This window comes from Streptomyces vinaceus (assembly GCF_008704935.1).
Lineage (GTDB): Bacteria > Actinomycetota > Actinomycetes > Streptomycetales > Streptomycetaceae > Streptomyces > Streptomyces vinaceus.
Map to the genome: position 1 here is coordinate 4020001 of NZ_CP023692.1, position 54949 is coordinate 4074949.

Consider the following 54949-nt stretch of genomic DNA (forward strand, 5'->3'; position numbering starts at 1 on the left):
GAACGTTGATTAGTTGGCATCTTCGGATCTGATGGTTCTCGAGTACTGCTTCGGCGTGGAAAGAGAAGACGGACGAACGAAGATGCCTGGCACGTTGTTGGGTCCTGAAGGTACGGCCGTAAGGTCATGTCTTCAGTGCCGGCCCCAGTGAACTCGCCAGCTTGTTGGTGGGGTGATGGGTGGCTGGTCGTTGTTTGAGAACTACACAGTGGACGCGAGCATCTGTGGCCAAGTTTTTAAGGGCGCACGGTGGATGCCTTGGCACCAGGAACCGATGAAGGACGTGAGAGGCCGCGATAGGCCCCGGGGAGCTGCCAACTGAGCTTTGATCCGGGGGTGTCCGAATGGGGAAACCCGGCAGTCGTCATGGGCTGTCACCCACTGCTGAACACATAGGCAGTGTGGAGGGAACGAGGGGAAGTGAAACATCTCAGTACCCTCAGGAAGAGAAAACAACCGTGATTCCGGGAGTAGTGGCGAGCGAAACCGGATGAGGCCAAACCGTATGTGTGTGATACCCGGCAGGGGTTGCGCATGCGGGGTTGTGGGAATGAGCTTGATCGGTCTGCCGGCCGGTCGGCGAGTCAGAAACCGTTGATGTAGTCGAAGGACATGCGAAAGGTCCGGCGTAGAGGGTAAGACCCCCGTAGACGAAACATCAGCGGCTTGCTTGCTCATCTCCCAAGTAGCACGGGGCCCGAGAAATCCCGTGTGAATCTGGCGGGACCACCCGCTAAGCCTAAATATTCCCTGGTGACCGATAGCGGATAGTACCGTGAGGGAATGGTGAAAAGTACCGCGGGAGCGGAGTGAAATAGTACCTGAAACCGTGTGCCTACAAGCCGTGGGAGCGTCGCTGTATGTGCTTGCACATGCAGTCGTGACTGCGTGCCTTTTGAAGAATGAGCCTGCGAGTTAGCGGTGTGTAGCGAGGTTAACCCGTGTGGGGAAGCCGTAGCGAAAGCGAGTCCGAATAGGGCGTTTGAGTTGCACGCTCTAGACCCGAAGCGGAGTGATCTAGCCATGGGCAGGTTGAAGCGGAGGTAAGACTTCGTGGAGGACCGAACCCACCAGGGTTGAAAACCTGGGGGATGACCTGTGGTTAGGGGTGAAAGGCCAATCAAACTCCGTGATAGCTGGTTCTCCCCGAAATGCATTTAGGTGCAGCGTCGTGTGTTTCTTGCCGGAGGTAGAGCACTGGATAGGCGATGGGCCCTACCGGGTTACTGACCTTAGCCAAACTCCGAATGCCGGTAAGTGAGAGCACGGCAGTGAGACTGTGGGGGATAAGCTCCATGGTCGAGAGGGAAACAGCCCAGAGCATCGACTAAGGCCCCTAAGCGTACGCTAAGTGGGAAAGGATGTGGAGTCGCAGAGACAACCAGGAGGTTGGCTTAGAAGCAGCCACCCTTGAAAGAGTGCGTAATAGCTCACTGGTCAAGTGATTCCGCGCCGACAATGTAGCGGGGCTCAAGCGTACCGCCGAAGTCGTGTCATTGCAGCAATAAGCCCCAACGGGTGTTGTGATGGGTAGGGGAGCGTCGTGTGCCGGGTGAAGCAGCAGCGGAAGCTAGTTGTGGACGGTTCACGAGTGAGAATGCAGGCATGAGTAGCGATACACACGTGAGAAACGTGTGCGCCGATTGACTAAGGGTTCCTGGGTCAAGCTGATCTGCCCAGGGTAAGTCGGGACCTAAGGCGAGGCCGACAGGCGTAGTCGATGGACAACCGGTTGATATTCCGGTACCCGCTTTGAAACGCCCAATATCGAATCAGGCGATGCTAAGTCCGTGAAGCCGTTCCGGACCCTTCGGGGAAAGGAAAGTGGTGGAGCCGACGAACCAGACTTGTAGTAGGTAAGCGATGGGGTGACGCAGGAAGGTAGTCCAGCCCGGGCGGTGGTTGTCCCGGGGTAAGGGTGTAGGCCGAGGGGTAGGCAAATCCGTCCCTCATTAAGGCTGAGACCTGATGCCGAGCCGATTGTGGTGAAGTGGATGATCCTATGCTGTCGAGAAAAGCCTCTAGCGAGTTTCATGGCGGCCCGTACCCTAAACCGACTCAGGTGGTCAGGTAGAGAATACCGAGGCGTTCGGGTGAACTATGGTTAAGGAACTCGGCAAAATGCCCCCGTAACTTCGGGAGAAGGGGGGCCATCACTGGTGATCGGACTTGCTCCGTGAGCTGGGGGTGGCCGCAGAGACCAGCGAGAAGCGACTGTTTACTAAAAACACAGGTCCGTGCGAAGCCGTAAGGCGATGTATACGGACTGACGCCTGCCCGGTGCTGGAACGTTAAGGGGACCGGTTAGTGACCTTTCGGGGTTGCGAAGCTGAGAACTTAAGCGCCAGTAAACGGCGGTGGTAACTATAACCATCCTAAGGTAGCGAAATTCCTTGTCGGGTAAGTTCCGACCTGCACGAATGGCGTAACGACTTCTCGACTGTCTCAACCATAGGCCCGGTGAAATTGCACTACGAGTAAAGATGCTCGTTTCGCGCAGCAGGACGGAAAGACCCCGGGACCTTTACTACAGTTTGATATTGGTGTTCGGTTCGGCTTGTGTAGGATAGGTGGGAGACTTTGAAGCCCCAACGCCAGTTGGGGTGGAGTCGCCGTTGAAATACCACTCTGGTCGTGCTGGATGTCTAACCTCGGTCCGTGATCCGGATCAGGGACAGTGTCTGATGGGTAGTTTAACTGGGGCGGTTGCCTCCCAAAGGGTAACGGAGGCGCCCAAAGGTTCCCTCAGCCTGGTTGGCAATCAGGTGTTGAGTGTAAGTGCACAAGGGAGCTTGACTGTGAGACCGACGGGTCGAGCAGGGACGAAAGTCGGGACTAGTGATCCGGCGGTGGCTTGTGGAAGCGCCGTCGCTCAACGGATAAAAGGTACCCCGGGGATAACAGGCTGATCTTCCCCAAGAGTCCATATCGACGGGATGGTTTGGCACCTCGATGTCGGCTCGTCGCATCCTGGGGCTGGAGTCGGTCCCAAGGGTTGGGCTGTTCGCCCATTAAAGCGGTACGCGAGCTGGGTTTAGAACGTCGTGAGACAGTTCGGTCCCTATCCGCTGTGCGCGTAGGAATATTGAGAAGGGCTGTCCCTAGTACGAGAGGACCGGGACGGACGAACCTCTGGTGTGCCAGTTGTCCTGCCAAGGGCATGGCTGGTTGGCTACGTTCGGGAGGGATAACCGCTGAAAGCATCTAAGCGGGAAGCCTGCTTCAAGATGAGTATTCCCACCTCCTTGAGAGGGTAAGGCTCCCAGTAGACGACTGGGTTGATAGGCCAGATGTGGAAGCCCGGTAACGGGTGGAGCTGACTGGTACTAATAGGCCGAGGGCTTGTCCTCAGTTGCTCGCGTCCACTGTGTTAGTTCTGAAATAACGAACAGCTGTGTTGCCGTCCAGTGTTCAAATTTCATAGTGTTTCGGTGGTCATAGCGTTAGGGAAACGCCCGGTTACATTCCGAACCCGGAAGCTAAGCCTTTCAGCGCCGATGGTACTGCAGGGGGGACCCTGTGGGAGAGTAGGACGCCGCCGAACAATCATTGTGAAAAGCCCCGTACCGGGTATCCGGTACGGGGCTTTTTGCGTTTACGGGCACGTGGGCCTGTGGTTGGATCCGGGCTATGAGCGATCAGTATGTGATGCGTGCGGTACGGGCCGACGAGTGGGAGAAGGTCAAGGAGCTGCGGATTTCCGCGCTCAAGGACCCGGCGGCGCCCGTGGCCTTCCTGGAGACCCTGGACCAGGCCGAGGCCAGGACGGACGAGTTCTGGCAGGACCGGGCGCGCGGGGCCTCGCACGGGCGGCATGCACGGCAGTTCGTCGCCGAGGGGCCGGACGGGGAGTGGGTCGGGTCGGTGACCGTGCTCGTCGAGGAAGGCGGGACCACCGACTTCTTCGAGCGGGTCGTCGAGCGGACCCAGGGCCACCTGGTGGGTGTGTTCGTACGCCCCGGGCAGCGGGGGAGCGGGCTGACGCAGCGGCTTTTCGCCGCCGCGCTGGAGTGGGCCTGGGCGCTGGAGGGGCCGGCGCTGGACCGCGTACGGCTCTTCGTGCACGAGGAGAACCCGCGGGCCGCGGCCTTCTACCGGCGGATCGGGTTCAAGGCGAGCGGGCATGTCGTACCCGTGCCGGCCGATCCGGGGGCGAAGGAGTTCGAGTACGTGCTGCCGCGCCCCTAGGCTCACTTTCTAGTGCTGGAGGGCAGCCGCCTCCGGCCAGCGGTAGCGGGCCTGTTCGCGGCTGCGGCACAGGGCGAGCAGGGGGAGGGAGCCCTCCTGCAGGAGCTCGGGGAGCTGGGGGATGGGGGCCACGGCGGCCACGTCCTCCAGGACCAGCGTGAGTGGTGGGTCGAGCCGGCCGTGGGATGACCGTGCGGCCATGCGGCGGCCGTGCTCGACCACGCTCGCGGCGAGTGCGGTGAGCAACGGCATCGCACCCGGGTGGGTATGGGGGTCTTCCAGCGATTCGCCCACCAGATAGAGGGTGCCCCCTTCGGCGACGAACGATGCCAAGGTCAGTGCATCCGTTCGGTTCGGATTGCAGGCCTCGCGGATGTGGATGGACGTGAGGCAGGAGAGGGCACGGGCCGTCAGGTGCTGGGCCTGCTCGCGGCGTTCGGGGTGGGCGGTGAGGGCGCTCTCCAGCTCGCCGGCGGAGCCGGGGGCGGCCTGGGGGTGCGTACGGAGGATGCGTACCGGGTCCTGGGCGCTGTTGCCCTGGGCCCAGCGGTGCAGCTGCTTGAACGGGCGGTCGTCGAGGGCCGCGGCCTGCAGCCAGCTGCGCAGGAGCGTTTCCGCCGTGTCGGCGATGGCCGCGTCCATACGGGCCTGGGGGCGTACGGGGGCCAGCAGGGCGATCGCGCGGGCGGCGGCGGTGTCGCGGTCGGCGCAGGAGTCGGCCGGGTTCCAGTGCATGCGGGCCGGGGTGTCGCACAGGTGCGAGGGGTCGTAGAGGAGGACCGGGCCGAGTTTGGCGCGGGCGTCCTTCGTCTCCGCCCAGAGGGCGGGGGAGGAGGTGACGACCAGGGCCGCGCCTTCCGCTGCCGCGAGGGCTTGGAGGGCGAGGGGGTGGCGCTGGGCCTGGCTGCCGTAGGCCATGGGGGTGTTGTCGTCGTTGCCGCCGCCGTTGTCGGAGGCGGCGGCCTCGTCGTGTCTCCGCGGCTCGAACGTCGGCGGGGCCGGGATGGGGAGCGTGGGGAGGGGCTGCTGAGCGGTCGGGGCGGGGATCGTGGGGCCGGCGCTGCCGGGGGCGTTGCCCGCGGGCTGCCGGGCCTCGGACACCGCCGGGTGCGGGTCGGCCGGGGCGGGCGGCGGGCCCGGCTTGGAGCGACGGGAGCGGGTGCGGGCGATCACGCCCATGACGAAGATCGTCAGGACGAGCAGGACCAGGAGCTGGCTGATGAACAGGCCCCAGAACAGCCCCCAGCCCGAGAGGGCCGATGGGGCCGTGTCCGGCCAGGCTCCCGGGATGTCGTGCGGTTGAGCTATCAGGGCGCGGACCGCGCCCGCGGTGCGGGTGAACGTAACGGTGGACGGCCAGGCGCCCTTCGAGAAGAGCGCGGCCAGGCCCGTGGACGTCCAGACCAGGGTCGCCAGCCCCAGGAGGAAGGCCAGGAGGGCGATCAGGAGGCCGTCCGGGATGCCGCCCGGTTTGCCGTTCCGTTCGTCGTGCATCTACGCCACCGTTGTCGCCGAGCCAGGGCCGCCGTTGCGGTGGCGTTCCATGAGGAGGGCTCTTTCCTCCGCCTCCAGTTCGGCCGCCAGCAGGTCGTCGGGGAGCTGGGAGGAGGACTCCGTCATGGCGCGGTCCGTGTAGACGAGGGGGCGTTCGGCCTCGGTGATCAGGTGTTTGACCACCTGGACGTTGCCGTTGACGTCCCAGACCGCGATGCCGGGGGTGAGGGTGGGGATGATCTCCACGGCCCAGCGGGGCAGGCCGAGTACGCGGCCCGTCGCGCGGGCCTCGTCCGCTTTCTGGGCGTAGATCGTACGGGTGGAGGCCATCTTGAGGATGGCTGCGGCCTCGCGGGCGGCCGCGCCGTCGACGACGTCGGACAGGTGGTGGACGACGGCCACGAAGGACAGGCCGAGGCGGCGGCCGAACTTCAGGAGGCGCTGGAACAGCTGCGCCACGAAGGGGCTGTTGATGATGTGCCAGGCCTCTTCGACGAGGAAGATGCGCTTCTTGCGGTCCGGGCGGATCCAGGTGTGCTCCAGCCAGACGCCCACGATCGCCATCAGGATCGGCATGGCGATCGAGTTGCGGTCGATGTGCGAGAGGTCGAAGACGATGAGCGGGGCGTCGAGGTCGATGCCCACGGTCGTGGGGCCGTCGAACATGCCGCGGAGGTCGCCGTCGACCAGGCGGTCGAGGACGAGGGCCACGTCGAGGCCCCAGGCCCGTACATCGTCTATGTCGACGTTCATGGCCTCCGCGGATTCGGCCTCCGGGTGGCGGAGCTGTTCCACGATGTCCGTGAGGACCGGCTGGCGGTCGCGGATCGTGTCGACGACGTACGCGTGCGCGACCTTGAGCGCGAAGCCGGAGCGTTCGTCGAGGCCGTGGCCCATGGCGACTTCGATGATGGTCCGGAGCAGCGCGAGCTGGCCGGTCGTGGTGATCGCCGGGTCGAGGGGGTTGAGGCGGATCCCGTCGTCGTTGGCGGCGATGGGGTCCAGGCGGATGGGGGTTATCCCCAGCTGCTGGGCGATGAGGTTCCACTCGCCGACGCCGTCCTCGCCCTGGGCGTCGAGTACGACGACCTGGCGGTCGCGGAAGCGGAGCTGGCGCAGGACGTACGTCTTCTCCAGGGCGGACTTGCCGTTGCCGGACTCGCCGAGGACCAGCCAGTGGGGGGCCGGCAGCTGCTGGCCGTACAGCTGGAAGGGGTCGTAGATGTAGCCCTTGCCGCTGTAGACCTCACGGCCGATGATCACACCGGAGTCGCCGAGTCCGGGGGCGGCGGTGGGCAGGTAGACGGCCTGCGCCTGCCCGGTGGAGGTGCGTACGGGCAGTCGGGTGGTCTCGACCTTGCCGAACAGGAAGCTGGTGAAGGCGTCCGTCAGAGCGGACATGGGATCTCGCATGGGCGGCACTTCCCTCCAGCTAGCGTCGGATGCCGGTGGCGAACGGCAAGGTGTTGACGAAGGCGCGGTGGTGTTCGCGGTCGCACCACTCCAGCTTCAGGTAGGACTTGCCCGCGGAGGCGCGGATGGTGCGCTTGTCGCGGGCGAGGGCCTCCGGGGATCGGGAGGACACCGTGATGTACCCGACCAGGTTGACTCCCGCCGCACCGCTGGCGAGATCTTCACCCCTCTGGTCGAGCCGGCCGTGGGCGGCGATGTCGCGGGGGTCGACGGTGCGGTTCATCTTGGCGGCGCGGCTGGCGTCGGCCTCGTCGTTGGTCTTCTCGGTGAGCATGCGCTCGATGGCCACCTCGGTGGGCTCCAGATCCATGGTGACGGCGACGGTGCGGATCACGTCGGGGGTGTGGACGAGGAGGGGGGCGAGGAAGTTGACGCCGACGGGGGTCATCGGCCATTCCTTCACCCAGGCCGTGGCGTGGCACCAGGGGGCGCGGGTGGAGGACTCGCGGGTCTTGGCCTGGAGGAAAGTGGGTTCCACCGCGTCGAGTTCGGCGGGCCAGGCGTTGCGCTTGGTCATGGCCTGGATGTGGTCGATGGGGTGGTCGGGGTCGTACATGGAGTGCACGAGGGAGGCGAGGCGGCCCTGGCCGAGGGGCTGGCGGACGCGGATGTCGGCCTCGGCGAGGCGGGCGCAGATGTCGGTGAGCTCGCGGGCCATGACGATGGCGAGGCCGGCGTCGCGGTCGAGCTTGCGGCCCTTGTGGGGGGTGCCGGCGCGGGCGATGGTGTGGGCCTCGGCGGCGAGTTCGCGCGTGTAGTGCATACAGGCGACGAGGTAGGCGCGGTGCTGCTCGGAGGAGGTGGAGACCATCGACTGGAGCTGGTCGTACGAGTCGCGCAGCCAGACGGGGGCCTTGGTGTCGCCGCGCTGGGCGACGTCCTTGGCGTGGGCGTCCGGGTCGGCGGGGAGCGTACGGGCGAGCATCTGGAGGCGGGTGACGAAGCCGTCGCCGTTGGCGACGTGCTTGAGGAGGGTGCCGAAGCGGTCGACGAGGGCTTCCTGGTCCTCGCTGTCGCGCAGGCCGACGCCGGGGCCCTCGATCTCGATGGCGGCGGTGACGGTTCTGCGGTCGGCGTGGAGGAGGACGGCGATCTCGTCGGGGCCGAAGGGGGCGGCGAGCCAGTTGATCCGGCCGATGCCGGGGGGCGGGCCGACCTCGACCTCGCGGCCGTCGGAGGCGCGGACGCCGGCCTCCATGGCGGAGGAGCGGTAGGTGGTGCCGCGGCGCAGGGTGCGCTTGTAGCTGCGGTTGATCTCGAACCACTTGTAGAACGTGCGGCCCTTGTACGGGACGTACACGGCGGCGAGCGCGAGCATGGGGAACCCGGCGAGGGTGACGATGCGCAGGGTGAGGCTGGGGACGAGCAGGCCGCTCATCATGCCGAAGAAGGCGCCGACGATGATCAGGGCGATCTCGCCGCTCTCGCGGTTCTTGCCGACGATCGCGTTCGGCCGGGCCCGGCCGATGAGATACGTGCGGCGGGGCGCGACCGGGTGCAGCTGGTGGGACTGGGTCGTCAACGCCCGTCACCTCCTGTGTTCCTCGTACTCGATCCGGAGCGGGGCGCGGGTGCGGCGGAGGGTGCAGATCCGCCGCCGGAGGTGGGGCGGCTGCTGTGGGCGGCCACGCCTCCGGAGAGGGGGTTGGCGGGGCGGGGGGCGCTGGAGCTGCCGCCGTCGCCGCCGCCGCGGTGGGCGCCGCGGCTGCTGTGGGTCTTGATGCCCTGGGATACGAGGGAGGCCGGGGAGCTGATGACGGCGGCGGCCTGGGCGCCGTCGGTGGCCTTGCTGCGGTTGGAGCGGGCGGAGGCGATCTCGTCGCCGAAGCCGGGGACGAAGCGGTAGATCATCGCGGAGGCGAAGATCGCCAGGAGGATGATCGCGAGGCCGGAGACGACGGCGGAGAAGGCGTTGGGGCCCTTCTCGCCGGCGAGGGCGCCGGCGAGGCCGAGGACGATGACGATGACCGGCTTCACGAGGATGACGGCGATCATGATGCCGGCCCAGCGGCGGACGTGGCCCCAGAGGTTGCGGTCGACGAGCCCGGCGTAGACGACCACGCCGAGGAGGGCGCCGACGTAGAGGAGGGCGGCCCGGATGAAGAGTTCGAGGAAGAGGACGCCGGCGGCGAGGACGGTGACCAGGGAGACGACGATCAGCATGATCGGGCCGCCGCCGATGGAGTCGCCCTTCTTGAGGGCCTCGATGAAGGAGCCGAAGAACACGTCGGTCTGGCCGCCGCTCGCCGAGGCGATGACTTCCGTGACGCCGTCGGTTGCGGAGACGACGGTGTAGAGGATCAGGGGGGTGAAGGCGGAGGCGAGGACGGTGAGCCAGAGGAAGCCGACGGCTTCGGAGATGGCGGTGGTGAGGGGGACGCCGCGGATGGCGCGCTTGGCCACGGCGAAGAGCCAGAGCACGAGGGTGAGGATGGTGGAGGCGGCGAAGACGACGGCGTACTGCTTGAGGAAGGCGCCGTTGGTGAAGTCGACGTTGGCCGTGCCGTTGATCGCTTTGCTGAGCTCGGTGACGATCCAGGCCGCGGCGTCGGCGCAGCCCTTGGCCAGGGAGGCGAGGGGGTTGAGGGCGTCGGCCGGGTCGCTGGGCGCTAGGCCTGTGCGGGGGGTGCCGGCGGCGCCGTCGCCTCGTTCGCAGTAGTCCTTGGCGGGGCCCCGGATCAGGTCGCAGGGGTCGTTACTCGCCTGTGGGCTGGGCGCGCTCGGGCTGGGTGCGGGAGCGGCGACGGCGCGGGTGGCCAGGAGGACAGCAGTGGTCTGCAGGGCGGCTACGACGGCTGTGAAGGACAGACCCCGACGGCTAGCGTGCATAGGTGAGCCCCCCGAACTGCGATACGGCGGCGGCCATCTCCTCGGCGGAGGCAGCCCTCTGGTCCCGGCCCACCGGGGCCGGGCCGTCCTTCTGCGTGAAGTCGGCCACGCGCCAGTCCCCGTTGGTCCAGCGGAGCTCGAAGGTGTTGGTGTACCAGCTCTCCGCGACCGGGTTCTTCGAACCCTCGCCCGCGAGACCGAACAGGGTCGAGTGCCAGACGGAGACGGTCGCGGCGTCGGTGGAGAACTTCTCCACCTTGGTCCCGACGGGGTTCGTACGGGAGATGAACTGGAGGCCCTTCGGAGCCTTTCCGCCGGAATCGAGGCCGATGCGCGCCAGGAACTGCGCGTCCGTGTAGACACGGTCGAGGTCGCTCTGGCGAGCGGCGGCCACGTCCGGCACGTACACAGCCTGGACGGTCGCCTTTCTGCGGGCGCTGTCGAACATGCCGTCAGAACCCAGTGCCACCGCGTAATTGGCGGCGGCTGACTGGGCGCCCTGTTCGGTTTGGGGGAAGCCGGAGGGGATTCCGCCGTTCTTGCCGTCTACCGGGCGGGTGCCTGTGGCTGCTGTGGAGGCTGGGGGTGGGGGGGTGTTCGTGGTGGGGGTGGAGGGGGCGTCTCCGGACTGGTTGGCGAAGGCGATCGCGGCGATCAGGAGGACCACCACGCCGACCACCGTGACCAGGCCGCGCGAGGCGCGCGGGGTGCGGCGGGGTGGGCCGTACTGGTCCGAGGGGGAGTCGGGGAGGCGGGTGCGGGTCTGGCCCGTGCCGCCGATCTCGCCGTACCCGCTGCCGCCGGCGCCGCCGCCGTACTGGTCGTCGTTGCTCATTCCGTGTCCGCCCCCTCCGCCTCGTACGACGGTAGCGCTGGTTGTCTTCAGGTCCGGCAGCCGGTGGCGGCCCGGCTAGACGGCCATTCCGTAGACGATGGTGAAGAGGGTGCCGAGGGAGCCGATGATGAACACGCCGGTCAGGCCGGCGACGATCAGGCCCTTGCCCTGCTCAGCGCTGAAGGTGTCCCGCAGTGCGGTCGCGCCGATGCGCTGCTTGGCCGCGCCCCAGATGGCGATGCCGAGGCAGAGGAGGATCGCGACTGCCATGACCACCTCGATCATGACCTTCGCCTCGTTGCCGAGACTGCCGAACGGCCCCCAGTTCGGGGCGATTCCGCCGATGATGGTGGTGATGTCGCCCTTTTCGGCTGCCAGGATCATGTAACTCACCGCCCCTGTATGGGTAGTTCCGGTAGCCCGTGCCCGACGGCAGGGGTCACGCACTATCTTCGCTGATGAAACCGCCGTCGTACGTCGACTTGACGGCTCTCTTTACCCGATCTCCCGCCCTTTGTGCCGCTCGCGCGCTCTGACCTGGGCACGGGCGGCGGGTGCGCGGGAGAACATATGGTCACTCTGTGTATCACGGGGGGTGACCCCGGGCAATGATTGCCCTCTCGGCGTGCGGGGGGCCGCTCGGGTGGCCGCCGTTCGGCGCAGTGTGCGGGCGTGTCGTTGGGCCGAGCCGCTGACGTTGGTCCGACATTCCGTCAGTCGTTCCATTGCCGTGGCGTGTTGCGGGAGATGCTCCAGCCCGTTCGGTAGGACGACGCAAGGAGTGCACGGATGGGTTCCGCAGTGAAGGTCGGTCGGCGCGCGTGGCTTGCCGGTGGTTTCGCAGTTCCGCTGGCGATCGCGCTCGCGGGCGCCTCGGTTCCGGCGATGGCGGCCTCCCAGGGGACGGGCGCGGCGGTCGCGCCGGCCTGGAGCAGCAGCAGGTGTCCTGAGCCGGATGCGCGGACGCTGCCGGCCAAGGCGCCCGGCAAGGCCGCGAAGGCGGCGAAGGCCAAGACGGCGTCCAAGCCCGCGAACCCGTGCGCCGGGCCGAAGGGCGATCGGGGTCCCCAGGGGCCGAAGGGTCCCCAGGGGCCGAAGGGTGACCGGGGGCCGCAGGGGCCCAAGGGTGATCGGGGGCCGCAGGGGCCGAAGGGTGACAAGGGGGCGCACGGTCCGCACGGGCCGTGCGAGGACATCGACACGGCTCTGGCGGCGACGGGCCCCCTGGAGTTCAGCGCGGTGCTGCACCGGGGCAGGACGTACCTGGGCGTACGGGGGATTTCGCCGCTCGGGGCGTACACCTGGAGGGACCTCACCACGCAGCTGAACCCGGGGCACCCGCGGAACGCGTGCGGGGTGTCGGTCAACACCATCGCCAACTACGTGTACGTGAAGGTGCTGACCACCGCGGGTGAGGTGTACGAGAACCAGTGCACGTACACGCCGCAGGCCGCGCTCACCTGCACGGCGGGCTGGACGGCCATCATCAGGCCGTGAGCCGGTGCCGGTAGCGGCGTCTACGCGGACCAGTGGGCGGGGCGGACCAGGGTCGAGGGGATCCTGGTCGCCGCGTCGCCCCGGGCCGCGCCCAGCTGCGGCTGGGTCAGGAAGAGGGCTCCGCGCAGGTCCGCCCCGCTCAGGTCGGCGTCGCGGAAGTCGGCTCCGATCAGGTCCGCGAGGCGCAGGTCCGCGCCGCTGAGGTCGGCGGCGATCAGGTAGGCGCCGCGGAAGTTGGCGCCGCGCAGGTCGGCGCCGGCGAGGCGGGCGCCCATGAGGTCGGCGCCGCGGTGGTTCCTCTTGCGGGCCGGGGCCTTGGCGCGGGCCAGTTCGCTGGCGCGCAGCAGGAGGGTGTTGACGCGGCCGCGCAGGGCGCCGACGTCGAGTCCGGTCAGGGCGTCCGCGTCGGCGGCGGTCCACTGCGCGGTCTCGGCCTGTGCGCGGCGCAGGTCCGCGTGGAGCGGGGCGGCGGCCGGGAGGGCGAGTGCCCCGGTGACGTAGAAGAGCAGCTCGTGCAGTTGCCGCATCACGGGGAAGACCTCGTACATCGCCCCGGCAGTGCCCGGGTGCGCGCGCCAGTCCCGGCCGCCGAAGGTCACCTGGGAGACCTGCTGGCCCGCGCCGAAGCAGTCGAAGACGGTGCAGCCCTGGAAGCCCTTGTCGCGCAGCCGGGTGTGGATGCCGCAGCGGAAGTCCTCCTGGAGGTTCTTGCAGGGGGTTCCGGCGGCCTTGTTCACGGCGAAGTCGGTGGACTTGGCGAAGGGCAGGGCGACGCAGCAGAGCGCGAAGCAGTTCGCGCAGTCCGCCTGCAGGACGGGGAGGGCGGGCAGGCCGGGCGTGGCGGGGGTGGCGGGGGTGGCGGGGGTGGCAGACACGCCTCCATTGTCCCCGGTCCGGGGCGCGGGTCTGGCGGCGCGGGTTACCTGTCGGTAGCGTTCCGGCCATGGCGATCTCCGAGGCGTTCTTCGAGCGGGTCGATGCCGGGCGTTTCCTGGCCACCGAGTACACGCGCGGGCCTTGGGACCCGGGCTCGCAGCACGCCGGTCCGCCGGCCGCGCTGCTCGGGCGGGCCGTGGAGGAGCGGGAGGGGGCCCGCGCCGACATGCGGATCGCGAGGATCACGTACGAGATCCTGCGGCCCGTGCCGATCGGCCCGCTGGAGGTCACCACCTCGGTGCTCCGGGCCGGCCGCAGCACCGAGGTGGTCGAGGCGGCCCTCGCTCCGGCCGGGGGCGCGCCCGTGATGCTCGCGCGGGCGCTGCGGATCCGGGTGGCCGGGGAGGCCGTGCCGGGCGTGGCGCCGGGGCCGCAGCTGTCGCCGCCCGGGGAGGTGGGCCCGACGCCGTTCTTCCCGGTGCCGTGGGAGACGGGCTACCACGCGGCGATGGAGACCCGCTTCACGCAGGGCGCGTTCGTGGAGCTGGGTCCGGGCACGTGCTGGATGCGGATGAAGGTGGCGCTCGTCGCGGGGGAGGAGACCAGGCCGCTGGACCGCGTCCTGGTCGCCGCCGATTCGGGCAACGGGATCAGCTCGGTGCTGGACTTCGGCCGGTACGTGTTCGTCAACAGCGACCTGACCGTGCACCTGCACCGCCACCCGGTGGGCGAGTGGGCGTGCGTGGAGGCCCGTACGAGCGTGGACGCGGGCGGGATCGGGCTGGCGGACGCCCGGCTGCACGACGAGAAGGGGCCCATCGGGCGCAGCGCGCAGAGCCTGTTCGTCGCCCCGCGCCCCTGACGCCGGGCCGCCCGGACGCCTTGGGCGGCGGGTGCGCCCGGTGTGCCCCCGGCCGACGACCGGGAGGACTGGACGCCGGTCTCCTGCCGCGCCGAGGATGGCCGTGCGACGTACGTGGGCACGCACTTCCCGGGCTTCCAAGTGGCCTAGTGGGCCGGGCGACACGAGCGAATCGCACGTGAAAGCGACGGGGATGGGGGAGTGTTGACGGGTGCGCAGATTCTGGATGGCAGGCGGGATCGGGATCGGGCTGTGCCTGAGCTTCCTCGTGCTGATCGTGGTGGGGACGTACTCGGCCGCGGCGGGCCTCGCCGGAGGGGCGGCCGGCGGGCGTGCGCTCGGGCTGGCCAAGGGGGCCGTGCCCGCGAAGTACCAGAACCTGGTGCAGAAGTGGGGCACCCTGTGCCCGGCGATGACCCCGGCGCTGCTCGCCGCCCAGCTGTACTCCGAGAGCGGCTGGAATCCGAGCGCCGTCAGCCCGGCCGACGCCCGCGGCATCGCGCAGTTCATCCCGGGCACCTGGGCCGGGCACGGCATCGACGGGGACGGTGACGGCGACCGCGACATCTGGGACCCCAACGACGCGATCCCCTCGGCGGCTTCGTACGACTGCGAGCTGGCCAAGGACGTGGCGGGCGTGCCCGGGGACGCGACGAGCAACATGCTCGCGGCGTACAACGCGGGGGCGTACGCGGTCATCAAGTACGGCGGGGTGCCGCCGTACCAGGAGACGCAGGGTTACGTGAAGGCCATCACCACCCTGGCGAAGAGCTTCGAGCGGCCCGTCGGGCGGGTGGCGCCCTCGCAGCAGGCGGCCGGGGCGATCTACTTCGCGCAGAAGCAGTTGGGGACCCCGTACCTGTGGGGCGGGAACGGGACGCCGGACCAGGACGGGCGGTTCGACTGCTCGGGGCTGACGAAGGCGGCGTACGAGTCGGTGGGGATCGAGCTGCCGCGCGTGGCCAACGACCAGTACAACGCGGGTCCCCACCCCTCGCGGGGCGAACTGCTCCCCGGCGACCTGGTGTTCTTCTCCGATGATCTGACGAACTCCCGGGCGATCCATCACGTCGGCCTCTACGTGGGCGGCGGCTACATGATCAACGCCCCGTACACCGGCGCCGTGATCCGCTTCGACAAGATCGACACCCCGGACTACTTCGGGGCGACCCGCGTCACCAAGGACGGGGCCGCGGCCCTGCCCGACCGGAGCGCCGACGCCAAGTCCTCGTGACCGCGCCGACCTTGCCCCGCCGCGCCTCGCCGTGCCTCGCGTTGCCCTCCTTGCCCGGCCCTGCCCACCCTGCGTCAACCCCAGGCCCTGAGCTGCGACGACGAGTCTCTCTTCGATAACGTTGCCGTGATCATTCGGTGGAGAGTGGAACGTCCTGTTCAGAACGGGCGTTCCATGGACGCAGGCTTGATCAACGGGGGGGTTCAGGGGCGTACGCAGGCGTGCGCCCGAGGGGAACCGAGCAAGGGCTAAGGGGCCGCATCGCCATGGCTGGACTCACGACCGGTGGGCCGAACGTGGACGTAAGCCTGCTGTACGACATCAACGGACTGGCGCGGCACGCCCCGGCCGGAGTCGACCGGGCCGTCGCCCTCGTCGGCTCGTACGGGATCCCGCTGGCCCTGGTGCTCCTCTTCCTGTGGTGCTGGCACGGTACGCGCCGACAGGACGAGGCCACGGCAGCCGAGTCCTTCGCCGCCCTCGTATGGGCACCGCTCGCCGCCGCGCTCGTCCTCCTCGTGAACGTCCCGCTGCGCGCGTTCGTCGCCCGGCCGCGGCCGTACGCCGCACACAGCGGCCTGGATGTGCTCGCCCCGTACGCGGGACCCGGCGACTTCTCCTTCGTCAGCGGCCACGCCGGCCTCGCGATGGCGCTGGGCGTCGGCCTGTTCATCGCCCACCGCAAGCTCGGGCTCATCGGGATCGGGCTGGCCCTCGCCGAGGGGCTCTGCCGGGTGTACCTCGGCGTCCACTACCCCACCGACGTCATCGGTGGCTTCGCGCTCGGAACCGCCGTCGTCCTGCTGCTCGCCCCGCTCGCGATGGCGCTGCTGACCCCGGTGGTGCGGGCGGTGGCCCGCTCCCCGCGCGCGGGCCGGCTGGTCCGCGCGAAGCGGCGCGCCCTGCCCCGCCCGGTGGACCTCGCGCAGCCGCAGACCCCGCCGCCGGGCTGTCGCCCGCACGAGAGCGACCTCGCGGCCTAGGTTCCCCTTCCGGGGCGCGGGGTCAGGGGTCGCCGCTCTCCGTGCCGTGGCCCTCCGAGTCCTCCTCGCGGCGGTAGCGGGAGCGCAGCCACAGACCGGTGGCCGCGGCCGCGGCGGCGGTCGCGCCGATCGCCAGGGCCACGTCGGCCGGGCCGTCCGCAGAACCCGTCGGACGGGCCGAGGCCGCCGCGGCGGGCGTGAGGGTGAGGAGCAGGGCCCAGAGGAGGGCGGCGACGCGGGGTGCGGGTCCTGGCATGCATCCAGGGCATCCGCTCCCCGGTCCCCCGGCCAGCCGGGCCGTCCGAACGGGCGACGCGCCGGGCGTTCCGGCCTCAGGACTCGGGGCCTGCGAAACTCCCGGACTCGGGTATCCCGGGACTCAGGCCGAGGTGTGCCGGTCCGCGTCCTTGCGGGCCAGATCGCGGGAGCGGCGGGCCGGGCCCCTCCAGCCGCAGGTGCACGACGCCAGACAGAAGGAGCCGCGTTCGGCGGTACTCGTGGTGTGGCTGGTGTGGCCGGTGGGTCCGGTGGGTGGCCGCTCCGTGGGACGGGTCTGCGGCACGACGTCAAGCGGAGGGACAAGCGACGCTTTGCTGTGCGAATCCACACCACCACGGTACCCGGACCGCGCGGCAGCCCGGGACGCGGCGGCCCGTGACGGGAAACCCCGGACCTCGTTAACCGGAGCGGGTGGGGGCCTCGGGCAAGCAGCGGTCATGCGTTGGGGGTTGGCAGGCGATGGTGGTGCACCAGCACAGGCGGCGGCGCGGGCGTGCGGGTGAGGCGGTGCTCGCCCTGGGCATGGCCGCGACCGTGGCGGCGATGAGCGGGTGCGCGGGCGCGGGCCGGGCCGACGACAGGCCCCCCGCCGACCCGGCCGCGACCGTACGGAGGGCCGCCGACCGGCTGGCCGAGACCGGCAGCGCGCAGACCCGTACGGCGATGGAGATGGCCACCGGCGGCACCCGGGTCACCATCCGCGGCGAGGGCGGGGTCGACTTCAAGAACCGCATGGGCCAGCTGCTGGTGATGCTCCCCGCCGACGCGGCCGGCAAGGACGAGCACCGGCCCATCACCGAGCTGCTCGTCCCCGGGGCCCTGTACATGAAGAACCGTGGCGCGGGCGTGCCCGACGACAAGTGGGTACGGGTCGACACCACGGCCCTCGCCGACGGGAACCTGGTCACGGGCGGGGCCACCGATCCGCTGGCGGCGGCCGAGCTGCTGCGCGGCGTACGGGAGGCGACGTACGTGGGTGAGACCGAGGTCGCGGGCACGAAGGTGCGGCACTACAGCGGCACCATCGACATCGGCCGGGCCGCGGAGCTGGCCTCGCCGGCGGTCAAGGGGGCACTGGAGGCGGCGGCGAAAGGGTTCAGCAAGGACGCCGTCCCGTTCGACGTCTACCTCGACGAGGAGGGGCGGCTGCGGAAGGTCCGGCACCGCTTCAGCTACGTCAACAATGGCGTGATCGACGTCTCCTCGACCACGCTGCTCTACGGGTTCGGGGCGCCGGTGAAGGTCGTATTGCCCGCAAGCGGGGACATTTACGCCGGGAAGATCGCCGGGTAGCCGGCCGGACGGTGCCGGGGCGGCGCGATCGGGCCATGGCCCGGTATCCGGAAATGGTCCATCCGTGTCATGCGCACACCGCCCCGCCCTCCCTACGCTGAGACGGCCCCTGACCGATGACGGCAGATCGAGGTGACACGCGTGACTCCCGCAGGCGGTACGACGGTGCAGGACCACGTGGCTCTCGCCGAGATCGAGCTGTGCGGCGAACTGATCATCGCGGCGTCCGCGGCGGACGAGGAGCGGCTCAGCCAGGACCGGATCGACGAGGTCCTGATGGGGCTCGGGCTGTAGCCGCCGCAGCTGCCCCGGCCAAACCGATCGCCGTCCGCGTCAGGTGCGCAGCAGGCGCGCGATCGCCTTCGTCGCTTCCTCGACCTTGGCGTCGATCTCGCCCCCGCCCTTGACGGCCGCGTCGGCGACGCAGTGCCGCAGGTGCTCTTCGAGCAGTTGGAGCGCGAAGGACTGGAGGGCCTTCGTGCTCGCCGAGACCTGGGTGAGTATGTCGATGCAGTAGACGTCCTCGTCGACGAGCCGCTGCAGACCGCGGATCTGGCCCTCGATGCGGCGCAGCCGCTTGAGGTGCTCGTCCTTCTGGTGGTGGTAGCCGTGCACCGCGCCGGTACCGGTGACGGTTCCCGTGCCGGTGGCGACGTCGGCTCCGGAGCCCTCCGCCTCGATGGCAGTCATGCGTCCTCCCGTGGTCCGGATCGAGGGGTGCATACCCCTCATGGGTATAGGGTACTGGGCCCTGGACGGCGCGGCAGGGGCCCGTGCACCTCACTCTGCCTGATGGAGGACACTGGGGAACCGCCCGGAACCGCCGGTTAGCCCTGGCCGGGGGATGCGCCTAGCATCAGCCTGACCGAATCCAATGCACCCCGAGGACCTCACGTGCGATTTCGTCTGACCCCCAGGGAGACGAGCTTCTACGACATGTTCGCCGCATCCGCGGACAACATCGTCACGGGCTCGAAGCTCCTGATGGAACTGCTCGGAGCGGACTCCTCCGCCCGGGCCGAGATCGCGGAGCGGATGCGGGCAGCCGAGCACGCGGGGGACGACGCCACCCACGCGATCTTCCACCAGCTGAACTCCTCCTTCATCACGCCGTTCGACCGCGAGGACATCTACAACCTGGCCTCGTCGCTCGACGACATCATGGACTTCATGGAGGAGGCCGTCGACCTGGTCGTCCTGTACCAGGTGGAAGAGCTTCCCAAGGGCGTCGAGCAGCAGATCGAGGTACTGGCGCGGGCGGCCGAACTGACCGCCGAGGCCATGCCGCACCTGCGGACGATGGACAACCTGACCGAGTACTGGATCGAGGTCAACCGCCTTGAGAACCAGGCCGACCAGATCCACCGCAAGCTGCTCGCGACGCTCTTCAACGGCAAGTACGACGCCATCGAGGTGCTGAAGCTCAAGCAGATCGTCGACGTGCTCGAAGAGGCGGCCGACGCGTTCGAGCACGTCGCGAACACGGTGGAGACCATCGCGGTCAAGGAGTCCTGAACCTCGTGGACACCTTCGCTCTGATCGTGACCATCGGTGTCGCGCTCGGTTTCACGTACACCAACGGTTTCCACGACTCGGCGAACGCGATCGCGACCTCGGTCTCGACCCGGGCGCTGACCCCGCGCGCCGCCCTGGCGATGGCCGCGGTGATGAACCTCGCCGGTGCCTTCCTGGGCAGTGGGGTCGCCAAGACGGTCAGTGAGGGCCTGATCGAAACGCCCCAGGGCAACCGGGGCATGTGGATCCTCTTCGCGGCGCTGGTCGGCGCGATCGTCTGGAACCTGATCACCTGGTACTTCGGGCTTCCGTCCTCCTCCTCGCACGCTTTGTTCGGCGGCATGGTGGGCGCGGCACTGGCCGGCGGCACCGGTGTCATCTGGAGCGGGGTGATCGACAAGGTCGTCATCCCGATGTTCGTCTCCCCGGTCGTCGGTCTGGTCGTCGGTTACCTGGTGATGGTGGCCATCCTGTGGATGTTCCGCCGGGCCAACCCGCACAAGGCCAAGCACGGCTTCCGCATCGCGCAGACCGTGTCCGCGGCCGGCATGGCGCTCGGCCACGGGCTGCAGGACGCGCAGAAGACGATGGGCATCGTCGTGATGGCCCTGGTCATCGCCGATGTGCAGGCCGCGGACGCGCCGATCCCGGTCTGGGTCAAGATCGTGTGCGCCGTCATGCTGTCGCTCGGTACGTACGCGGGCGGCTGGCGGATCATGCGGACCCTCGGCCGCAAGATCATCGAGCTGGACCCGCCGCAGGGCTTCGCCGCCGAGACCACCGGTGCCTCGATCATGTTCGGCTCGGCCTTCCTCTTCCACGCGCCGATCTCCACCACCCACGTGATCACCTCGGCCATCATGGGCGTGGGCGCGACCAAGCGGGTCAACGCGGTCCGCTGGGGCGTCGCCAAGAACATCGTGCTGGGCTGGTTCATCACGATGCCGGCCGCGGCCCTGGTCGCCGCGCTGAGCTTCTGGATCGTGGACCTGGCCTTCGTCGGCTAGCCGGCGCGGCCACGGGAACGAAAGCGGGCCGGCTCCCCCCACCCAGGGGGAGCCGGCCCTTTTCTTTCGCCTTGCGGTGGCACCGCCATGCAGCACCGCAGGACGTGTGTTCACATCCGGAGGGGCTTCGGCCTAGCCGAAGCGACCCGAGATGTAGTCCTCGGTCGCCTGGACGGACGGGTTCGAGAAGATCCGGTCCGTGTCGTCGATCTCGATGAGCTTGCCGGGCTGGCCGACCGCCGAGAGGTTGAAGAACGCGGTGCGGTCGGAGACGCGGGCGGCCTGCTGCATGTTGTGCGTCACGATGACGATCGTGAAGCGCTCCTTCAGCTCGCCGATCAGGTCCTCGATCGCGAGGGTGGAGATCGGGTCCAGGGCCGAGCAGGGCTCGTCCATCAGCAGGACCTCCGGCTCGACCGCGATGGCGCGGGCGATGCACAGACGCTGCTGCTGGCCGCCGGAGAGGCCGGAGCCCGGCTTGTTCAGGCGGTCCTTGACCTCGTTCCAGAGGTTCGCGCCCTTCAGGGACCGCTCCACGATGTCCGTCAGCTCGGCCTTCTTGAAGCTGCCGTTCAGGCGCAGGCCCGCCGCCACGTTGTCGAAGATCGACATGGTGGGGAAGGGGTTCGGGCGCTGGAAGACCATGCCGACCGTGCGGCGGACCGCGACCGGGTCGACGCCGGCGCCGTACAGGTTCTCGTCGTCCAGGAGCACCTTGCCCTCGACGCGGCCACCGGGGGTGACCTCGTGCATGCGGTTCAGGGTGCGCAGGAAGGTGGACTTGCCGCAGCCGGACGGGCCGATGAAGGCGGTCACGGAGCGGGGCTCCACGGTCATCGAGATGTCGTCGATGGCCTTGTGGGTGCCGTAGAAGGCGGACAGTCCGCTGACGTCGATTCGCTTAGCCATGAGGGGTCACTTCGCTTTCAAAGAGTCGCGTCAGCGACCGGTCTTGGGAGCCTTCCAGCGGGCGATGCCGCGGGCCACCAGATTGAGGATCATGACGAAGGCGATCAGGACGAGCGCTGCGGCCCATGCCCGGTCGTAGGAGGCGTCACTGCCGACCTTGTACTGCTCCCAGATGTACAGCGGGAGCGAGGACTGAGCACCTTCGAAGGGGTTCGGGTTGATCAGCTGCGTACCGAAGACCAGCAGCATGATCGGCGCGGTCTCACCGGCGATGCGGGCGACGGCCAGCATGAGGCCGGTCGCGATGCCGCCGATGGCGGTGGGGAGCACGACCTTGAGGATCACGCGCCACTTCGGCACACCGAGGGCCAGGGCGGCCTCGCGCAGCTCGTTCGGGACGAGCTTCAGCATCTCCTCGGTGGAGCGGACCACGACGGGCATCATCAGGATCGACAGCGCCATCGCGCCGGCGAAGCCGGACGGGCCGAAGCCGAGCGCCAGGTTCCAGGTCGTCAGGATGAACAGACCCGCGACGATGGAGGGGATGCCGGTCATGACGTCGACGAAGAAGGTCACGGCCTTGGCGAGCTTGCCCTTGCCGTACTCGACCAGGTAGACGGCGGTCAGCAGGCCGATGGGCGCTGCGATCGCGGCCGCCAGGGCGACCTGCTCGATGGTGCCGAGCAGTGCGTGGTAGACGCCGCCGCCCTGCTCGAAGCTGGTGACGCCGTTCATCGAGTGGCTGAGGAAGTCGCCGTCGAGGGCCTTGATGCCGCGGCTGACGGTGGTCCAGATCAGCGAGAGCAGCGGGATGACCGCGAGGACGAAGCTGACCCAGACGAGGGAGGTCGCGACGCGGTCCTTGGCCTGGCGGCCGTTCTCGACGATCGCGCTGGCCGTGTAGGTGATCGCGATGAACAGGATCGAGGCGATCAGGCCCCACTGGATCTTGCTGTGCAGGTCGGCGACGACGCCGATGCCGCAGCCGAGGGCGATCGAGAGGACCGCGACGGCGGCCGGGGTCCAGCGGGGGAGGCCGCCCCGGGTGAGGCCGGCGGGAGCGGCGGACTTGCGGGCCGGGGCCGGCCGCTGGTCCTGGAGTACGTGGCTCATCAGGCGTTCGCCCCCGAGAAGTCCTTGCGGCGAGCGATGATCAGGCGAGCGGCACCGTTGACCAGCAGGGTGAGCAGGAAGAGGACCAGACCGGAGGCGATCAGCGCGTCACGGCCGAACTCGTTGGCCTCGTCGAACTTGGCGGCGATGTTCTGCGCGAACGTGCCGCCGCCCGGGTCCAGGATGTGGCCGTTGATCAGGAAGCTCGGGGAGAGGACGGTCGCGACGGCCATGGTCTCGCCGAGGGCGCGGCCGAGGCCGAGCATCGAGGCGGAGATGACGCCGGAGCGGCCGAAGGGCAGCACCGACATGCGGATGACCTCCCAGCGGGTCGCGCCGAGGGCCAGGGCGGCCTCCTCGTTCATGCGCGGGACCTGGAGGAAGACCTCGCGGCTGACGCTGGTCACGATCGGCAGGATCATGATCGCGAGCAGGATGCCGACGGTGAAGAGCGAGCGGGCGACGCCGACCTGGGTCTTGTCGAAGACGTAGGTCCAGCCCAGGTACTCGTCGAGCCAGAGGTTGAGGCCCGCGAGCTGCGGGACGAGGAAGAGGGCGCCCCAGATGCCGTAGATGATCGACGGCACGGCGGCCAGCAGGTCGACCACGTACGCGATGGGGGCGGCCAGCTTGCGCGGTGCGTAGTGCGAGATGAAGAGGGCGATGCCGACAGCGATCGGAACCGCGATGGCCATCGCGATGATCGAGCTGACGACGGTGCCGAAGAGCAGGACGGCGATGCCGAAGACGGGCGGGTTCGCCGACGCGTTCCAGTCGAAGGTGGTGAGGAAGTTGCCCTCGTTCTTCGACAGTGCGATCGAGGCGCGGTAGGTGAGGAAGATGGCGATCGACGCCATGATCACCAGGAGCAGGATGCCGGATCCCTTGGAGAGGCCGGCGAAGATCTTGTCACCGGCGCGGCCGGTGGACCTTGCGCTCTTGGAGACAGGCGGAGCCTGGTCTATCTGGGTGGGTGTGGTGGAAGCCATGATCTTTCCGGTCTGGGTGGGGGGCCATGCCCCCTGGCGGCGGTGCACCGGATCCCCTGGGTGGAGGGGAGGGTCCTCGGGCGCCGGGCAGTTCGGACGGGAACTGCCCGGCACCTAAGGCTCAGTGATTAGGACAGCGAGTTGATGACTTCGCGGACCTTGGTGTTGATCTCGGCCGGGATGGGCGCGTAGCCGTTCTCGGAGAGGACCTTCTGGCCCGCGTCCGAGGCGGTGTAGTTCAGGAAGGACTTGACGGTGGCGAGCGTCTCGGGCTTGTTGCCCTTGTCGCAGACGACCTCGTACGTCACCAGGACGATCGGGTAGGCACCCTCGGCCTTGGTGGTGTAGTCGAGCTTCAGCGCCAGGTCGGAGCCGGTGCCGGCGATCTTGGCGGCGGCGATGGCCTTGGAGGCGGACTCGGCGGAGGCCTTGACCGGGGCGGCGGCGCCCGTGTTCAGGTCGACCGTCTTGATGCCCTGGGCGCTGGCGTAGGAGAGCTCGAAGTAGCCGATCGAGCCGTCCACCTGCTTGACCTGGGTGGCGACACCCGCGGAACCGGTGGCGCCGAGGCCGCCCGGGGCCGGCCACTTCTTCGCGGCGTCGTACGTCCAGGCCTCAGGCGCGGCGGCCTTGAGGTACTTGCCGAGGTTCTCGGTGGTGCCCGAGTCCTCGGAGCGGTGGAAGGCCTGGATGGCGGTGGAGGGAAGCGTGACGCCGGGGTTCAGCTTCTTGATCGCCTCGTCGTCCCACTTCTTGATCTTGTCGTTGAAGATGTTGGCGATCGTGGGGGCGTCCAGGTTCAGCTTGTCCACGCCGGCGACGTTGAAGCCGAGGGCGATCGGGCCACCGACCATGGGCAGGTTGATGCCCTGGCCGCCGGTGCAGATCTTCTTCGACTCCTCGACCTGCTCGGGCTTCAGCGCCGAGTCCGAGCCGGCGAAGCCGACCGTGCCCTGGTTGAAGGCGACGATGCCCTCACCGGAGGAGGAGGACTTGTAGTTGACCTCGACGCCGGAGCAGGCGGCCATGTAGTTCTTGACCCACAGGTCCACGGCGTTCTTCTGGGCGGAGGAGCCGGAGGCCAGGAGCTTGCCCTTGGCGTCGCCGCACTTGATGTCGCCCGCGGCGGCGGCCGACGGCTTGCCGCTGGCGGCGCCGCCATCCTTCGTGTTGTCGTCCGAGCCGCACGCCGTGAGGACCAGGGCGCCGGACACGACAAGCGCCCCGAGGGCGGAGGCACGAAGCATGTTCTTGCGCTGAAGCTTCACTTTCGGGTGTTCCTTCCAGAAGCCGCCGGCCGCTTTCTGGATCGGGGCGGCGTGCGAAGAGGACTACGTCGGATGCACGGCGTGTCATTCGATCCGGTGGACGACGCGCTCCGTGCACCACTGAAATTAGGCAGATCAGGTGAAGCGGCCGACCGGGCCAAGTGAACGGATGGTGAACCGTGGCGGACGGCCTGGTGTGGATGGGCTGGTTTGCTCCGGAGTGTCATCCGCCGTTGTCCCTTCGTTACCGTTATGTGACCGGCCCCGGGTGGCTGATTCTTTTCGGTCGGGGGGCCTGGTGGTTACGGAGCGGCCGCCGTCACCGGCTGCCACAGGTCCTGGAACGTGAAGCGGGCCGCCTCCACCTCGTGGCGCTGGTCGGCGTGGAGCACGCCCAGGGCGTACGCCGTCGCCGGGGCGATCCGCGGGGTGCGGGCCGCCGTCGCCGAGGCGGCCGCGGCCTCCGAGGCGTCGCGGTGGCGGTCCAGGGCCTCGCCGGCCGCCGCCAGCCGGGCCACGTCCTCGCCCAGGGCCTCCCGGGCGTAGCGGTGCACCCGCAGCAGCCGGCGCACCTCGTGCCAGGAGCCGTCGTGCTCGGCGTTGTACGGCTGGGACTCGGAGGCGTGCGGGAGCGCCGAGACGGCCGCGGCCAGCCGGGTGTGGGCCACCTCCGCCAGCGGGACCAGGACCTCGTCCACCCGCCCCCGGGCCGCGACCGGGTCCAGCGGCACCTCGGAGGCCAGTACGGCCACGGCGTCCGCGACCGCGTGGAAGCGGGAGGAGCCCAGCGCCTGGAGCGTCGCCGAGTGGGCGCGGGTCCGGGCCAGCGTGAGCTGGCGCTCCAGCAGGGCCCCGGCGCGCGCCGAGCCCACCGTGAGCGCGCCCGCGGCGCCCCGGGGCGCGGGCACCTCGGGGGAGCCCGACAGCCGGTGCAGCGCGTCCAGCAGCCGGGTCAGCCGGGCGGCGTACGCGTGCTCGTCCGCCAGGGTCGAGGACAGCCACACCAGCTCGGTGCGCAGCCCGTCGGCCCAGGAGGACTCGGTCACCGCCCGGAAGGTGGACAGGGACCCGCTGATCCGGCGCGCAGCCCCCCGCAGGCTGCGCGCCGCACCACTGCCCTCCGCGGCGTCGGCCCCTGCCCCGGACTCCGTCCGGGGGGACCCCCACTCCTCGTGGAGGCGCAGGGCGCGCAGGAAGGCCGTGGCCTGGGCCCGCAGGTACGTGCCGAGCACGTCCCCCGCGGAGCCCTCTCCACGCGCTGTCAGGTCATGGTTTGGCAGAGCCACGCCGGCGCCTCCGGGCGTCTATGAGCATCTCCTGAACGTGCCGCAGCGGCTGGCCTTCGTGGTCCGTGCTGTGCCGGGTCCATTCGCCGTCCGGGCCCAGGTGCCAGGAGGAGGTGGAGTCGGACATGCCGGTCTCCAGCATCCGGTCCAGAGCCGCGCGGTGGGCCGGGTCGGCGACCCTGACCAGTGCCTCGATACGGCGGTCGAGGTTGCGGTGCATCATGTCGGCGCTGCCGATCCACACCTCGGGTTCGCCGCCGTTGCCGAAGGCGAAGACCCGGGAGTGTTCCAGGAAGCGGCCGAGGATCGAGCGGACCCGGATGTTGTCCGAGAGCCCGGGGACCCCGGGGCGCACGGCGCAGATGCCGCGGACCCAGATGTCGACGGGCACTCCCGCCTGGGAGGCCCGGTAGAGCGAGTCGATGAGCGCCTCGTCGACGATCGAGTTCATCTTGAGGCGCACGTACGCGGGCCGGCCGGCCCGGTGGTGGGCGGCTTCCTTGTCGATCCGCGAGATCAGGCCGTCGCGCAGCGAGCGCGGGGCCACCAGCAGGCGGCGGTAGGTCTCGCGGCGCGAGTAGCCGGACAGCCGGTTGAAGAGGTCCGAGAGGTCCGCGCCGACCTGCGGGTCCGCGGTGAGCAGGCCGAGGTCCTCGTAGAGGCGGGCCGTCTTGGGGTGGTAGTTGCCGGTGCCGACGTGGGAGTAGCGGCGCAGCGTGTCGCCCTCTTGGCGGACCACGAGGGAGAGCTTGCAGTGGGTCTTGAGGCCCACCAGGCCGTACACGACGTGGCAGCCGGACTCCTCCAGCTTGCGGGCCCACTTGATGTTGGCCTGCTCGTCGAAGCGGGCCTTGATCTCGACGAGTACGAGGACCTGCTTGCCGGATTCGGCGGCGTCGATCAGGGCGTCCACGATCGGGGAGTCGCCGGAGGTCCGGTACAGCGTCTGCTTGATCGCGAGGACGTCCGGGTCGGCGGCGGCCTGCTCCAGGAAGGCCTGCACCGAGGTGGAGAAGGAGTCGTACGGGTGGTGCAGCAGCACGTCCCGCTCGCGCAGCGCGGCGAAGATGTCGGGCGCGGACGCGGACTCGACCTCGGCGAGGTCGCGGTGGGTGCCGGCGACGAACTTGGGGTACTTGAGCTCGGGCCGGTCCAGGGAGGCGATGCCGAAGAGGCCGGTGAGGTCCAGCGGGCCGGGCAGCGGGTAGACCTCGGCGGCGGAGACGTTCAGCTCCTGGACGAGGAGGTCCAGGACGGCGGGGTCGATGGACTCCTCGACCTCCAGGCGCACCGGCGGGCCGAAGCGGCGCCGCATGAGCTCCTTCTCCAGGGCCTGGAGCAGGTTCTCCGCGTCGTCCTCCTCGACCTCCAGGTCCTCGTTGCGGGTCACCCGGAACATGTGGTGGTCGAGGACCTCCATGCCGGGGAAGAGCTCCTCCAGGTGCGCGGCGATGACGTCCTCCAGCGGGACGTAGCGCTGCGGGGAGGCCTCCAGGAAGCGTGAGAGCAGCGGCGGGACCTTGACCCGCGCGAAGTGGCGGTGGCCGCTGACGGGGTTGCGGACGACGACCGCGAGGTTGAGCGAGAGCCCGGAGATGTACGGGAAGGGGTGCGCGGGGTCCACGGCCAGCGGGGTGAGCACCGGGAAGATCTGGTTCCGGAACAGCGTGAAGAGGCGGGCCTGCTCCTTCTCGGTGAGGTCCGGCCAGCGGATGAGGTGGATGCCCTCTTCGGCGAGCTGCGGGGAGATGTCCTGCTGGAAGCAGGCGGCGTGGCGGGCCATGAGCTCGCGCGAGCGGGTCCAGATCAGGTCCAGCACCTCGCGGGGCTGGAGGCCCGAGGCCGAACGGGTGGCGACGCCGGTCGCGATGCGCCGCTTGAGGCCGGCGACGCGGACCATGAAGAACTCGTCGAGGTTGCTCGCGAAGATCGCCAGGAAGTTGGCGCGCTCCAGGAGCGGGGTCGCCGGGTCCTCGGCCAGCTCCAGGACCCGCTCGTTGAAGGCCAGCCAGCTGCGCTCGCGGTCGAGGAAGCGCCCCGGGGGGAGCTCGTCGCCGTCCTTGTCGTCGTAACCGTCCAGGTCGGCGTCGAGATCGGGCGCGAGGCCGGGCTCCATGCCGGAGTGCGGGCGGTGCGCGGCTATGGAGCCGATCCGCGCGGGTTTGGCCGCGGGCCCGGAGGCGGTCCGGGAGGCTTCGGCGGACGAGTGAGACGGCTGCTGGGCGGGGACCTCGGTGGGGCCTGCGCTGGGCTTGGGGCTCATGACTCCATTGTTCCGCGCAGGGGGCAGGACAGGCGCGTCGGACGGGGTTCCCGTCAGTCGGAGTCGGGGCTGCATGCGGGGAGAGTCGCAAGCGTGCATGAAGGTCCGGTGAATGGCGTATGGCTTCCAGGCTCCGGGTGGTGCACGAGTACGTCTTCTCCGTCTTTTCCGCGCCCGGAATGCACCGGCGCGTCCCCTGTGCCCCAGGCGCGCGCCCGGAGCGCGAGGCCTGTCCGTGGGCAGGCCCTCGCTCTCCGTGCCGGTCCGGCGGGACCTCCGCCGGCCCTGCGGCCGCCTTCCGTCCGCCCTCCGCGGGCGGGCGTCAGCTTTCCGTGCGGTACATCAGGTCCACCTCGTGGGTGCTGAAGCCGAGGCCCTCGTACACGGCCAGGGCCGCCGTATTGTCGGCGTCCACGTACAGCATCGCGGTGGGCAGGCCCGCCTCCGCGAGGTGGCGCAGGCCGATCGAGGTGAGGGCCTTGCCGAGCCCGCCGCCCTGGGCGCCGGGGCGGACGCCGAGCACGTAGACCTCCCCGAGCCGCTCCTCGGCGTGCACCTTCGTCCAGTGGAAGCCGATCAGCTCCCCGTCCCGCTCGGCGAGGAAGAAGCCCTTGGGGTCGAACCAGGGCTGCGCGATCCGGTCGTTCAAGTCCCGCTGCGTCAGGGAGCCCTGCTCGGGGTGGTGGGCGAAGGCGGCCGAGTTCACCGCGAGCCAGGCCGCGTCGTCCTGGCCGGGCACGAAGGTCCGTACGGTCACACCGGACGGCAGCGCCGCCTCGGGCAGCGCCGGCCCGTCCGCGCCCAGCGGGCGGCGCAGCTGGCGCAGCTCGCGGAAGAGGGTGAGGCCGAGCACCTGCGCGAGGTGGCGGGCGGCCGACTTGCCGCCGTGCGCCCACACCCGGATCCGCTTGCCCGAGGCGGCCAGCAGGGCCGAGCCGAGCGCCCGTCCGTGCCCGCGCCCGCGCAGCGCGGGGTGGACGACGAGCTCGGCGGCGGGGGCCTCCACCGGATCGGTGTCCTCCAGTTGTCCGTACCCGGCGAGCCGGCCCTTCTCGGTGAGCAGGAAGTGCCGGATCCCCTCGCGGCGCCCGCCGCGCAGCTGGAGGCGGCCCTGCTCGGACACGGCGGTGGTGCCGTCCGTACGGGCCGCGTCCTCGATGAGGGCGAGCACGGATTCGGCCTGTTCCTCCGTCAGCTCGTCGAGGGTCTGAATCTGGCGTCCCGGCTCCAGGGCCGCTGCTGCGTCGTCAGTCATGCGTCGAGCCTACGACCGAGGGAGGCACCGGCGGTGGTGTGCGTGCAGGCGAACGCCGGTGAGCCGTCTTCTACGTGTAACCAGTCCGACACCCGTACCCCCTGTCGTGCTACGCGCGTTGACCATAGGCTGCCGCCGACCTCCCGAGATTCACCGCTGTCCAAAAGGGGACTAAATGTCAGCGACGCCACAACGGCACCGCCGAAACCGCCGGTTGACCTTCGCCGCCATCGCCGTCACGGCGGGTGCCGCAGCGATGGTCGCGGCCGCACTGCCGGCCGGTGCCGCGAGTGGTGGCGGTGCGGCCAAGAGCCGCACCGTCGATGTGCAGATGCTGTCGTTCAACGACTTCCACGGCACGCTGGAGCCCCCGCAGGGCTCTTCGGGCACCGTGAGCGAGCGTCAGGCGGACGGCACCACCAAGGCGATACCCGCCGGTGGCGTCGAGTACCTGGCCACCAGCCTGCGCGAGGCCCGCAAGGGTCACGAGTACTCCGTCACGGCCGCGGCCGGCGACATGATCGGCGGCAGCCCGATGCTGTCGGGTCTCTTCCACGACGAGCCCACCGTCGAGGCGCTGAACAAGCTGAAGCTCGACGTCAGCAGCGTCGGCAACCACGAGTTCGACGAGGGCAAGGCCGAGCTGCGCCGCATGTCCTACGGCGGCTGCCACCCGGTCGACGGCTGCTTCGAGCCCGGCAAGGAGTTCACGGGCGCCGAGTTCAAGTACCTCGCGGCGAACGTCACGGACGAGAAGACCAAGCGTCCGATGCTGAACCCGACCTTCATCTGGCAGAAGGGGGACGTGAAGATCGGCTTCATCGGCGTCACCCTGGAGGGCACGCCGGACGTCGTGACCGCCGACGGGGTCAAGGGCCTGAAGTTCGGCGACGAGGTCGAGACGATCAACAAGTACGCCGCCGAGCTGAACAAGCAGGGCGTCAAGTCGATCGTCGCGCTGATCCACGAGGGCGGCCTGCCCGCCAACGGCGCCTACAACTACGACTGCGACGCCCCGGGCGCCGGCGCCGGCATCTCGGGCGCGATCGTGGACATCGCCAAGAACGTGGACCCGAAGGTCGACGCCCTGGTGACCGGTCACACGCACCAGGCGTACGCCTGCAACATCCCGGACCCGGCGGGCAACCCGCGCATGGTGACCTCGGCCGCCTCGTACGGCCGCCTGTTCACGGACACCACGCTCACGTACGACCGCCAGACCAAGGACATCGTCCGCACCGCGGCCCTCGCGCCGAAGCCGGTCAACAAGATCGTCTCCCGGAACCAGCCCAAGGCTCCGGACATGACCGAGCTGATCACCCGCTGGAACACGCTCGCCGCCCCGGTCGCGAGCGCCCCGCAGGGCTACATCTCGGCGGACATCGCGGGCCGCGGCTCCGAGGCCCCGGAGAAGCCGCTCGGCGACCTGATCGCCGACGCGCAGCTGGAGGCCACGGCCCCGGCCGCCAAGGGCGGCGCGCAGCTGGCCATCATGAACCCGGGCGGCATCCGCGCCGACCTGGCCTACAAGGCCGCGGGTGACGAGGGCGACGGCGTCGTGACGTACGGCGAGTCCTACACGGTCCAGCCGTTCAACAACCTGATGAATGTGGTGGACCTGACGGGCGCGCAGCTGATCACCGCGCTCCAGCAGCAGGTCAGCGGCCCGGTCAACGGCGCCAGCCCGAAGATCCTGCAGGTCTCGAAGGGCTTCACGTACACCCTGGACATGACGAAGACGGGCGCGGACCGCATCGTCGTGGACTCGGTGAAGCTGAACGGCGCGGCGATCGACCCCGCCAAGACCTACCGGGTCGCGATGAACGAGTTCCTCGCGGGCGGCGGTGACGGTTTCACCGTCCTGAAGGAGCACAAGAACAAGCTGGTCGGCGTGCCCGACCTGGAGGCCTTCAACGCCTACCTGGCGAAGTCGACGCAGGCGGCCCCGATCGCCCCGCCGGCGGCGGACCGCATCACGGTCGTCAAGTAACACCCGCTGACAGGCGCTGACAGGCGCTGACGCGCGCTGACACCGGCTCGGTTTCGACCGGCACCTGACACGCCCGGAGGGGCGGTGGGCCTTCCCGGCCCGCCGCCCCTTCGGCGTGTCCGCCCCGGACCCCCGTGCCGGAGCGGAGCGTCAGAGGCCCGCGAGGAACGCGCGGACGGCCTCGTGGAACTCCGCGGGGTGGGTGAACGGCAGGAAGTGGTCCCCGTCCACAGCCCTGTACGAGGTCCCCGGCCGGCGAGCGACCATCGCGTCGGCCGTCTTCTGCGGGAGCGTCTGGCTGCGGGTGCCGTGGATCAGCAGCGCCGGGCAGCTGCTCCCGAGCCAGGCGTCCCAGTGGTCGCCGCGGCAGGCCTCGGCGGAGTCGATCATGTCCTGCGGGTGGAACGGCAGCCGCCAGCCGCCGTCGGGGAGCGGGCGCAGCGCCTGTTCGACGAACGGGGAGCCCACCGGCCCGGCCGCGGCGAGGAGTTCCTCGCGGGTGGGCGCGCAGTAGCGCATGTCCTTCAGGAAGCCGAAGAGCCCTCCCGCCGTATCGGGGTCGATCTCCACGGTGGCGTCCACGTCGACGAGGGCCGAGACCCGCTCAGGGTGGGCGGCCGCCAGGTGGTAGGCGTTGAATCCGCCGAGGGAGTAGCCGAGGACGGCCACGGGGGCGTCCAGGCCGAGGTGGTCGAGGAGGGCGACGGCGTCCGAGAGGTAGCCCGCGCGGCCGTAGTCGGCGGCCCGGTCGGAGTCGCCGTGGCCGCGCTGGTCGGGGGCGATGACCCGCCAGGCCCCGCCGAGGGCGTCGGCGAGGCCCGCGAAGGCGAGGCCCTCGGACATGCCCCCGTGCAGGGCGAGCAGCGGGCGGCCCGCGCCGCCGAAGTCCAGGTACGACAGTGTGCGGCCGTCGATCGTCAGTGTGTGGCGCATGGCGTGGCCCTCCCCTGTGAGTCATGCGTGACGGTGCGGTACGCGGACGAGCCTGCCAGGATTTGGGCAAGCGCGCAATACGCACGTCTTGCGCGCTTGCCCAAATTCCGTCGCGGATACGATCCCGGCATGGGAAATCGCGAGGACCTGCTGGCCGGAGCGCGCCGCTGCCTGGAGGAGAAGGGCTATCTGCGCACGACCGTGCGCGACATCGCCGCGGCCTCGAAGGTCTCCATGGCCGCGATCGGCTACCACTTCGGCTCGCGCGAGGCACTGCTCAACCTCGCCCTCTTCGCCGCCATGGACGAGTGGGCCGCCGGCTCCGGCCGCCTCGCCGGCCAGGGCGCCACCACCGCGGAGCGCTACGCCGACACCTGGGACCGCAAGATCCGCGACTTCGGCGACATGCGCTGGCTCTGGATGGCCTCCGTCGAGGCCTTCGTCCACGCCCAGTCCGCGCCCGAGCTGCTCGCCACCCTCGCCCAGAACCAGCGCCAGGCCCGGCGCATGGTGGCCGCGCAGCTGCGCGGAGTTCCCGAGGACGCGGTCACGGAAGAGGACGTACGGGCCCTCGGGTCGGTGCACATCGCCCTGCTGAGCGGGGTGATGGTGCAGGCGCTGACCGACCCGGAGCAGGCGCCGACGGGCCGGGAGCTCGCCCAAGGTCTGCGCGCCATGGCCGAGTTGCTCGAAAGCTAGGGGCTACCGAAGGGTAGTAATGGCGCGTCCCGCACGCCAGAATCCCGGGGGCACCAGCCGGCACGGGCCGGCGTCCATCACCGGGTCGGCAAAGGGGCGGGCATGGCACTGGATCGTCGGGCATTCATGGTCGGGGCGGTGGCGGCGGGAGCGGCGGCCGCCGTGGGACTCGGAGCGGCGGGACCGGCCTCGGCCCGTACGCTCGGCACGCAGGACTGGATGGCCGGACTCGGCGACGCGACCGCCCTCCAGCGGATGACCATCCCCGGCACCCACGACTCGGGCGCCACCAAGGGCGGGCTCTACGTCGCCTGCCAGAACACCTCGATCGCCCAGCAGCTCGACTCCGGGATCCGCTTCCTGGACGTCCGCTGCCGCGTCACCGGCGGCTCCTTCGCCATCCACCACGCGGCGTTCTTCCAGGACCTGATGTTCGGGGACGTCCTCGTCGCCTGCTGGAACTTCCTCGCCGCGCACCCCTCCGAGACCGTGCTGATGCGCGTCAAACAGGAGTATTCCGAGGAGAGCGACGCCACCTTCCGCGCCGTCTTCGACGACTACCTGGACCACCGCGGCTGGCGGCCCCTGTTCCACATCGCCGACTCCCTGCCCACCCTCGGCCAGGCCCGCGGCAAGGTGGTCCTGCTCGCCGACAACGGCGGCCTGCCGGGCCTGCGCTACGGCGACGGCAACGTCTTCGACATCCAGGACGACTACAACACCGAGCCCTTCGCCAAGCGCGGCCGGATCGAGAACCAGTTCCGCAAGGCCGTCCAGCAGCCCGGCAAGCTGTTCGTGAACTACGTCAGCACCGCCGCCTACATGCCGCCGCGCTGGAACTCCGACCGGCTCAACCCGCAGGTGCACGCGTTCGTCGACGGCGGGGAGCTGGCCGGCCGGACCGGGCTCGGGATCGTCCCGATGGACTTCCCCAACACCCGCTCCGGGCTCGTCGCCTCACTCGTACGGCACAACTGACGGCTGCTCCGGCGGCGGCGCCGGGGCGCCCGGGATGCGGAGCACCGCCTCCGTGCCCGGGCCGCCGCCCGGAGCCGCCCGCAGCTCGACGCTGCCGCCCGCGCGGCGCACCGTACGGTCCACGATCGACAGGCCCAGACCGCTGCCGGGCAGGGCGCGGGCCGAGGAGGAGCGCCAGAACCGCTCGAACACGTGCGGAAGGTCCTCCGCCGGGATGCCCGGCCCGTGATCGCGTACGGTCAGCTCGCCCGCGCGCAGTGCGACCTCGACCGTGCCGCCCGGCGGGCTGAACTTCACCGCGTTGTCGAGGACGTTGACCACCGCCCGCTCCAGCGCCGCCGCCTCGCCCCGTACGTACCAGGGCGCGATCTCGTCGGTGAAGTGCAGCTCGGGGCCGCGCAGCCGGGCCCGCGACAGCGCGCTCTGCGCGATCTCGTGCAGCGCCACCACCTCCAGCCTGGCGGGCGGGGCCGCGTCCGGACGGGACAGCTCCTGGAGGTCGCCGATCAGCGCCGCCAGCTCCGTCATCTGCGCCTTGACCGAGGCCAGCAGCTCCCTGCGGTCCTCGGGCGGGATGGCCCGCCCGGTCTCCTCGCTGCGCGCGAGCAGTTCGATGTTGGTGCGCAGGGAGGTCAGCGGGGTGCGCAGCTCGTGCCCGGCGTCCGCGATCAGCTGGGCCTGGCGCTCCTGGGAGGAGGCGAGGGCCGCCGTCATGGAGTTGAAGGACCGCGACAGCCGGGCGATCTCGTCGTCGCCCTCGTCGGGGATCCGTACGGTCAGGTCCTCGGTGCGGGCGATGTGCTCGACGGCGCCCGTCAGCTCGTCGACCGGCCGCAGCCCCGTACGGGCCACCCACAGGCCGGCGACGCCCGCCCCGGCCACGCCGACGCCGGCCACCAGGAACAGCACCCAGGCCAGCGTGGACAGCGGTTTGTCGATGTCGGCGAGCGGCCGCGCCACCGAGACGGCGAAGACCGGGCCGCCGGGCTGGGTCTGGGCCGCGAAGGTGTAGACGCGCATCGCGACGCCGGTGTCGGTCGTCGCGTCGTGCAGCGCCTTGGGCTTGCGGCCCGCCGCGACCTGCTTGTCCGTATCGGTCACCGGCAGGCCGGTCTGCCCGCTCACCCAGCAGTGGCCGCCGTCCACGGTGACGATCTGGACCGTGGCGTTCAGGTTCTCGGCGATGTCCTGCTGGGCCTGGGCCGGCGGGCGGGCCGGGCAGCCCTGGCGCAGCCGCTCCAGCACCTGCGCGGTGGGGTTGGTGGACATCAGGGACTGGTTCAGCTGGTTGCCCAGCTGGGCCCGCACCATCACCCACGACACCGCGGAGACGGTGGCCACGGCCACGGCCACCGCCGTGGCCACCAGCAGGGCGATGCGGGAGCGCAGCGGGAGCGCGCGGAATCTGGCCGACGGGCTCACTCGGGCCCTCCGGAGTCGCCCGCCCCGGCGAGGCGCAGGACGTAGCCCACCCCGCGCACGGTGTGCACCAGGCGCGGCTCGCCCCCGGCCTCGGTCTTGCGGCGCAGGTACATGACGTACACGTCCAGGGAGTTGGAGCTGGGTTCGAAGTCGAAGCCCCAGACGGTCTTGAGGATCTGCTCGCGGGTCAGGACCTGGCGCGGGTGCGCGAGGAACATCTCCAGCAGCGTGAACTCGGTACGGGTCAGCTCGACCTGGCGCCCGGAGCGGGTGACCTCGCGGGTCGCGAGGTCCATGCGCAGATCGGCGAAGGCGAGGGTGTCCGTGTCGGCGGCGGCCCCGTCTCCCCCGGCGCGCCCGCCCGCGTACGCGCTGCGGCGCAGCAGGGCGCGGACGCGGGCGAAGAGCTCGTCGAGCTCGAACGGCTTGACGAGGTAGTCGTCGGCGCCCGCGTCGAGGCCGGTGACGCGGTCGCCGACGGTGTCGCGGGCGGTGAGCATCAGGATCGGGGTGGTGCTGCCGGAGGCGCGCAGCCGGCGGGCCGCCGTGAGGCCGTCCATCCGGGGCATCTGGATGTCGAGGACGATCAGGCCCGGCTCGTACGCCGCCGCCTTCTCCAGCGCGTCGAGTCCGTCGACGGCGGTCTGTACGTCGTACCCCTCGAAGGCGAGGCTGCGGCGCAGGGCCTCCCGCACGGCCGGCTCGTCGTCGACGACGAGGATGCGGTGCGGGTCGCCTTCGGCCGGATTCATCTTCGGTCCCCCAGGGGTGGTGGTCGTGGTCGGTCGTACCAGGCTCGCACGGGAGCCGGGGGTCGTTCAGAAGGACGTCCCGAAGCCGCCGATGCCGGAGCCGTTGCCGCTGTTGCCGTCGCTGTTGCCGCCGCCGGTGCCTCCGGGGCCGCCCTTGCGGAGGGCGTCCAGGTCGGCCTTGATCGTGTTCACCGGGATGGCGAAGCCGAGGCCGACGCTGCCGGCGCTGGAGCTGTCGCTGGAGGGGGAGTAGATCGCGGAGGGCATGCCCACGATCTCGCCGTTCATGTTGACGAGGGCGCCGCCGGAGTTGCCCGGGTTGAGGGAGGCGTCCGTCTGGATGGCCTTGTACGAGGTCGTGTTGGACCCGGTGTTCCCGTTGAACTGCTGGCCGTCGTAGGAGAACGGCCAGCTGCCGCCACCGCCGCGCTGGCGTTGGGGGGACTGCTGCTCGGACTTGGGCACGTTCACCTCGCGGTCCAGGGCGGAGACGATGCCGCTGGTGACCGTGCCGGTGAGGCGGTCGGGGGAGCCGATGGCCACGACCTGGTCGCCGACCTTGAGGTGGTCGGAGTTGCCCAGCTTGGCCGGCTTGAGGCCACTCGCTCCTTGGAGCTTGATGAGGGCGAGGTCCTTGTCGGGGTCGGTGCCGACCGTCTTGGCCGTGTACTTCTTGCCGTCGCTCATCGTCACCTGGATCTCGGTGGCGCCGTCGACGACGTGGTTGTTCGTGACGATCTCGCCGTCCGCGGTGACCACGACGCCGGAGCCGGTGCCCTGACCGGAGCCGGTACGGGTGTCGATCCGCAGGACGGAGGGGCTGACCTGCTCGGCGACCCCGGAGACGGTGCCGGTGCTGGACTGCGAGACGTTGGTGCCGTTGATGCCGCCACCGCTGCGGTCCTGGCCGGCCAGCAGCTGCTGCACCCCGGCGGCGGTGCCGCCCCCGATCACGGCGGCGGCCAGCGCCACGGCCGCGAGCAGCGCGACGGGCCGCTTGGCCCGGGCCGCGTGCGCGGGCCCCTCGACGGGCGCCGGCTCGACCGGCGGCCGGTGGGCTTCGTGCCACCCGGGCGCCGAGGCCGGCGGCGGGTAGGCGGGCGGCGGCGGGTACTCCCCGAAACCGGCGCTCTGGGTCGGGCGGTTCTCCTGCGGGTACTCGCCGTCGCGGCGGAAGCTCTCGGTCATGTCTCTGACTGTGTCCGCGGATCATGAGAGCTTCCTGAGTCCACCCTGAGAAGCCCGACAGAACCGCGTATGCCCGATATAAACCCAGCTCCGCGCGGGCCGGGGCCCGGGCCGGTGTACGGCTCAGCGGCAGCCGCAGGAGCGGCGGATCACCAGGGCCGACGGGAACTGCTTCAGGCGTTCGCGGCGGGAGCCGGCCACGCGCAGGGCGTCGTCCAGTACGAGGTCCACGGCCGCGCGGGCCATCGCCGGGCGGTCCGAGGCGATCGTCGTCAGCGGCGGGTCCGTCAGGGCCGCCTCCTTGACGTCGTCGAACCCGGCCACGGCCAGCTCGCCGGGGACGTCGATGCGCAGTTCGCGCGCCGCGCGCAGCACGCCGATGGCCTGGTCGTCCGTCGCACAGAAGATCGCCGGCGGGCGGTCCGGGCCGGAGAGGACCTCCAGCGCCACGCGGTACGCGTCGTAGCGGTTGTACGGGGCCTCGAAGAGGCGGCCCTCGACCGAGCGCCCGGACTCCTGCATCGCCCGGCGCCAGCCCTCCACGTGGTCGGCGACCGGGTCTCCGACCGACGGGGTGTTCTCCACCCCGCCGATGCAGGCCACGTACTCGTGCCCGTGCTCCAGCAGGTGCCGGGTGGCGAGCTGCGCGCCGCCGATGTCGTCCGTGACGACCGCGACGTCGTCGATGGCCTCCGGGCGCTCGTGGAGCAGGACGACGCGCGCGTCCCACGCCTCGATCTCCGAAGCCGCGCGCTCGCTCATGCCCTGGCTGACCAGGATCAGGCCCGAGACCCGCATCCCGAGGAAGGCCCGCAGGTAGTGCACCTCGCGCTCGTCCCGGTAGTCGGAGTTCCCGACCAGGACCATCTTTCCGCGCTCCGCGGCTGCCTGCTCGACCGCGTGCGCCATCTCCGCGAAGAACGGCTGGCGCGCGTCGGGGACGATCATGCCTATGAGGTCGGTGCGCCGTGACGCCATCGCCTGCGCGACCCGGTCCGGGCGGTAGCCCAGCTCCTTGATCGCGGCGAGTACACGCTCGCGCGTGGCCGGGGCGACCGGCCGGGGTCCGTTGTTGATGACGTAGCTCACGACGGCGGTAGACGTACCCGCAAGTCGTGCAACGTCATCCCGCGTCACCTTGGCCACGCTCGGGAGTCTACGCGGGGTGACCTACCTCTGGGCAGGCCGTCCTGCCGACTGGGCGATCACAGGAGGTTCCTCCATACGGGGGACGCCGGCCGCCGCCTGGGCCGAAGCCTTGGCGGCCGCCTGGGCCGCCGCCTCCGCGGCCGCCCGCTCGACCTTCTCCGGCGTGACGAAGCGGTAGCCGACGTTGCGGACCGTACCGATCAGCGACTCGTGCTCGGGGCCCAGCTTCGCGCGCAGCCGCCGTACGTGGACGTCCACGGTCCGGGTGCCGCCGAAGTAGTCGTACCCCCAGACCTCCTGGAGCAGCTGCGCGCGCGTGAAGACCCGGCCCGGGTGCTGCGCGAGGTACTTGAGCAGCTCGAACTCCTTGAAGGTGAGGTCGAGGACCCGCCCCTTCAGCTTCGCCGAGTACGTCGCCTCGTCGACCGAGAGGTCGCCGTTGCGGATCTCCATCGGGGAGTCGTCGGAGCCGAGCTGCTGGCGGCCGGTGGCCAGGCGCAGCCGCGCCTCGACCTCGGCCGGGCCCGCCGTGTCGAGGAGGACGTCGTCGATGCCCCAGTCGGCGGTGACGGCCGCGAGACCGCCCTCGGTGACGACGAGGATGAGCGGACAGCCGGGTCCGGTGGAGCGCAGCAGCTGGCAGAGCGAGCGCACCTGCGGCAGGTCGCGGCGGCCGTCGACGAGGATGACGTCCGCGCCGGGGGTGTCCACGAGGGCCGGGCCCTCGGCGGGGGCCACCCGCACGCTGTGCAGCAGCAGGCCGAGGGCGGGCAGCACCTCGGTGGACGGCTGGAGGGCATTGGTCAGCAGCAGGAGGGAGCTCATGCCCGACCACCTGCCCCTGCCCAGGTCAGGCGTTCGTGCACGGTTCGCTGGTCCATCACGTCGGTTCCTCCTCGGTCCCGTCGAGGACTTTCGCGGTACTGCTTCGTACGTGGTGCGTGGTGGTGCCCGTCGGTCCCCGCGCCCTGAGGTCCGGACGGCCACCGGTGTTCTCGGTCCGTTCAACGTGCTGAAAGCACAAAAGGACCCGGGGGCAACGTTGCCCGGATCCTCTCGCCAGCAGAATAGCCCACCCGTCGCCGCGTGGCCCGGGGTCGGCTGCTCCGCTTCTGTGGTTCCTGCCACCCTTACGACCAGCGTATGCCCCGGTTTCACCGGATCGGTGGACGTACGGGAGGCTGCCCGGGCGCATGCGGGGCGCGCGGAGGCACGCCGGATCCGGGGGCCGGAGGCGTCATCATGGAGGCCGACGGTAGAGAGCCGACGATAGGAGCTGCAGTGGCAACCGGAACCATCCGCTACTGGGCGGCGGCCAAGGCCGCGGCCAAGACGGCGGAGGAGCCGTACTCGGCGCGGACACTGGCCGAGGCGCTCGACGCCGTACGGGAACGCCACCCCGGTGAGCTGACCCGGGTCCTGCAGCGCTGCTCCTTCCTCGTGAACGAAGAGCCCGTGGGCAAGCGCCCGCACGATGCCGTACCGCTGACCGAGGGGGGCACCGTAGAGGTGCTCCCGCCGTTCGCGGGCGGGTGAGCGGAAACCGATGAGCACTCCCGAGGAACAGCAGAACCAGCAGAACCACCAGCACCAGCAGCAGCCACGTCAGGAGCCGGACCCCTACGGGACCCAGACCTGGCAGTCGGACACGTGGGAGACCGGCTACCAGCCGGTGCATCAGGTGCAGCCCGCGCAGCCGCCGCCGGGCGCGCTGCCGGGCCAGCCGGTGGCCCCGGAGGGCTGGTTCCGCGACGAGGCCCCGGCCGCGCGGCCGCAGGCGCAGGGCCGGCACCGCTCTGAGGCCGCCGCCCCCGAGCAGTCCGCGTACCAGCCGCCGCAGCAGCAGCCCGCGGCTCCCGAGGGCTGGTTCCGCGACGAGGCGGCCGGCGTCCGGGAGGAACCGCCCGCCACGGGCTGGGCACCGGGTGGCGCGGTCTGGTCCGACGGCTCCGCCGCGGAGCGGACGGCCTACCTCCCGCCCCAGACCGCGGCCCCGGCGGCCGACGCCGCCGAGACGGCGTACCTGCCGCCGTACCCCGGCCCCGGCGACGCCGGGCAGCAGGCCGCGGCCGCTCCGCCGTACCCGGGTTCCGCCGCGGGCGGGCAGCAGCCCGCCGGGCCGGTCTACCCGGGTTCCGGCGCCGCCGCCGCGGCCGAGACCGCGTACCTGCCGCCCTACCCGGGCCCCGGCGAGGCCGAGCCGCAGGCGCAGGCCGTCGCTCCCGACGGGTGGTTCCGGGACGAGGCGGGCGCCGGCTCCCGTGACGCCTGGGCCGAGGGTTCCGCCGCGGAGCAGACCGCCTACCTCCCGCCGCAGGCCGCCGCCCCGCAGGGCGCCGCCGAGCAGACCGCCTTCCTGCCGCCGTACCCCGGCCCGGCCGCGGCGGACACCGCGTACCCCGGCCCCGGTTCCGGGGAGCCGGCCGCCGCCGCTGCGACCGCCGCTGTCGCCGGCGCCGACGGCGAGGAGCCCGCGTACTCCCCGCCCACCGTCGGCGGGAACACCCTGCGGGCCGTCGATCCGGCCCAGGCCCGCGCCGAGGGGCGGTCGCCGATCATCGACCCCGGGCCGCAGCCGGCCATACTGACCGCCGCGCTCGGGCTGCTGCTGGCCGGCGCCGCCGCGGTCGGGGAGCTCGTGCTCCTCGGACCGCTGATCGTCCTCCAGGGGCTCACCGCGGCCGGCTGGTTCCGGCTCAACGGCATGTGGCCCGCCCGCCAGGGCATCGCCCTCGCCTTCCTCGGAGCCCTCGTCGCCGACGCGGCCGTGCTCGCCGTGGACGACACCTACGGCCCCGGCGCGATCATCGGCACCCTCGGTGCCTGGGTCCTGCTCACCCTCGTCCTCCAGCTGCGCAGCCACGCCGACCCCGACGAGCGGATGTACGGGCTGATGGCCTCCGTGGCCTCCGCCGCGCTCGCCATCGTCTGCGCCGGCTACCTGGCCGCCGACTCCGCCGCCGTGAGCGTGGGCGCCGCGGCCGTCGCCGTGGCCGTCTTCACGCGCGCGCTGCCGCTGCCGACCCCGGTCTCCGTGGGCGTCTCGCTGGCCGCCGCCACCGGAGCCGGCATCGCCGTGGGCGGGCTGACCCCGGTAGGGGTCGGCGGGGCGCTGGTCGGCCTGGCCGCCGGGGTGTGCGCGCTGGTCGGGCTGCGGGTGGCCGCGTACGACTACCCGTCCAAGTTCGTGCACATGACGGCCGGTGTCGCGCTGCCGCTGGCGGCCGCCGCCCCGGCCGTCTACCTGATCGGCCGGGTGGTGGGCTGACGCCGCCCCCGCAGGCCTTCAGCCGTCAGGCCCGGCCCGGGCGCCATGCCCGGGATCCGGGCCTGACGGCTCCCGTACGCCGATCGTGTTCCACTAGAACGCACGTACCAGTCGGTCGACAGGGGGAGGGGCACGTGCGGTTCCTGCGCGTCATCGTGATCATCGCTGTGGTGCTGGGGGCGCTGTTCGCCGGCGTCGACCGCTGGGCGGTGAACTACGCCGAGAACCGGCTGGCCGGCCGCATCCAGGCGCGCCAGGGGCTCGCGGGGTCCACGGAAGTGGACATCCACGGGTTCCCGTTCCTGACCCAGGCGCTCAGCCACGACCTCGACCGCGTCGACGTGAAGCTCACCGGTGTGGAGGCCGTCTCGGACGGCCGCAGGACGCGGCTCTCGCAGCTCGACGCCGGCTTCCGCGGCGTGAAGCTGAACGGGGACTACAGCGGGGGCACGGCGAAGCACGCCGAGGGCACGGCCCTCGTCACGTACAAGGACCTGACCGAGGCCTCGCAGACCGGCGTGACGGTCACCTACGGCGGCGCGCCCGGCAAGGTGAAGGTCACGGCGGCCCTGGAGTTCCTCGGCCGGAAGCTGGCCCCCAGCGTGGTGTCGACCGTCACCCTCGTGGACGCCCCCGGCGGCGGGAAGATGGTCCGCGTCCGCGCCGACGACGTGCCGGGCGAGGGGCTGCCCGGGATCGAGGGCGCGGTCCGCAAGAAGACGGACTTCGACCGCCGGCTCGACGCCGGCCTGCCGTCCGGGCTCAAGCTGACCGCGCTGACCTCGGACGAATCCGGTGTGCACCTCACTCTGAGCGGTACGGACGTGGTGCTGGCCGGATCGTGAGACGCTGCGGTCCGATCCTCAGATGGAAGGACCGCCCGAAGGCCCCCGGAGGCGGTCCGGCAGCGGCCCGGGAGCATCTGCGTCCCACCATACGGACGATCCTGTCTCGGAATATGACACACCGGTGACAGGGCGGCCGATTCGTCCCTACGATCCATGGCTATGAAGCATCAGCAGGCGGACCTCACGAAGCGACGGGCAGTAGACCTGTGTCGCGTCGCCGCCATGCTCTGTCGATCCATGTGACCTGTGAGCGCTTCCGCTCCATCAGCCGGACGACCGTCCTTCACGCGTGACCGCACCGCAGCCGCACCCTCCTGCCCACCGACGCCTCCCCGCGTAGGGCCCGAGGAAGCCGCCAGCAGCGGTACGCACCAGGAGTACCCGCAGATCCCGCCGCACACTGCCCCGGAGGAGACCACCATGAGCCGCAGCGACGTCCTCGTAGACGCCGACTGGGTCGAGGCCCACCTGAACGACGCCGACGTCGTCATCGTCGAGGTGGACGAGGACACGTCCGCCTACGACAAGAACCACATCACCAACGCCGTCCGGATCGACTGGAAGCAGGACCTCCAGGACCCGGTCCGCCGCGACTTCGTGGACCAGGAGGGCTTCGAGAAGCTCCTCTCCGCCAAGGGCATCTCCAACGAGGACACGGTCGTCCTCTACGGCGGCAACAACAACTGGTTCGCGTCCTACGCCTACTGGTACTTCAAGCTGTACGGCCACCGGGACGTCCGCCTCCTCGACGGCGGCCGCAAGAAGTGGGAGCTCGACTCCCGCGACCTGGTCGACGGCACCGAGGTCCCCAACCGCCCGGCCACCCAGTACAAGGCCCAGCCGCAGGACGCCTCGATCCGCGCGTTCCGCGACGACGTCGTGGCCGCGATCGGCGTCCAGAACCTGGTCGACGTCCGCTCGCCCGACGAGTTCTCCGGCAAGCTGCTCGCCCCGGCGCACCTCCCGCAGGAGCAGTCGCAGCGCCCCGGCCACGTGCCGAGCGCCCGCAACATCCCGTGGTCGAAGAACGCCAACGACGACGGCACGTTCAAGTCCGACGAGGAGCTCACGGCCCTCTACCAGGCCGAGCAGGTCGACCTGGCGAAGGACACCATCGCGTACTGCCGCATCGGTGAGCGCTCCGCGCTGACCTGGTTCGTGCTGCACGAGCTCCTGGGCCAGGAGAACGTCAAGAACTACGACGGCTCCTGGACCGAGTACGGCTCCCTGGTCGGCGTGCCGATCGAGCTCGGCGCCAACAAGTAGTCCCGCCGGGTACGCGACGCCCGCCCCGTAGACCGTACGACCTCTCCAGGACAGGACAGAGAAACATGTGTGGAGCACAGATCGGCGGGCCCGACCTCGCCACGCTCAAGCCCGGTGAGACCGCCATCCAGGGCCAGGTGACCAAGGACGGCGAGCCCGTCAGCGGGTACGTGCGCCTGCTCGACTCGACCGGCGAGTTCACGGCCGAGGTCCCGACGTCGGCGACCGGCCAGTTCCGCTTCTACGCGGCGACCGGTTCGTGGACCCTGCGCGCGCTGGTTCCCGGCGCCCAGGCGGACCGCGCCGTGGTCGTGGCCGAGGCCGGCGGCGTGACGGACGTGGCGATCGCGGTCTGAGCACCGCACGCCTGACATGACCGGCCGAAGGGCCGCACCCCAGGGGGTTGGACGCCACTGGAACGGGGTGCGGCCCTTCGTGCCGTCGCGACCCTGCGCGGTGTCCCCCTCCGGCCCTACCCTGGAGGCATGTACGCCCGGCGGCGCCGCGTCTACTTCGTCCTCATGGGCGGATGCATCTTCCTCTTCGTATCCGCCTGGTCCTTCGTGCGGCTGTTCTCGGTCGAGGCGGCCGTGGCCCTGTGCGTGGTCGCCATGGTCATCCCGCCGGTCGCCGCGATGATCGCGAACCGGCGCGGCCCCGACGACCGCTGGTGGGACGACCCCTCGGGGGACCCGAAGTCCGACGAGTGGTGGGACGAACTGGACGGAAAGCGGCGCCACGAGGACTGACGACCTCGCGAGATAAGAATGTAATAAGCACGCGTACAACCGGCCCTCTCTTCTACAGGTCATGGCTGTGCACGGGTGATCGCCCGATGCCCCATGTCCTGCGGGGGGACCTCCTTGGAACACGCACAGACCATCCCTGACCGGCCGGAAGGGGAGGAGACCGGAACGCGCCGCCGACGCGGCGGCCGCCGTACGGTCCTCCTGATCGCCGGCGCCGTCGCACTCGGCGTGCTCGCGGGCACGGTCACCGGCTACGCGATCCAGTACGACCGCGAGCCCACGCCCCTGCCACCGCTGGCGCAGCAGGAGATCGCCCAGCCGAAGCCGCAGGCTCCGAACGAGTCGACGAGCACGCGCTCGATCAACGCCAACCGCTGGCACAAGACGGACGACGACCTGGCCAAGATGCTGATCGAGGCCCCGTCCGGGGCGAAGGTCGCCGCATCGGGCTACGAGTCACCGGACGAGTTCTCGGCGCGCTACTACGAGCACCCCAACCAGGGCCTCGGCTTCCAGCTCCGCAACGGCATCCGGCGGATCGCCGCCCGCCGGTGGTTCGAGAACGATACGAACTACGTCTCGGTCGAGCTGTTCCAGTTCGCCGACCGCTCGGGGGCCATCGCCTACCAGGACGACAACGGCTACCTCGGGACCGAGGAGTACGCGGGCAATCCGGGCAAGGACCTGGCGGGTGTGCCGGCGGCCTACGGGCACGTCTGGATCGACTCCCGGACCCACGAGAAGCCCGGCTACTACCCGACCCGCTCGGCCCGGGTCGTCGCCCGCCGCGGCGACATCGTGATGGAGATCGAGTACACGAACAACCGCGGCACCATCGACGAGAACACGGTCGTCGAGCTGGCCAAGCGGCAGTGGGAGCGCCTGTGAACGACCAGCAGAACGACCAGCAGAAGGACCAGCAGAACGACCAGCCCACCGATGCCGCGGCCGGGCCGACCGCGCCGCCGAAGCGCCCGGTGAACCGCCGCAAGGCCGCGGCCCTGGCCGCGGGCGCCGTCGCCTTGGCCGTCCTCGCCGGGGGCGCGCTCTGGGCGTCCGCCGCGATCGCCGATGCCGACCGCAGCGCCCCGACGCGGTACTGGATCGCCGCGGGCCCCACGCCCAGCTCTTCGCCGGAGCCGGTCCCGTCCGTGCCGTCGAACGAGCTCACCGGAAAGCTGATGCCGCTGCCGGTGAACTACAGCCTCGGCCCGGACATCGCCGTCGACGGCAACGACTTCTACGTCTCCGGCGAGCGGGCGATTGAGGACCTCAAGGAGGCCCGGTCCGGTCTCTCCGGCCCCCAGCGGGAGCAGCGGGACAAGGCCCTCGCCGACCTGAAGCTCAAGGGCATGGCCGGCCGCAGCTACAGCAAGGACCACCTGGGGCTGGTCGCGGAGGTCCGCCTCACGCAGGCCGACCCCTCCGCGCTCGCCAAGTTCTCCGAGGTCGGCAAGAAGGTCCTCGACCTGCTCGGCGACGACCGCGAGGCGCCGAAGGTGGACGGTTTCCCCGACGCCAAGTGCGCCCTGCAGAAGATCGGCGACCCGGACGCGAAGGACAAGGAGAAGATCGACACGATCGACTGCGTCGCCGTCCAGGGCGACGTCCTCGTGGACTTCCGGGCGTACGGGATCCCGCAGTTCTCCGTGACCGAGGTCGCGGACCTGTTCAAGCAGCAGCTGAACCACCTGAAGGCCCCCGGGGAGTCCGTGTGACCGAGCAGAACACCGCCGGAACCGCTCCGGCGACCGAGACCGCAGCAGCGTCCGGGACCGTCTCCGCGCCGGAGACCGCGCCGGCGATCACGCCGGAGGCCGTGCCGGAACACGTCGACGCCGGGACGCCGGACCCGGCCGCCCCCAAGGAACGCCGCAAGCTGTTCGCCGCGCTGCGCTGGACGGCCGCCGTCCTCGTTTTCGCCGCCGTCGGCACCGGGGTCGCGTACGGGATCAGCCGGGCCGAGCGCACCCACGTGCCCGGCCTGTCGACGCTCGGCGACGGCCGCTGGACGTACCCGACGCTGTCCAGGCCCGCCCTGCCCGTCGGCGCCCCGCTGGCCAAGGGCCCGGACAACCGCCCCGGCACGCACTACGTGCCGCTGACCGGGCTGCTGCTGCCGGCCCCCGAGGGCGCCCGGCCGGACGACGCGGTCAAGCCGGACAAGGACGGGAGTGTGTCGGTCGACGCCTTCCTGGCGGAGTACGCGCCCGACCGCCGGGCCAAGCTGAAGGAGTACCTGGAGTACGAGGGACTGCGCCAGCTCACCGGGCGCGGCTGGACCACCGCGGACGGCACGCGCACGCACGCCTACCTGCTGCGTTTCCACGCCGAGGGCTTCGTCGACGCCTTCGCCGGCTGCAGCACCAACATGCAGCTGGCCGGGGCGCCGGTCCTGGAGATGGACCTGTCCTGGCGGGACGTCGTGAGCAAGCAGGAACAGGGTGCGAAGCGCCCCGAGGGCGTCAGCCTGTTCAAGGAGCCCGGGCCCGCCAACGGCGACGAGCAGACCAAACTCGGGTGCATCGAAGCGGGTGACGTCCTGAGCGTGATCATCCAGACCCGCAAGGGCGAGGTGGCCACCGTTCCCTTCCACCAGACGGTGATCCTGCAGAGCCAGCTGCTGAGCTGACCGATCACGGGCGGAAACGGCCGTGCGGCCTACCTCACGGAGTGCACCGGTCCCCGGGCCAGTAGGCTTGGGGACCGGCCCCGTACACGCCCACATCACTTCGAGGAGCACCCCGTGCTTGAGGCATTCTTCACCTCCCTGCTGGTCCTGGTCTGCGTCGGCGTGCTCGCCTTCACCGGCCTCGCAGTGAAGAAGCTGTACCAGGGCCAGCGCTGATCGCCCGATCGGCCGCCCTTCCGGACCCGGAACCCCTCCCACAGATCGCCTGAGCAGCCACACATGATCCAGATCCCGTCCGACCTGAACCCGGGCCTCGTCCCCCTCGCCTTCCTCCTCGGTACCTGGGAGGGCGCGGGCGTCTTCGACTTCCCCGGCGAAGAGAAGTGCAACTTCGGCCAGGAAGTCGTCTTCAGCCACGACGGCCGGGACTTCCTGGAGTACACCTCCCACAGCTGGGTCCTCGACGCCGAGGGCAACAAGGTGCGGCCGCTGGAGTCCGAGTCCGGCTACTGGCGCATCGACAAGGACCGCAAGGTCGAGGTCGTCATGGTCCGCGACCAGGGCGTCGTCGAGGTCTGGTACGGCGAGCTCGCCGACCAGAAGCCGCAGATCGACCTGGTCACGGACGCCGTGGCGCGGACCGCCGCCTCCGGCCCGTACAGCGGCGGCAAGCGGCTCTACGGCTACGTCAAGAGCGACCTGATGTGGGTCGGCGAGAAGGCCACCCCCGACGTCGAGCTGCGCCCGTACATGTCGGCCCAGCTCAAGAAGGTCGTCACCCCGGAAGAGGTCGCCGAGATGGCGCGCAACCTCCCGGACATGCCGGATGACGGCATCGCCTTCTTCCGCTGATCGCCGCGCCGGCCGATCGCACCGGAAAGGGGACCGCGGGCTCGGCCCGCGGTCCCCTTCACGCGCTTACACTGGCCGGGTGGGGAGCATCGGAGACACCGAGAGTGCCGACTGGAAGACCGACCTGCGGCAGCGCGGATACCGGCTGACCCCGCAGCGCCAGCTCGTGCTGGAAGCCGTCGACAGCCTGGAGCACGCGACGCCGGACGAGATCCTCGCCCAGGTGCGCAAGACCGCCTCCGGGGTCAACATCTCCACCGTCTACCGCACGCTGGAGCTCCTGGAGGAGCTGAAGCTGGTCTCGCACGCCCACCTCGGGCACGGGGCCCCCACGTACCACCTCGCCGACCGGCACCACCACATCCACCTGGTCTGCCGCGAGTGCACCGACGTGATCGAGGCGGACGTGGACATCGCCGCCGAGTTCACCGCGAAGCTGCGCGCCACCTTCGGTTTCGAGACCGACATGAAGCACTTCGCGATCTTCGGGCTCTGCAAGAAGTGCGCCGCCAAGCACCAGGACGCCCCGTCGTAGGCTTGGTGGCATGACCAGCAGCCCCTTGCTCCATCTCCCCGGCGCCGTACCGGCCGAAGGCCGCGACGAGGGCGTCGCCGCCCACTACGGAGAGCTGTACGGCGAACAGCGCGCACTCGCCGCAGGCCGCGGTTTCGTCGACCTCTCGCACCGCGGAGTCGTCACCGTCACCGGACCGGAGCGGCTGAGCTGGCTGCACCTGCTGCTCACCCAGCACCTGACGGAACTCCCGCCCGGTCAGGCCACCGAGGCGCTGATCCTCTCCGCCAACGGCCACATCGAGCACGCGCTCTACCTCGTCGACGACGGCGAGACCGTGTGGGCGCACGTGGAGCCCGGCACCCAGGAGGCGCTCATCGCCTACCTGGAGTCGATGAAGTTCTTCTACCGCGTCGAAGTCGCCGACCGCACGGCCGACTTCGCCGTCGTCCACCTGCCGGCCGGCTCCATCGCCGAGGTCGCCAAGGAGCACGCCGTACGGGAGACCCCGTACGGCCGCGACGTCTTCCTGCCCCGCGCCGAGCTGGAGGCCTTCGCCGCCGCCCACGGCCCCGCCGCCGGGCTCCTCGCGTACGAGGCGCTGCGCGTCGAGGCGCACCGGCCGCGGCTCGGCCAGGAGACCGACCACCGCACCATCCCGCACGAGCTGGGCTGGATCGGTACGGCCGTGCACCTCCAGAAGGGCTGCTACCGCGGCCAGGAGACGGTGGCCCGCGTCCACAACCTGGGGAAGCCCCCGCGCCGCCTGGTCTTCCTGCACCTGGACGGGTCCGAGGTGCTGCTCCCGGCGCACGGCACGCCGGTCCGGCTGGCCGCCGACGGCGAGGAGGGCCGCCAGCTGGGCTTCGTGACCACGGCGGTCCGCCACCACGAGCTCGGCCCGATCGCGCTCGCGCTGGTCAAGCGGAACGTGCCGGTCGACGCCCCGCTGCTGGCGGGCAACACGGCTGCCGCGCAGGAGGTCGTCGTAGCGCCGTGACGGCGGTGCCTAGATGTCGATGACGATGGTGAACGGGCCGTGGTTGGTCAGCGAGACGCGCATGTCCGCACCGAACCGACCCGTCTCCACCGTCGCCCCCAGCGCCCGCAGCTGCGCGACGACCTCGTCGACCAGCGGCTCCGCGACCCCGCCCGGCGCCGCCGCGTTCCAGGTGGGGCGCCGGCCCTTGCGGGCGTCCCCGTAGAGCGTGAACTGGGAGATCACCAGCAGCGGCGCGTTCACGTCGCTGCAGGACTTCTCCGCCTCCAGGATCCGTACGGACCACAGCTTGCGCGCCAGCTGCGCCGCCTTCTCCGGGGTGTCGTCGTGGGTCACCCCCACCAGTACGCACAGCCCCTCGCCGACGATCTCGCCCACGGTCTCGCCCGCCACGACGACGCTCGCGCCGTCCACCCTCTGCACCACTGCTCGCATACCACCTGTGTATCAGGCGTGCACCCATCAGGGGCCGATCGGGTGGAGTGGGACCGCACTCGCACCACGGAGAGTGGCACGATGCACGCAGGCGGTGCTCTCCCCGGTCCCACGGGCCGGGAGAGACCCCATGCACCCGTCGAGGGGACGGACACGTTCACATGAATACTTCTGGTACCTCCGTACCTGCTTCACCCGTACCGGCATCACCCGCGGGCGCGGTCCGGCCGCCCGCGCAGCGCACCGGCGGGGAGCAGGCGCCGACCACGCCCGCTACCACGCTCGGACTGCCGGAGCTCCGTACGCTGCGCCGCGAAGCGCAGCGTGACGAGGCCGATCTGAGCTACGTACGCAGACTGCTCCAGGGCCGGATCGACATCCTGCGGGCCGAACTGGCGCGGCGCAGCGACCCGCAGGCGCCGGTGACCCCCGAGCCGCCGGTGGTGGACCGGCTCTCGGAGATCCTCGCCGACGCGCCCTCCAGCCGCAGCGCCTCCGCCCGGCACGTCACGCTGTGCACCCCGCACAGCGAGGAGTTCCGGCTGCTGGCGGCGGAGATGCTCTCGGACGTGGAGCTGTCGGACCTGGTGGCCCGTACCGACGGCGAACTGCACGAGGCGATGGCCCGGTTGGTGCGGTACGAACAGCAGGTCTCCCGGCGCAGGCAGCAGTTGCAGCGCACGGCGGACGACTGCAGCACGGAGATCACCCGCCGCTACCGGGAGGGCGAGGCACAGGTGGACGACCTGCTGGCGTAGTCGGCCGACCTGACGGCGTAGCCGGCAGCCGTGCCGGTGCAAGGCGGCCGGCCCGCCCGCGCCGCGCCCGTCGGCGGGCCGTACGTGCGCGCGGATAATTCGCGCGACGGCGGCCGGGCCTGCGGTTAGCGTGGCCGGCTATGAGTGCTGACGTGCGGCCGATCGCCGAATCCGAACTTGCCGAGTGGCTCGGAGCCGTGAACACCGGCTTCCTGCGCCCCGAACGCGTCACCGAGTCCGACCTCGCCCACCGGGCCAAGCACATCGACTTCGCCCGCACCCTGGGCGCCTTCGACGCCTCCACCGGCCGCTGCGTGGCCACCTTCCGCTCCTTCGCCCAGGAGCTGACCGTCCCGGGCGGGGCGCGCGTGCCCGCGAGCGCCGTCACCAACGTGACGGTGCTGCCCACGCACCGCCGGCGCGGGCTGCTGACCCGGATGATGGCCGACGGGCTGGCGGCCGCGCGGGAGCGCGGCGACGTCGTGTCCACGCTGATCGCCGCCGAGTACCCGATCTACGGGCGGTACGGGTACGGGCCCGCCGCCTCGGTCGTCGAGTGGGAGATCGACGTGAGCCGCGCCGGGCTGGACCGCCGCTGGTCGGGGCCCGCGGACGGCGGCCGGATCGAGCTGGTGGACGCGGCCGCGGCGCGCGCGATCGGCCCCGCCCTGCACGAGGCGCTGCGCGCCGTCCTGCCCGGCGCGGTCGGCCGGGACGCCCGCTGGTGGGGCCTTGCCACCGGGCTGGAGGAGTTGTCCGGCCGCCCTTACAAGGACAGGTTCTACGCGGTGTACCGGACGGCGCAGGGCGAGCCGGCCGGCCTCGTCGCGTACGCGTCCGACGACCACTGGACGGACGCGAAGGTCCCGCTGAACACCGTGCAGGTCAAGGACCTGATCGCGGTCACGCCGCAGGCGCAGCGCGCGCTGTGGCACTTCCTGTGCTCGATCGACTGGGTGCTGAAGGTGCGCACCGGCTTCCGCGCCCCCGACGATCTCGTCGCCCAGCTGCTGCCCGACCCGCGCGCGGCCGCGGTCGTGACGGCCTCGGACTTCCTGTGGGTGCGCGTCCTGGACGTCGTACGGGCGCTGGGCGCGCGGACGTACGCCGTACCCGGGGTGCTCGTGCTGGAGGTGGCGGACCCGGGCGGTCCGGCCGCCGGGCGCTACCGTCTGGACGCGGGCACGGGGGAGTGCGCGGTCACGCGGGAGCCGGCCGACCTGCGGCTCGACGCGTCGGCGCTGGGCTCCCTGTACCTCGGCGACGAGTCGGCGCAGCGGCTCGGCGCGCTCGGGCGGATCGTGGAGGAGCGGCCGGGGGCGCTGGCGCTCGCGGACGCGGTGTTCCGCACGGCGCGCCGCCCGTGGTGCCCGGACATCTTCTGAGAGAGACGGAATCAAGTGAGTTCGATGGTGGAAACCCTGCGGGCGGCGGGCTGCGTCTTCGCGGAGGAGGAGGCGGAGCTGCTGACGGCCGCCGCCGAGGACGAAGCGCACCTGGCGGACCTGGTGGCCCGCCGGGCGGCCGGTGAACCGCTGGAGCACGTCGTGGGCTGGGCGGAGTTCTGCGGGCTGCGCATGCGCGTGGGCGCGGGGGCGTTCGTACCGCGGCGGCGCACCGAGTTCCTGGTGCACGAGGCGGTGTCCCTGGGCCGCCCGGACGCGGTCGTACTGGACCTGTGCTGCGGGGTCGGCGCGCTGGGCGCGGCGGTGGCGGCGCAGCTGGGGGCCCGGGTGGAGCTGCACGCGGCGGACATCGACCCGGCGGCGCTGGAGTACGCGCGGCTGAACGTGGCCCCCTACGGCGGGCGGGTCCACGAGGGCGACCTGTACGCGGCGCTGCCCGACTCGCTGCGCGGGCGGGTGGACCTGCTGCTGGTCAACGCCCCGTACGTACCGAGCGAGGAGATCGGGCTGCTCCCGGCGGAGGCCCGCGAGCACGAGCCGCTGACCTCGCTGGACGGCGGCCCGGACGGCCTGGACATCCACCGCCGGGTCGCGGCGGGGGCCCTGCCGTGGCTGGCCCCGGGCGGCCGCCTGCTGATCGAGACGAGCGCCCGCCAGTCCCCCCGTACGGCCTCGGCGCTCTCGGCGGCGGGCCTGGCGGTCCGGGCCGCCACCTCGGAGGAGCTCTACGCCACCCTGGCCATCGGCACCCGCGCGGCCTGAGGGGTCCTGAGCGTACGGACAACACGGGTGCGGGGCCGGTGAGTCGGCCGGGGTTCGTCGGGGGTTCGGCGGGGGCGCGTACGCTGGCGGGGTGACGCTCGACGACCTCAGACGGCTGCGGCGGGCCCGGGACATGATGGACCGGGAGTACGCGCGGCCCCTCGACGTGGCCGAGCTGGCGGGCGTCGCCCTGATGTCGCCCGGGCACTTCTCGCGCAGTTTCCGGGCCGCCTTCGGGGAGACCCCGTACAGCTACCTCATGACCCGGCGCGTGGAGCGCGCCAAGGCGCTGCTGCGGCGCGGGGACCTGAGCGTCACTCAGGTCTGCTTCGAGGTCGGCTGCACCTCCCTGGGGTCCTTCAGCTCCCGTTTCACCGAGCTGGTCGGCGAGAGCCCGAGCGCGTACCGGGCGCGCAGCCATGAGCCGGGCGCGGCCGTCCCGGCGTGCGTCGCCAAGATCCTCACGCGGCCGGTCAGGAACGGCCCGGCCGCCGGCGCCGGTTTCGAGGAGTCCCCGGCACGTGGGTGATTTTGCAAGCAGCTGCTTGCAATAGTTAGCAAGGTGCGGCAGGATCGGGGCATGGCATCGCTCAACGTCGGAAATCTCGGCGAATACCTCCGCGAGCAGCGGCGGCAGGCCCAGCTCTCGCTGCGGCAGCTGGCCGACGCGGCGGGGGTGTCGAATCCGTACCTGAGCCAGATCGAGCGCGGGCTGCGCAAGCCGAGCGCGGACATCCTCCAGCAGCTGGCCAAGGCGCTGCGGATCTCCGCGGAGACGCTGTACGTGCAGGCCGGGATCCTCGACGAGCGCGATCGCGACGAGGTGGAGACGCGGGCCGTCATACTCGGCGACCCGTCCATCAACGAGCGGCAGAAGCAGGTGCTGCTCCAGATCTACGACTCGTTCCGCAAGGAGAACGCGGCCGAGGCCGAGCCGGCCGATCCGTCCGACCCGCCCGGCGGGGACGACGCGATGCACCCAACGAACTGACCTGTGATCCGGGAGGACCAACCACCATGGCCATCGCCGATGACCTGAAGAAGACCCTCACCGACCCGACTCCGCTCTACTTCGCCGCCGGCACCGCCGACCTCGCGGTGCAGCAGGCCAAGAAGGTGCCGGGGCTCATCGAGCAGCTGCGCGCCGAGGCCCCCGCGCGCATCGAGGCCGTGAAGAACACCGACCCGAAGATCGTGCAGGAGAAGGCGCGCGAGGCGCAGGAGGCGGTCACCGCCAAGTTCGCCGAGGTGCTGACCGCCATCGACCCGAAGAAGCTCGGGGAGAGCGCGCAGGACCTGGCGCTGCGCGGCGTCGGCGTGGCCGCCGAGTACGCGGTGCGCGCCAAGGAGACGTACGACAAGGTCGCCGAGCACGGTGAGCAGGCCGTGCGGACCTGGCGCGGTGAGGTCTCCGAGGAGATCGTCGACATCGCGGTCGCCGTCGAGCCGAAGTCGGAGCAGGCGTCGGAGCCGCAGTCGGGGCAGGAGCCCGTCGCCGCCGACGCCCCGGCCGAGGAGAAGCCCGCCGCCCGGCGCGGCGCCACGCGCAAGAACAACGTGAAGAAGGCCACCGTCGCCGCCGGTGACGAGAGCTGATCCCGAACGGGAATCGAATGGCGTGAGGCGGGCCGGGCACCAGTGGGGTGTCCGGCCCGTTGTTGTTTGAGAGAGCCGCTCTGCCGGTAGCGTGGAGGCAGGCGGCATCGGGCGTGCGAGCGTGAGAAGGCGGTCAGGCGATGTTGATGAACGGGTTCGATAACGGAGTGCTTCCGTTGCTCGGGTTCGCCATGCTGGCCCTCGCCGTCGTGGCCTTCGTCCTCGCGCTGGTGGCGCGGGAGGACGCGTACCGCGCCGCGGACAAGCAGAGCAAGACGTTCTGGCTGGTCATCCTCGGGGTCAC

The 54949-nt window shown here is 70.7% G+C and carries 56 protein-coding genes and 2 rRNA genes (1 of these 58 cut by a window edge); 34 read left to right on the top strand and 24 right to left on the bottom strand.

The features are described 5' to 3' along the window. Positions 1–226 precede the first annotated feature (226 nt). The 3 genes from CP980_RS18070 to CP980_RS18080 all read left to right on the top strand — a co-directional run bounded on the left by CP980_RS18070 (position 227) and on the right by CP980_RS18080 (position 4188). Positions 227–3350: ribosomal RNA gene (locus CP980_RS18070) — 23S ribosomal RNA — on the top strand. Positions 3351–3427: 77 nt separating this feature from the next. Continuing rightward, positions 3428–3544 (top strand): 5S ribosomal RNA (rrf, locus tag CP980_RS18075). Positions 3545–3630: 86 nt separating this feature from the next. Then, positions 3631–4188, top strand: a complete 558-nt coding sequence (locus tag CP980_RS18080; protein WP_132757891.1) for a GNAT family N-acetyltransferase — start codon at positions 3631–3633, stop codon at positions 4186–4188. A gap of 9 nt (positions 4189–4197) precedes the next feature. On the opposite strand, the gene CP980_RS18085 is transcribed toward CP980_RS18080, so the two are convergent. The 6 genes from CP980_RS18085 to CP980_RS18110 form a co-directional block, all read right to left on the bottom strand. Continuing rightward, positions 4198–5682, bottom strand: a complete 1485-nt coding sequence (locus CP980_RS18085) for a P-loop NTPase family protein (protein WP_150528611.1) — start codon at positions 5680–5682, stop codon at positions 4198–4200. Continuing rightward, positions 5683–7095, bottom strand: a complete 1413-nt coding sequence (locus tag CP980_RS18090; protein ID WP_132757887.1) for an ATP-binding protein — start codon at positions 7093–7095, stop codon at positions 5683–5685. It abuts the gene before it with no gap. A 19-nt stretch (positions 7096–7114) separates the two neighbouring features. Further along, positions 7115–8677, bottom strand: a complete 1563-nt coding sequence (locus CP980_RS18095) for an SCO6880 family protein (protein WP_132757885.1) — start codon at positions 8675–8677, stop codon at positions 7115–7117. Then, on the bottom strand, positions 8674–9984 hold the full coding sequence (locus CP980_RS18100; RefSeq protein WP_150528612.1) for a hypothetical protein: 1311 nt from the start codon (positions 9982–9984) through the stop codon (positions 8674–8676). Before CP980_RS18100 ends, CP980_RS18095 begins: the two co-directional genes overlap by 4 nt. Further along, on the bottom strand, positions 9974–10819 hold the full coding sequence (locus CP980_RS18105; protein WP_150528613.1) for a hypothetical protein: 846 nt from the start codon (positions 10817–10819) through the stop codon (positions 9974–9976). The genes CP980_RS18100 and CP980_RS18105 overlap by 11 nt, the downstream gene beginning before the upstream one ends. 75 nt (positions 10820–10894) lie before the next feature. Beyond that, positions 10895–11203: a hypothetical protein gene (locus tag CP980_RS18110; RefSeq protein ID WP_008742356.1), complete on the bottom strand. Its 309-nt coding sequence runs from the start codon at positions 11201–11203 to the stop codon at positions 10895–10897. A 405-nt stretch (positions 11204–11608) separates the two neighbouring features. On the opposite strand from CP980_RS18110, the gene CP980_RS35185 reads away from it, so the two are divergent. Beyond that, entirely contained in the window at positions 11609–12316 is a 708-nt protein-coding gene (locus tag CP980_RS35185; protein WP_165937311.1) for a collagen-like protein, read from the top strand. A gap of 20 nt (positions 12317–12336) precedes the next feature. On the opposite strand, the gene CP980_RS18120 is transcribed toward CP980_RS35185, so the two are convergent. Beyond that, positions 12337–13191, bottom strand: coding sequence for a pentapeptide repeat-containing protein (locus CP980_RS18120; protein WP_150528614.1), 855 nt, complete (start codon positions 13189–13191; stop codon positions 12337–12339). A 68-nt stretch (positions 13192–13259) separates the two neighbouring features. Here CP980_RS18120 and CP980_RS18125 point away from each other — a divergent pair, with 68 nt between their 5' ends. The 3 genes from CP980_RS18125 to CP980_RS18135 all read left to right on the top strand — a co-directional run bounded on the left by CP980_RS18125 (position 13260) and on the right by CP980_RS18135 (position 16271). Next, positions 13260–14054: a thioesterase family protein gene (locus tag CP980_RS18125; RefSeq protein ID WP_150528615.1), complete on the top strand. Its 795-nt coding sequence runs from the start codon at positions 13260–13262 to the stop codon at positions 14052–14054. A 226-nt stretch (positions 14055–14280) separates the two neighbouring features. Further along, a complete protein-coding gene (locus tag CP980_RS18130; protein WP_150530259.1) occupies positions 14281–15288 on the top strand; it encodes a C40 family peptidase in 1008 nt (335 codons plus the stop codon). A 266-nt stretch (positions 15289–15554) separates the two neighbouring features. After that, positions 15555–16271 (top strand): phosphatase PAP2 family protein, encoded by a 717-nt coding sequence (locus CP980_RS18135; protein ID WP_150528616.1) that lies wholly within the window; start codon positions 15555–15557, stop codon positions 16269–16271. 22 nt (positions 16272–16293) lie between these two features. On the opposite strand, the gene CP980_RS18140 is transcribed toward CP980_RS18135, so the two are convergent. Then, on the bottom strand, positions 16294–16527 hold the full coding sequence (locus tag CP980_RS18140) for a hypothetical protein (protein WP_132757875.1): 234 nt from the start codon (positions 16525–16527) through the stop codon (positions 16294–16296). A 123-nt stretch (positions 16528–16650) separates the two neighbouring features. After that, on the bottom strand, positions 16651–16833 hold the full coding sequence (locus tag CP980_RS18145) for a hypothetical protein (RefSeq protein WP_150528617.1): 183 nt from the start codon (positions 16831–16833) through the stop codon (positions 16651–16653). 176 nt (positions 16834–17009) lie between these two features. Between CP980_RS18145 and CP980_RS18150 the strand changes: the two genes are divergently transcribed. Both CP980_RS18150 and CP980_RS35190 read left to right on the top strand, forming a co-directional pair. Then, the gene (locus CP980_RS18150; RefSeq protein WP_132757873.1) at positions 17010–17843 is read left to right on the top strand and encodes an SCO4651 family lipoprotein; all 834 of its coding nucleotides are present in this window, start codon (positions 17010–17012) and stop codon (positions 17841–17843) included. 141 nt (positions 17844–17984) lie between these two features. Next, positions 17985–18137, top strand: a complete 153-nt coding sequence (locus CP980_RS35190; protein ID WP_165937309.1) for a hypothetical protein — start codon at positions 17985–17987, stop codon at positions 18135–18137. A gap of 39 nt (positions 18138–18176) precedes the next feature. Here the strand turns inward: CP980_RS35190 and CP980_RS18155 are convergent, their stop codons facing one another. Further along, a complete protein-coding gene (locus CP980_RS18155) occupies positions 18177–18533 on the bottom strand; it encodes a metal-sensitive transcriptional regulator (RefSeq protein WP_099895509.1) in 357 nt (118 codons plus the stop codon). 204 nt (positions 18534–18737) lie between these two features. Here CP980_RS18155 and CP980_RS18160 point away from each other — a divergent pair, with 204 nt between their 5' ends. Beyond that, positions 18738–19358 carry a DUF47 domain-containing protein gene (locus CP980_RS18160; RefSeq protein WP_030858724.1) on the top strand — a complete coding sequence of 207 codons (621 nt, stop codon included), beginning with the start codon at positions 18738–18740 and terminating at the stop codon, positions 19356–19358. A 5-nt stretch (positions 19359–19363) separates the two neighbouring features. Then, positions 19364–20365, top strand: coding sequence for an inorganic phosphate transporter (locus CP980_RS18165; protein ID WP_132757872.1), 1002 nt, complete (start codon positions 19364–19366; stop codon positions 20363–20365). A gap of 132 nt (positions 20366–20497) precedes the next feature. On the opposite strand, the gene pstB is transcribed toward CP980_RS18165, so the two are convergent. The 7 genes from pstB to mshD all read right to left on the bottom strand — a co-directional run bounded on the left by pstB (position 20498) and on the right by mshD (position 29448). After that, on the bottom strand, positions 20498–21274 hold the full coding sequence (gene pstB, locus CP980_RS18170; protein WP_099891085.1) for a phosphate ABC transporter ATP-binding protein PstB: 777 nt from the start codon (positions 21272–21274) through the stop codon (positions 20498–20500). Between the two features lie 30 nt (positions 21275–21304). Further along, positions 21305–22387: a phosphate ABC transporter permease PstA gene (gene pstA, locus CP980_RS18175; RefSeq protein ID WP_132757870.1), complete on the bottom strand. Its 1083-nt coding sequence runs from the start codon at positions 22385–22387 to the stop codon at positions 21305–21307. Further along, on the bottom strand, positions 22387–23376 hold the full coding sequence (gene pstC, locus CP980_RS18180; protein ID WP_099891089.1) for a phosphate ABC transporter permease subunit PstC: 990 nt from the start codon (positions 23374–23376) through the stop codon (positions 22387–22389). Before pstC ends, pstA begins: the two co-directional genes overlap by 1 nt. Positions 23377–23504: 128 nt before the next feature. After that, positions 23505–24644, bottom strand: coding sequence for a phosphate ABC transporter substrate-binding protein PstS (pstS, locus tag CP980_RS18185; RefSeq protein ID WP_150528618.1), 1140 nt, complete (start codon positions 24642–24644; stop codon positions 23505–23507). A gap of 302 nt (positions 24645–24946) precedes the next feature. Continuing rightward, entirely contained in the window at positions 24947–25930 is a 984-nt protein-coding gene (locus CP980_RS18190) for a CHAD domain-containing protein (RefSeq protein ID WP_150528619.1), read from the bottom strand. Beyond that, complete coding sequence (locus CP980_RS18195) at positions 25911–28193, bottom strand: RNA degradosome polyphosphate kinase (protein ID WP_189999038.1); 2283 nt, start codon at positions 28191–28193, stop codon at positions 25911–25913. Before CP980_RS18195 ends, CP980_RS18190 begins: the two co-directional genes overlap by 20 nt. A 322-nt stretch (positions 28194–28515) precedes the next feature. Further along, entirely contained in the window at positions 28516–29448 is a 933-nt protein-coding gene (gene mshD, locus CP980_RS18200) for a mycothiol synthase (RefSeq protein WP_132757864.1), read from the bottom strand. A gap of 175 nt (positions 29449–29623) precedes the next feature. Here mshD and CP980_RS18205 point away from each other — a divergent pair, with 175 nt between their 5' ends. After that, positions 29624–31438 carry a bifunctional metallophosphatase/5'-nucleotidase gene (locus CP980_RS18205; RefSeq protein ID WP_150528620.1) on the top strand — a complete coding sequence of 605 codons (1815 nt, stop codon included), beginning with the start codon at positions 29624–29626 and terminating at the stop codon, positions 31436–31438. A 150-nt stretch (positions 31439–31588) separates the two neighbouring features. Here CP980_RS18205 and CP980_RS18210 read toward each other — a convergent pair whose 3' ends face one another. Beyond that, the gene (locus tag CP980_RS18210; protein ID WP_150528621.1) at positions 31589–32371 is read right to left on the bottom strand and encodes an alpha/beta fold hydrolase; all 783 of its coding nucleotides are present in this window, start codon (positions 32369–32371) and stop codon (positions 31589–31591) included. A gap of 129 nt (positions 32372–32500) precedes the next feature. Here CP980_RS18210 and CP980_RS18215 point away from each other — a divergent pair, with 129 nt between their 5' ends. Next, entirely contained in the window at positions 32501–33070 is a 570-nt protein-coding gene (locus tag CP980_RS18215) for a TetR family transcriptional regulator (protein WP_132757858.1), read from the top strand. Positions 33071–33172: 102 nt separating this feature from the next. Further along, positions 33173–34048: a phosphatidylinositol-specific phospholipase C gene (locus tag CP980_RS18220; RefSeq protein ID WP_150528622.1), complete on the top strand. Its 876-nt coding sequence runs from the start codon at positions 33173–33175 to the stop codon at positions 34046–34048. Here CP980_RS18220 and CP980_RS18225 read toward each other — a convergent pair. The 5 genes from CP980_RS18225 to CP980_RS18245 all read right to left on the bottom strand — a co-directional run bounded on the left by CP980_RS18225 (position 34028) and on the right by CP980_RS18245 (position 39384). After that, positions 34028–35470, bottom strand: a complete 1443-nt coding sequence (locus CP980_RS18225) for a sensor histidine kinase (RefSeq protein WP_132757854.1) — start codon at positions 35468–35470, stop codon at positions 34028–34030. The genes CP980_RS18220 and CP980_RS18225 overlap by 21 nt on opposite strands. Next, positions 35467–36222 (bottom strand): response regulator transcription factor, encoded by a 756-nt coding sequence (locus CP980_RS18230; RefSeq protein WP_099891107.1) that lies wholly within the window; start codon positions 36220–36222, stop codon positions 35467–35469. The genes CP980_RS18225 and CP980_RS18230 overlap by 4 nt, the downstream gene beginning before the upstream one ends. A gap of 66 nt (positions 36223–36288) precedes the next feature. Beyond that, positions 36289–37410, bottom strand: a complete 1122-nt coding sequence (locus CP980_RS18235) for a S1C family serine protease (RefSeq protein WP_150528623.1) — start codon at positions 37408–37410, stop codon at positions 36289–36291. Between the two features lie 123 nt (positions 37411–37533). Then, a complete protein-coding gene (locus CP980_RS18240) occupies positions 37534–38556 on the bottom strand; it encodes a LacI family DNA-binding transcriptional regulator (protein ID WP_099891111.1) in 1023 nt (340 codons plus the stop codon). Positions 38557–38580: 24 nt separating this feature from the next. Then, positions 38581–39384, bottom strand: coding sequence for a response regulator transcription factor (locus CP980_RS18245; protein ID WP_099891113.1), 804 nt, complete (start codon positions 39382–39384; stop codon positions 38581–38583). Positions 39385–39840: 456 nt separating this feature from the next. Between CP980_RS18245 and CP980_RS18250 the strand changes: the two genes are divergently transcribed. From CP980_RS18250 to ygfZ, 13 genes are all read left to right on the top strand, one after another. Next, on the top strand, positions 39841–40095 hold the full coding sequence (locus tag CP980_RS18250; protein WP_030157092.1) for a MoaD/ThiS family protein: 255 nt from the start codon (positions 39841–39843) through the stop codon (positions 40093–40095). Between the two features lie 10 nt (positions 40096–40105). After that, a complete protein-coding gene (locus tag CP980_RS35580; RefSeq protein WP_167535849.1) occupies positions 40106–41827 on the top strand; it encodes a hypothetical protein in 1722 nt (573 codons plus the stop codon). A 134-nt stretch (positions 41828–41961) separates the two neighbouring features. Next, the gene (locus CP980_RS18260) at positions 41962–42672 is read left to right on the top strand and encodes an LmeA family phospholipid-binding protein (RefSeq protein ID WP_099891115.1); all 711 of its coding nucleotides are present in this window, start codon (positions 41962–41964) and stop codon (positions 42670–42672) included. A 162-nt stretch (positions 42673–42834) separates the two neighbouring features. Next, a complete protein-coding gene (locus CP980_RS36745; protein ID WP_350206375.1) occupies positions 42835–42918 on the top strand; it encodes a putative leader peptide in 84 nt (27 codons plus the stop codon). Between the two features lie 177 nt (positions 42919–43095). Continuing rightward, a complete protein-coding gene (locus CP980_RS18265; RefSeq protein WP_150528624.1) occupies positions 43096–43941 on the top strand; it encodes a sulfurtransferase in 846 nt (281 codons plus the stop codon). Between the two features lie 65 nt (positions 43942–44006). After that, positions 44007–44297, top strand: a complete 291-nt coding sequence (locus CP980_RS18270; RefSeq protein ID WP_030030422.1) for a DUF1416 domain-containing protein — start codon at positions 44007–44009, stop codon at positions 44295–44297. Positions 44298–44354: 57 nt separating this feature from the next. Continuing rightward, positions 44355–44690, top strand: coding sequence for a DUF3099 domain-containing protein (locus tag CP980_RS18275; RefSeq protein ID WP_373312964.1), 336 nt, complete (start codon positions 44355–44357; stop codon positions 44688–44690). A 114-nt stretch (positions 44691–44804) separates the two neighbouring features. Further along, entirely contained in the window at positions 44805–45578 is a 774-nt protein-coding gene (locus tag CP980_RS18280; protein WP_229907312.1) for a hypothetical protein, read from the top strand. Continuing rightward, positions 45575–46408 carry a hypothetical protein gene (locus CP980_RS18285; RefSeq protein ID WP_150528626.1) on the top strand — a complete coding sequence of 278 codons (834 nt, stop codon included), beginning with the start codon at positions 45575–45577 and terminating at the stop codon, positions 46406–46408. The genes CP980_RS18280 and CP980_RS18285 overlap by 4 nt, the downstream gene beginning before the upstream one ends. After that, a complete protein-coding gene (locus CP980_RS18290) occupies positions 46405–47322 on the top strand; it encodes a hypothetical protein (protein WP_229907311.1) in 918 nt (305 codons plus the stop codon). The genes CP980_RS18285 and CP980_RS18290 overlap by 4 nt, the downstream gene beginning before the upstream one ends. A 279-nt stretch (positions 47323–47601) precedes the next feature. Further along, positions 47602–48174 (top strand): heme-binding beta-barrel domain-containing protein, encoded by a 573-nt coding sequence (locus tag CP980_RS18300; protein WP_132757844.1) that lies wholly within the window; start codon positions 47602–47604, stop codon positions 48172–48174. 79 nt (positions 48175–48253) lie between these two features. After that, positions 48254–48709 (top strand): Fur family transcriptional regulator, encoded by a 456-nt coding sequence (locus CP980_RS18305; protein WP_229907310.1) that lies wholly within the window; start codon positions 48254–48256, stop codon positions 48707–48709. Positions 48710–48719: 10 nt separating this feature from the next. Continuing rightward, the gene (gene ygfZ, locus CP980_RS18310) at positions 48720–49688 is read left to right on the top strand and encodes a CAF17-like 4Fe-4S cluster assembly/insertion protein YgfZ (RefSeq protein WP_150528627.1); all 969 of its coding nucleotides are present in this window, start codon (positions 48720–48722) and stop codon (positions 49686–49688) included. A 9-nt stretch (positions 49689–49697) separates the two neighbouring features. Here the strand turns inward: ygfZ and dtd are convergent, their stop codons facing one another. Beyond that, a complete protein-coding gene (dtd, locus tag CP980_RS18315; protein WP_132757840.1) occupies positions 49698–50123 on the bottom strand; it encodes a D-aminoacyl-tRNA deacylase in 426 nt (141 codons plus the stop codon). A gap of 161 nt (positions 50124–50284) precedes the next feature. On the opposite strand from dtd, the gene CP980_RS18320 reads away from it, so the two are divergent. From CP980_RS18320 to CP980_RS18350, 7 genes are all read left to right on the top strand, one after another. After that, positions 50285–50881 (top strand): RsiG family protein, encoded by a 597-nt coding sequence (locus CP980_RS18320; protein ID WP_132757838.1) that lies wholly within the window; start codon positions 50285–50287, stop codon positions 50879–50881. Between the two features lie 140 nt (positions 50882–51021). After that, on the top strand, positions 51022–52266 hold the full coding sequence (locus CP980_RS18325; protein WP_132757836.1) for a GNAT family N-acetyltransferase: 1245 nt from the start codon (positions 51022–51024) through the stop codon (positions 52264–52266). A gap of 24 nt (positions 52267–52290) precedes the next feature. Beyond that, positions 52291–53049, top strand: coding sequence for a putative protein N(5)-glutamine methyltransferase (locus tag CP980_RS18330; protein WP_132757835.1), 759 nt, complete (start codon positions 52291–52293; stop codon positions 53047–53049). Between the two features lie 91 nt (positions 53050–53140). Next, entirely contained in the window at positions 53141–53578 is a 438-nt protein-coding gene (locus CP980_RS18335; protein WP_132757833.1) for a helix-turn-helix transcriptional regulator, read from the top strand. Between the two features lie 51 nt (positions 53579–53629). Beyond that, positions 53630–54040 carry a helix-turn-helix domain-containing protein gene (locus tag CP980_RS18340; RefSeq protein ID WP_132757831.1) on the top strand — a complete coding sequence of 137 codons (411 nt, stop codon included), beginning with the start codon at positions 53630–53632 and terminating at the stop codon, positions 54038–54040. A gap of 26 nt (positions 54041–54066) precedes the next feature. Further along, positions 54067–54645 carry a hypothetical protein gene (locus CP980_RS18345; protein WP_132757830.1) on the top strand — a complete coding sequence of 193 codons (579 nt, stop codon included), beginning with the start codon at positions 54067–54069 and terminating at the stop codon, positions 54643–54645. A gap of 140 nt (positions 54646–54785) precedes the next feature. Next, positions 54786–54949: the beginning of a DUF2516 family protein gene (locus CP980_RS18350; RefSeq protein ID WP_099891140.1), read on the top strand. It continues 184 nt past the right edge of the window; the window shows 164 of its 348 coding nt (coding positions 1–164); the start codon lies at positions 54786–54788; its stop codon lies beyond the right edge, outside the window.

Excerpts from the sequence above, each read along its gene's own strand:
- CP980_RS18080 (WP_132757891.1), top strand. The coding sequence starts at position 3,631 with ATGAGCGATCAGTATGTGATGCGTGCGGTACGGGCCGACGAGTGGGAG.
- CP980_RS18085 (WP_150528611.1), bottom strand. The coding sequence starts at position 5,682 with ATGCACGACGAACGGAACGGCAAACCGGGCGGCATCCCGGACGGCCTC.
- CP980_RS18090 (WP_132757887.1), bottom strand. The coding sequence starts at position 7,095 with ATGCGAGATCCCATGTCCGCTCTGACGGACGCCTTCACCAGCTTCCTG.
- CP980_RS18100 (WP_150528612.1), bottom strand. The coding sequence starts at position 9,984 with ATGCACGCTAGCCGTCGGGGTCTGTCCTTCACAGCCGTCGTAGCCGCC.
- CP980_RS18105 (WP_150528613.1), bottom strand. The coding sequence starts at position 10,819 with ATGAGCAACGACGACCAGTACGGCGGCGGCGCCGGCGGCAGCGGGTAC.
- CP980_RS18110 (WP_008742356.1), bottom strand. The coding sequence starts at position 11,203 with ATGATCCTGGCAGCCGAAAAGGGCGACATCACCACCATCATCGGCGGA.
- CP980_RS35185 (WP_165937311.1), top strand. The coding sequence starts at position 11,609 with ATGGGTTCCGCAGTGAAGGTCGGTCGGCGCGCGTGGCTTGCCGGTGGT.
- CP980_RS18125 (WP_150528615.1), top strand. The coding sequence starts at position 13,260 with ATGGCGATCTCCGAGGCGTTCTTCGAGCGGGTCGATGCCGGGCGTTTC.
- CP980_RS18130 (WP_150530259.1), top strand. The coding sequence starts at position 14,281 with ATGGCAGGCGGGATCGGGATCGGGCTGTGCCTGAGCTTCCTCGTGCTG.
- CP980_RS18135 (WP_150528616.1), top strand. The coding sequence starts at position 15,555 with ATGGCTGGACTCACGACCGGTGGGCCGAACGTGGACGTAAGCCTGCTG.
- CP980_RS18140 (WP_132757875.1), bottom strand. The coding sequence starts at position 16,527 with ATGCCAGGACCCGCACCCCGCGTCGCCGCCCTCCTCTGGGCCCTGCTC.
- CP980_RS18150 (WP_132757873.1), top strand. The coding sequence starts at position 17,010 with ATGGTGGTGCACCAGCACAGGCGGCGGCGCGGGCGTGCGGGTGAGGCG.
- CP980_RS18155 (WP_099895509.1), bottom strand. The coding sequence starts at position 18,533 with ATGACTGCCATCGAGGCGGAGGGCTCCGGAGCCGACGTCGCCACCGGC.
- pstB (WP_099891085.1), bottom strand. The coding sequence starts at position 21,274 with ATGGCTAAGCGAATCGACGTCAGCGGACTGTCCGCCTTCTACGGCACC.
- pstA (WP_132757870.1), bottom strand. The coding sequence starts at position 22,387 with ATGAGCCACGTACTCCAGGACCAGCGGCCGGCCCCGGCCCGCAAGTCC.
- pstC (WP_099891089.1), bottom strand. The coding sequence starts at position 23,376 with ATGGCTTCCACCACACCCACCCAGATAGACCAGGCTCCGCCTGTCTCC.
- CP980_RS18195 (WP_189999038.1), bottom strand. The coding sequence starts at position 28,193 with ATGAGCCCCAAGCCCAGCGCAGGCCCCACCGAGGTCCCCGCCCAGCAG.
- mshD (WP_132757864.1), bottom strand. The coding sequence starts at position 29,448 with ATGACTGACGACGCAGCAGCGGCCCTGGAGCCGGGACGCCAGATTCAG.
- CP980_RS18205 (WP_150528620.1), top strand. The coding sequence starts at position 29,624 with ATGTCAGCGACGCCACAACGGCACCGCCGAAACCGCCGGTTGACCTTC.
- CP980_RS18210 (WP_150528621.1), bottom strand. The coding sequence starts at position 32,371 with ATGCGCCACACACTGACGATCGACGGCCGCACACTGTCGTACCTGGAC.
- CP980_RS18215 (WP_132757858.1), top strand. The coding sequence starts at position 32,501 with ATGGGAAATCGCGAGGACCTGCTGGCCGGAGCGCGCCGCTGCCTGGAG.
- CP980_RS18220 (WP_150528622.1), top strand. The coding sequence starts at position 33,173 with ATGGCACTGGATCGTCGGGCATTCATGGTCGGGGCGGTGGCGGCGGGA.
- CP980_RS18230 (WP_099891107.1), bottom strand. The coding sequence starts at position 36,222 with ATGAATCCGGCCGAAGGCGACCCGCACCGCATCCTCGTCGTCGACGAC.
- CP980_RS18235 (WP_150528623.1), bottom strand. The coding sequence starts at position 37,410 with ATGACCGAGAGCTTCCGCCGCGACGGCGAGTACCCGCAGGAGAACCGC.
- CP980_RS18245 (WP_099891113.1), bottom strand. The coding sequence starts at position 39,384 with ATGAGCTCCCTCCTGCTGCTGACCAATGCCCTCCAGCCGTCCACCGAG.
- CP980_RS35580 (WP_167535849.1), top strand. The coding sequence starts at position 40,106 with ATGAGCACTCCCGAGGAACAGCAGAACCAGCAGAACCACCAGCACCAG.
- CP980_RS36745 (WP_350206375.1), top strand. The coding sequence starts at position 42,835 with ATGAAGCATCAGCAGGCGGACCTCACGAAGCGACGGGCAGTAGACCTG.
- CP980_RS18265 (WP_150528624.1), top strand. The coding sequence starts at position 43,096 with ATGAGCCGCAGCGACGTCCTCGTAGACGCCGACTGGGTCGAGGCCCAC.
- CP980_RS18270 (WP_030030422.1), top strand. The coding sequence starts at position 44,007 with ATGTGTGGAGCACAGATCGGCGGGCCCGACCTCGCCACGCTCAAGCCC.
- CP980_RS18300 (WP_132757844.1), top strand. The coding sequence starts at position 47,602 with ATGATCCAGATCCCGTCCGACCTGAACCCGGGCCTCGTCCCCCTCGCC.
- ygfZ (WP_150528627.1), top strand. The coding sequence starts at position 48,720 with ATGACCAGCAGCCCCTTGCTCCATCTCCCCGGCGCCGTACCGGCCGAA.
- dtd (WP_132757840.1), bottom strand. The coding sequence starts at position 50,123 with ATGCGAGCAGTGGTGCAGAGGGTGGACGGCGCGAGCGTCGTCGTGGCG.
- CP980_RS18320 (WP_132757838.1), top strand. The coding sequence starts at position 50,285 with ATGAATACTTCTGGTACCTCCGTACCTGCTTCACCCGTACCGGCATCA.
- CP980_RS18325 (WP_132757836.1), top strand. The coding sequence starts at position 51,022 with ATGAGTGCTGACGTGCGGCCGATCGCCGAATCCGAACTTGCCGAGTGG.
- CP980_RS18330 (WP_132757835.1), top strand. The coding sequence starts at position 52,291 with ATGGTGGAAACCCTGCGGGCGGCGGGCTGCGTCTTCGCGGAGGAGGAG.
- CP980_RS18340 (WP_132757831.1), top strand. The coding sequence starts at position 53,630 with ATGGCATCGCTCAACGTCGGAAATCTCGGCGAATACCTCCGCGAGCAG.
- CP980_RS18345 (WP_132757830.1), top strand. The coding sequence starts at position 54,067 with ATGGCCATCGCCGATGACCTGAAGAAGACCCTCACCGACCCGACTCCG.